The sequence below is a fragment of the Streptomyces sp. NPDC045678 genome, assembly GCF_056432085.1.
Genome location: NZ_JBWKJS010000013.1, coordinates 54,738 through 106,199 on the forward strand (window position 1 = coordinate 54,738; position 51,462 = coordinate 106,199).

Annotated in this window: 75 protein-coding genes and 2 pseudogenes (1 of these 77 cut by a window edge); 17 read left to right on the forward strand and 60 right to left on the reverse strand. The window is 70.2% G+C overall.

Going from position 1 to position 51,462, the window contains the following annotated elements:
• Positions 1–102: 102 nt before the first annotated feature.
• From AC07DO_RS36000 to AC07DO_RS36035, 8 genes are all read left to right on the forward strand, one after another.
• Positions 103–453: a hypothetical protein gene (locus tag AC07DO_RS36000; protein WP_479066026.1), complete on the forward strand. Its 351-nt coding sequence runs from the start codon at positions 103–105 to the stop codon at positions 451–453.
• A 75-nt stretch (positions 454–528) separates the two neighbouring features.
• Positions 529–1,863, forward strand: a complete 1,335-nt coding sequence (locus AC07DO_RS36005; RefSeq protein WP_479066028.1) for a hypothetical protein — start codon at positions 529–531, stop codon at positions 1,861–1,863.
• Positions 1,860–2,021, forward strand: coding sequence for a hypothetical protein (locus AC07DO_RS36010; protein ID WP_479066030.1), 162 nt, complete (start codon positions 1,860–1,862; stop codon positions 2,019–2,021). Before AC07DO_RS36005 ends, AC07DO_RS36010 begins: the two co-directional genes overlap by 4 nt.
• 57 nt (positions 2,022–2,078) lie before the next feature.
• On the forward strand, positions 2,079–2,309 hold the full coding sequence (locus AC07DO_RS36015; protein ID WP_479066032.1) for a hypothetical protein: 231 nt from the start codon (positions 2,079–2,081) through the stop codon (positions 2,307–2,309).
• Positions 2,306–2,620, forward strand: a complete 315-nt coding sequence (locus tag AC07DO_RS36020) for a hypothetical protein (protein ID WP_479066034.1) — start codon at positions 2,306–2,308, stop codon at positions 2,618–2,620. Before AC07DO_RS36015 ends, AC07DO_RS36020 begins: the two co-directional genes overlap by 4 nt.
• Complete coding sequence (locus tag AC07DO_RS36025; RefSeq protein ID WP_479066036.1) at positions 2,617–2,808, forward strand: hypothetical protein; 192 nt, start codon at positions 2,617–2,619, stop codon at positions 2,806–2,808. Before AC07DO_RS36020 ends, AC07DO_RS36025 begins: the two co-directional genes overlap by 4 nt.
• A 46-nt stretch (positions 2,809–2,854) precedes the next feature.
• Positions 2,855–3,313, forward strand: coding sequence for a hypothetical protein (locus tag AC07DO_RS36030; protein WP_479066038.1), 459 nt, complete (start codon positions 2,855–2,857; stop codon positions 3,311–3,313).
• 89 nt (positions 3,314–3,402) lie between these two features.
• Positions 3,403–3,729 (forward strand): hypothetical protein, encoded by a 327-nt coding sequence (locus AC07DO_RS36035; protein WP_479066040.1) that lies wholly within the window; start codon positions 3,403–3,405, stop codon positions 3,727–3,729.
• Between the two features lie 3 nt (positions 3,730–3,732).
• On the opposite strand, the gene AC07DO_RS36040 is transcribed toward AC07DO_RS36035, so the two are convergent.
• Positions 3,733–4,779: a hypothetical protein gene (locus AC07DO_RS36040; RefSeq protein ID WP_479066042.1), complete on the reverse strand. Its 1,047-nt coding sequence runs from the start codon at positions 4,777–4,779 to the stop codon at positions 3,733–3,735.
• A gap of 328 nt (positions 4,780–5,107) precedes the next feature.
• Between AC07DO_RS36040 and AC07DO_RS36045 the strand changes: the two genes are divergently transcribed.
• The 5 genes from AC07DO_RS36045 to AC07DO_RS36065 all read left to right on the forward strand — a co-directional run bounded on the left by AC07DO_RS36045 (position 5,108) and on the right by AC07DO_RS36065 (position 7,182).
• Positions 5,108–5,332, forward strand: coding sequence for a hypothetical protein (locus tag AC07DO_RS36045; protein WP_479066044.1), 225 nt, complete (start codon positions 5,108–5,110; stop codon positions 5,330–5,332).
• A gap of 116 nt (positions 5,333–5,448) precedes the next feature.
• Positions 5,449–5,934: a hypothetical protein gene (locus tag AC07DO_RS36050; protein WP_479066046.1), complete on the forward strand. Its 486-nt coding sequence runs from the start codon at positions 5,449–5,451 to the stop codon at positions 5,932–5,934.
• Entirely contained in the window at positions 5,934–6,506 is a 573-nt protein-coding gene (locus tag AC07DO_RS36055) for a hypothetical protein (protein WP_479066048.1), read from the forward strand. The genes AC07DO_RS36050 and AC07DO_RS36055 overlap by 1 nt, the downstream gene beginning before the upstream one ends.
• Complete coding sequence (locus AC07DO_RS36060) at positions 6,506–6,781, forward strand: hypothetical protein (protein ID WP_479066050.1); 276 nt, start codon at positions 6,506–6,508, stop codon at positions 6,779–6,781. The genes AC07DO_RS36055 and AC07DO_RS36060 overlap by 1 nt, the downstream gene beginning before the upstream one ends.
• Positions 6,778–7,182 carry a DUF7352 domain-containing protein gene (locus AC07DO_RS36065; protein ID WP_479066052.1) on the forward strand — a complete coding sequence of 135 codons (405 nt, stop codon included), beginning with the start codon at positions 6,778–6,780 and terminating at the stop codon, positions 7,180–7,182. Before AC07DO_RS36060 ends, AC07DO_RS36065 begins: the two co-directional genes overlap by 4 nt.
• Positions 7,183–7,336: 154 nt before the next feature.
• Here the strand turns inward: AC07DO_RS36065 and AC07DO_RS36070 are convergent, their stop codons facing one another.
• The 46 genes and pseudogenes from AC07DO_RS36070 to AC07DO_RS36295 all read right to left on the reverse strand — a co-directional run bounded on the left by AC07DO_RS36070 (position 7,337) and on the right by AC07DO_RS36295 (position 38,326).
• A complete protein-coding gene (locus tag AC07DO_RS36070; RefSeq protein ID WP_479066054.1) occupies positions 7,337–7,519 on the reverse strand; it encodes a hypothetical protein in 183 nt (60 codons plus the stop codon).
• A 167-nt stretch (positions 7,520–7,686) separates the two neighbouring features.
• Complete coding sequence (locus tag AC07DO_RS36075) at positions 7,687–8,553, reverse strand: ATP-dependent DNA ligase (RefSeq protein WP_479066056.1); 867 nt, start codon at positions 8,551–8,553, stop codon at positions 7,687–7,689.
• Positions 8,554–8,555: 2 nt separating this feature from the next.
• Complete coding sequence (locus AC07DO_RS36080) at positions 8,556–8,768, reverse strand: hypothetical protein (RefSeq protein ID WP_479066058.1); 213 nt, start codon at positions 8,766–8,768, stop codon at positions 8,556–8,558.
• Positions 8,769–8,842: 74 nt separating this feature from the next.
• A complete protein-coding gene (locus AC07DO_RS36085; protein ID WP_479066060.1) occupies positions 8,843–9,181 on the reverse strand; it encodes a DUF6233 domain-containing protein in 339 nt (112 codons plus the stop codon).
• 167 nt (positions 9,182–9,348) lie between these two features.
• Complete coding sequence (locus AC07DO_RS36090; RefSeq protein WP_479066062.1) at positions 9,349–9,786, reverse strand: hypothetical protein; 438 nt, start codon at positions 9,784–9,786, stop codon at positions 9,349–9,351.
• 79 nt (positions 9,787–9,865) lie between these two features.
• Positions 9,866–10,510, reverse strand: coding sequence for a nuclease-related domain-containing protein (locus tag AC07DO_RS36095; protein WP_479066064.1), 645 nt, complete (start codon positions 10,508–10,510; stop codon positions 9,866–9,868).
• Positions 10,507–10,962 carry a hypothetical protein gene (locus tag AC07DO_RS36100; RefSeq protein WP_479066066.1) on the reverse strand — a complete coding sequence of 152 codons (456 nt, stop codon included), beginning with the start codon at positions 10,960–10,962 and terminating at the stop codon, positions 10,507–10,509. Before AC07DO_RS36100 ends, AC07DO_RS36095 begins: the two co-directional genes overlap by 4 nt.
• Complete coding sequence (locus tag AC07DO_RS36105; protein ID WP_479066069.1) at positions 10,959–11,819, reverse strand: hypothetical protein; 861 nt, start codon at positions 11,817–11,819, stop codon at positions 10,959–10,961. Before AC07DO_RS36105 ends, AC07DO_RS36100 begins: the two co-directional genes overlap by 4 nt.
• Before the next feature lie 196 nt (positions 11,820–12,015).
• Positions 12,016–12,249 carry a hypothetical protein gene (locus AC07DO_RS36110; protein WP_479066071.1) on the reverse strand — a complete coding sequence of 78 codons (234 nt, stop codon included), beginning with the start codon at positions 12,247–12,249 and terminating at the stop codon, positions 12,016–12,018.
• Positions 12,250–12,315: 66 nt separating this feature from the next.
• Positions 12,316–12,846 carry a helix-turn-helix domain-containing protein gene (locus tag AC07DO_RS36115; RefSeq protein WP_479066073.1) on the reverse strand — a complete coding sequence of 177 codons (531 nt, stop codon included), beginning with the start codon at positions 12,844–12,846 and terminating at the stop codon, positions 12,316–12,318.
• Complete coding sequence (locus tag AC07DO_RS36120) at positions 12,843–13,412, reverse strand: DUF1643 domain-containing protein (RefSeq protein ID WP_479066074.1); 570 nt, start codon at positions 13,410–13,412, stop codon at positions 12,843–12,845. Before AC07DO_RS36120 ends, AC07DO_RS36115 begins: the two co-directional genes overlap by 4 nt.
• Positions 13,409–13,789, reverse strand: coding sequence for a hypothetical protein (locus AC07DO_RS36125; protein ID WP_479066076.1), 381 nt, complete (start codon positions 13,787–13,789; stop codon positions 13,409–13,411). Before AC07DO_RS36125 ends, AC07DO_RS36120 begins: the two co-directional genes overlap by 4 nt.
• A 2-nt stretch (positions 13,790–13,791) precedes the next feature.
• Positions 13,792–13,989 carry a hypothetical protein gene (locus AC07DO_RS36130; protein ID WP_479066078.1) on the reverse strand — a complete coding sequence of 66 codons (198 nt, stop codon included), beginning with the start codon at positions 13,987–13,989 and terminating at the stop codon, positions 13,792–13,794.
• On the reverse strand, positions 13,986–14,525 hold the full coding sequence (locus AC07DO_RS36135; RefSeq protein ID WP_479066080.1) for a hypothetical protein: 540 nt from the start codon (positions 14,523–14,525) through the stop codon (positions 13,986–13,988). The genes AC07DO_RS36130 and AC07DO_RS36135 overlap by 4 nt, the downstream gene beginning before the upstream one ends.
• Before the next feature lie 52 nt (positions 14,526–14,577).
• Positions 14,578–15,462, reverse strand: a complete 885-nt coding sequence (locus AC07DO_RS36140; RefSeq protein ID WP_479066082.1) for a hypothetical protein — start codon at positions 15,460–15,462, stop codon at positions 14,578–14,580.
• Positions 15,463–15,894: 432 nt separating this feature from the next.
• Positions 15,895–16,389 carry a single-stranded DNA-binding protein gene (gene ssb, locus AC07DO_RS36145; protein WP_479066084.1) on the reverse strand — a complete coding sequence of 165 codons (495 nt, stop codon included), beginning with the start codon at positions 16,387–16,389 and terminating at the stop codon, positions 15,895–15,897.
• A gap of 24 nt (positions 16,390–16,413) precedes the next feature.
• Positions 16,414–17,559 carry a WhiB family transcriptional regulator gene (locus AC07DO_RS36150; RefSeq protein ID WP_479066086.1) on the reverse strand — a complete coding sequence of 382 codons (1,146 nt, stop codon included), beginning with the start codon at positions 17,557–17,559 and terminating at the stop codon, positions 16,414–16,416.
• Complete coding sequence (locus AC07DO_RS36155) at positions 17,556–18,152, reverse strand: hypothetical protein (protein ID WP_479066088.1); 597 nt, start codon at positions 18,150–18,152, stop codon at positions 17,556–17,558. Before AC07DO_RS36155 ends, AC07DO_RS36150 begins: the two co-directional genes overlap by 4 nt.
• A complete protein-coding gene (locus tag AC07DO_RS36160; protein WP_479066090.1) occupies positions 18,149–18,370 on the reverse strand; it encodes a hypothetical protein in 222 nt (73 codons plus the stop codon). The genes AC07DO_RS36155 and AC07DO_RS36160 overlap by 4 nt, the downstream gene beginning before the upstream one ends.
• On the reverse strand, positions 18,367–19,416 hold the full coding sequence (locus AC07DO_RS36165; protein ID WP_479066092.1) for a DUF5131 family protein: 1,050 nt from the start codon (positions 19,414–19,416) through the stop codon (positions 18,367–18,369). The genes AC07DO_RS36160 and AC07DO_RS36165 overlap by 4 nt, the downstream gene beginning before the upstream one ends.
• Positions 19,413–19,601 carry a hypothetical protein gene (locus tag AC07DO_RS36170; RefSeq protein ID WP_479066094.1) on the reverse strand — a complete coding sequence of 63 codons (189 nt, stop codon included), beginning with the start codon at positions 19,599–19,601 and terminating at the stop codon, positions 19,413–19,415. The genes AC07DO_RS36165 and AC07DO_RS36170 overlap by 4 nt, the downstream gene beginning before the upstream one ends.
• A pseudogene (locus AC07DO_RS36175) lies at positions 19,602–19,658 on the reverse strand (HNH endonuclease); the annotation flags it as partial.
• Positions 19,659–19,826: 168 nt separating this feature from the next.
• Positions 19,827–20,228: a hypothetical protein gene (locus tag AC07DO_RS36180; protein ID WP_479066096.1), complete on the reverse strand. Its 402-nt coding sequence runs from the start codon at positions 20,226–20,228 to the stop codon at positions 19,827–19,829.
• Complete coding sequence (locus tag AC07DO_RS36185; protein WP_479066098.1) at positions 20,225–20,794, reverse strand: hypothetical protein; 570 nt, start codon at positions 20,792–20,794, stop codon at positions 20,225–20,227. Before AC07DO_RS36185 ends, AC07DO_RS36180 begins: the two co-directional genes overlap by 4 nt.
• 64 nt (positions 20,795–20,858) lie before the next feature.
• On the reverse strand, positions 20,859–21,176 hold the full coding sequence (locus tag AC07DO_RS36190) for a hypothetical protein (RefSeq protein WP_479066100.1): 318 nt from the start codon (positions 21,174–21,176) through the stop codon (positions 20,859–20,861).
• Positions 21,177–21,187: 11 nt separating this feature from the next.
• On the reverse strand, positions 21,188–22,081 hold the full coding sequence (locus tag AC07DO_RS36195) for a class I SAM-dependent methyltransferase (RefSeq protein WP_479066101.1): 894 nt from the start codon (positions 22,079–22,081) through the stop codon (positions 21,188–21,190).
• A 119-nt stretch (positions 22,082–22,200) separates the two neighbouring features.
• On the reverse strand, positions 22,201–23,046 hold the full coding sequence (locus AC07DO_RS36200; protein ID WP_479066103.1) for a phosphoadenosine phosphosulfate reductase domain-containing protein: 846 nt from the start codon (positions 23,044–23,046) through the stop codon (positions 22,201–22,203).
• 34 nt (positions 23,047–23,080) lie between these two features.
• The gene (locus AC07DO_RS36205) at positions 23,081–23,404 is read right to left on the reverse strand and encodes a hypothetical protein (RefSeq protein WP_479066105.1); all 324 of its coding nucleotides are present in this window, start codon (positions 23,402–23,404) and stop codon (positions 23,081–23,083) included.
• A gap of 174 nt (positions 23,405–23,578) precedes the next feature.
• A complete protein-coding gene (locus tag AC07DO_RS36210) occupies positions 23,579–23,728 on the reverse strand; it encodes a hypothetical protein (protein ID WP_471327182.1) in 150 nt (49 codons plus the stop codon).
• A gap of 225 nt (positions 23,729–23,953) precedes the next feature.
• A complete protein-coding gene (locus tag AC07DO_RS36215; RefSeq protein ID WP_479066107.1) occupies positions 23,954–24,508 on the reverse strand; it encodes a hypothetical protein in 555 nt (184 codons plus the stop codon).
• 222 nt (positions 24,509–24,730) lie between these two features.
• Positions 24,731–25,090 carry a hypothetical protein gene (locus tag AC07DO_RS36220; protein ID WP_479066109.1) on the reverse strand — a complete coding sequence of 120 codons (360 nt, stop codon included), beginning with the start codon at positions 25,088–25,090 and terminating at the stop codon, positions 24,731–24,733.
• Positions 25,091–25,769: 679 nt separating this feature from the next.
• The gene (locus AC07DO_RS36225; RefSeq protein ID WP_479066111.1) at positions 25,770–26,933 is read right to left on the reverse strand and encodes a ParB/RepB/Spo0J family partition protein; all 1,164 of its coding nucleotides are present in this window, start codon (positions 26,931–26,933) and stop codon (positions 25,770–25,772) included.
• The gene (locus AC07DO_RS36230; RefSeq protein WP_479066113.1) at positions 26,933–27,667 is read right to left on the reverse strand and encodes a ParA family protein; all 735 of its coding nucleotides are present in this window, start codon (positions 27,665–27,667) and stop codon (positions 26,933–26,935) included. Before AC07DO_RS36230 ends, AC07DO_RS36225 begins: the two co-directional genes overlap by 1 nt.
• Positions 27,668–27,857: 190 nt before the next feature.
• Positions 27,858–28,322 (reverse strand): hypothetical protein, encoded by a 465-nt coding sequence (locus AC07DO_RS36235; protein WP_479066115.1) that lies wholly within the window; start codon positions 28,320–28,322, stop codon positions 27,858–27,860.
• Positions 28,323–28,443: 121 nt separating this feature from the next.
• Complete coding sequence (locus AC07DO_RS36240; protein ID WP_479066117.1) at positions 28,444–29,253, reverse strand: DciA family protein; 810 nt, start codon at positions 29,251–29,253, stop codon at positions 28,444–28,446.
• The gene (locus AC07DO_RS36245) at positions 29,246–29,938 is read right to left on the reverse strand and encodes an SLOG family protein (RefSeq protein ID WP_479066119.1); all 693 of its coding nucleotides are present in this window, start codon (positions 29,936–29,938) and stop codon (positions 29,246–29,248) included. Before AC07DO_RS36245 ends, AC07DO_RS36240 begins: the two co-directional genes overlap by 8 nt.
• A complete protein-coding gene (locus AC07DO_RS36250; RefSeq protein WP_479066121.1) occupies positions 29,935–31,116 on the reverse strand; it encodes a cell wall protein in 1,182 nt (393 codons plus the stop codon). The genes AC07DO_RS36245 and AC07DO_RS36250 overlap by 4 nt, the downstream gene beginning before the upstream one ends.
• Before the next feature lie 626 nt (positions 31,117–31,742).
• Complete coding sequence (locus AC07DO_RS36255; protein ID WP_479066123.1) at positions 31,743–32,192, reverse strand: DUF6221 family protein; 450 nt, start codon at positions 32,190–32,192, stop codon at positions 31,743–31,745.
• 460 nt (positions 32,193–32,652) lie between these two features.
• Positions 32,653–33,081, reverse strand: a complete 429-nt coding sequence (locus tag AC07DO_RS36260; RefSeq protein ID WP_479066125.1) for a hypothetical protein — start codon at positions 33,079–33,081, stop codon at positions 32,653–32,655.
• Positions 33,078–33,509, reverse strand: a complete 432-nt coding sequence (locus tag AC07DO_RS36265) for a hypothetical protein (protein WP_479066127.1) — start codon at positions 33,507–33,509, stop codon at positions 33,078–33,080. Before AC07DO_RS36265 ends, AC07DO_RS36260 begins: the two co-directional genes overlap by 4 nt.
• A complete protein-coding gene (locus tag AC07DO_RS36270) occupies positions 33,506–34,411 on the reverse strand; it encodes a WhiB family transcriptional regulator (RefSeq protein WP_479066129.1) in 906 nt (301 codons plus the stop codon). The genes AC07DO_RS36265 and AC07DO_RS36270 overlap by 4 nt, the downstream gene beginning before the upstream one ends.
• Positions 34,408–34,704, reverse strand: coding sequence for a hypothetical protein (locus AC07DO_RS36275; protein ID WP_479066131.1), 297 nt, complete (start codon positions 34,702–34,704; stop codon positions 34,408–34,410). Before AC07DO_RS36275 ends, AC07DO_RS36270 begins: the two co-directional genes overlap by 4 nt.
• A 49-nt stretch (positions 34,705–34,753) precedes the next feature.
• Complete coding sequence (locus tag AC07DO_RS36280) at positions 34,754–35,038, reverse strand: hypothetical protein (RefSeq protein ID WP_479066133.1); 285 nt, start codon at positions 35,036–35,038, stop codon at positions 34,754–34,756.
• Between the two features lie 116 nt (positions 35,039–35,154).
• Complete coding sequence (locus AC07DO_RS36285; protein WP_479066135.1) at positions 35,155–36,867, reverse strand: DNA cytosine methyltransferase; 1,713 nt, start codon at positions 36,865–36,867, stop codon at positions 35,155–35,157.
• Entirely contained in the window at positions 36,867–37,736 is an 870-nt protein-coding gene (locus tag AC07DO_RS36290; protein ID WP_479066137.1) for a hypothetical protein, read from the reverse strand. Before AC07DO_RS36290 ends, AC07DO_RS36285 begins: the two co-directional genes overlap by 1 nt.
• 80 nt (positions 37,737–37,816) lie before the next feature.
• Entirely contained in the window at positions 37,817–38,326 is a 510-nt protein-coding gene (locus AC07DO_RS36295) for a hypothetical protein (RefSeq protein WP_479066139.1), read from the reverse strand.
• 226 nt (positions 38,327–38,552) lie between these two features.
• Between AC07DO_RS36295 and AC07DO_RS36300 the strand changes: the two genes are divergently transcribed.
• The 3 genes and pseudogenes from AC07DO_RS36300 to AC07DO_RS36310 all read left to right on the forward strand — a co-directional run.
• Positions 38,553–38,900: a hypothetical protein gene (locus AC07DO_RS36300; protein ID WP_479066141.1), complete on the forward strand. Its 348-nt coding sequence runs from the start codon at positions 38,553–38,555 to the stop codon at positions 38,898–38,900.
• 172 nt (positions 38,901–39,072) lie between these two features.
• Positions 39,073–39,966: a GIY-YIG nuclease family protein gene (locus AC07DO_RS36305; protein WP_479066143.1), complete on the forward strand. Its 894-nt coding sequence runs from the start codon at positions 39,073–39,075 to the stop codon at positions 39,964–39,966.
• Between the two features lie 86 nt (positions 39,967–40,052).
• Positions 40,053–40,181, forward strand: a pseudogene (locus tag AC07DO_RS36310) (DUF6011 domain-containing protein); the annotation flags it as partial.
• Here the strand turns inward: AC07DO_RS36310 and AC07DO_RS36315 are convergent.
• The 3 genes from AC07DO_RS36315 to AC07DO_RS36325 are packed head-to-tail and all read right to left on the reverse strand — an operon-like array spanning position 40,182 to position 43,068.
• Positions 40,182–41,312, reverse strand: a complete 1,131-nt coding sequence (locus AC07DO_RS36315) for a hypothetical protein (RefSeq protein ID WP_479066145.1) — start codon at positions 41,310–41,312, stop codon at positions 40,182–40,184. It lies immediately after the preceding pseudogene.
• On the reverse strand, positions 41,309–41,950 hold the full coding sequence (locus AC07DO_RS36320) for a hypothetical protein (RefSeq protein ID WP_479066147.1): 642 nt from the start codon (positions 41,948–41,950) through the stop codon (positions 41,309–41,311). The genes AC07DO_RS36315 and AC07DO_RS36320 overlap by 4 nt, the downstream gene beginning before the upstream one ends.
• Positions 41,947–43,068 carry a tyrosine-type recombinase/integrase gene (locus AC07DO_RS36325; protein ID WP_479066149.1) on the reverse strand — a complete coding sequence of 374 codons (1,122 nt, stop codon included), beginning with the start codon at positions 43,066–43,068 and terminating at the stop codon, positions 41,947–41,949. Before AC07DO_RS36325 ends, AC07DO_RS36320 begins: the two co-directional genes overlap by 4 nt.
• 126 nt (positions 43,069–43,194) lie before the next feature.
• Between AC07DO_RS36325 and AC07DO_RS36330 the strand changes: the two genes are divergently transcribed.
• Positions 43,195–43,935, forward strand: coding sequence for a hypothetical protein (locus AC07DO_RS36330; protein ID WP_479066151.1), 741 nt, complete (start codon positions 43,195–43,197; stop codon positions 43,933–43,935).
• Positions 43,936–43,948: 13 nt separating this feature from the next.
• Here AC07DO_RS36330 and AC07DO_RS36335 read toward each other — a convergent pair whose 3' ends face one another.
• The 10 genes from AC07DO_RS36335 to AC07DO_RS36380 all read right to left on the reverse strand — a co-directional run.
• Positions 43,949–44,257, reverse strand: coding sequence for a hypothetical protein (locus tag AC07DO_RS36335; protein WP_479066153.1), 309 nt, complete (start codon positions 44,255–44,257; stop codon positions 43,949–43,951).
• Positions 44,258–44,377: 120 nt separating this feature from the next.
• A complete protein-coding gene (locus AC07DO_RS36340) occupies positions 44,378–46,075 on the reverse strand; it encodes a hypothetical protein (protein WP_479066155.1) in 1,698 nt (565 codons plus the stop codon).
• 13 nt (positions 46,076–46,088) lie between these two features.
• Positions 46,089–46,433 (reverse strand): putative phage holin, encoded by a 345-nt coding sequence (locus AC07DO_RS36345; RefSeq protein WP_479066157.1) that lies wholly within the window; start codon positions 46,431–46,433, stop codon positions 46,089–46,091.
• Positions 46,433–46,672, reverse strand: coding sequence for a DUF7620 family protein (locus tag AC07DO_RS36350; protein ID WP_479066159.1), 240 nt, complete (start codon positions 46,670–46,672; stop codon positions 46,433–46,435). The genes AC07DO_RS36345 and AC07DO_RS36350 overlap by 1 nt, the downstream gene beginning before the upstream one ends.
• The gene (locus AC07DO_RS36355) at positions 46,638–46,967 is read right to left on the reverse strand and encodes a hypothetical protein (RefSeq protein ID WP_479066161.1); all 330 of its coding nucleotides are present in this window, start codon (positions 46,965–46,967) and stop codon (positions 46,638–46,640) included. The genes AC07DO_RS36350 and AC07DO_RS36355 overlap by 35 nt, the downstream gene beginning before the upstream one ends.
• A gap of 72 nt (positions 46,968–47,039) precedes the next feature.
• A complete protein-coding gene (locus AC07DO_RS36360; protein ID WP_479066163.1) occupies positions 47,040–47,360 on the reverse strand; it encodes a hypothetical protein in 321 nt (106 codons plus the stop codon).
• A gap of 38 nt (positions 47,361–47,398) precedes the next feature.
• Positions 47,399–48,577 carry a peptidoglycan-binding protein gene (locus tag AC07DO_RS36365; RefSeq protein WP_479066165.1) on the reverse strand — a complete coding sequence of 393 codons (1,179 nt, stop codon included), beginning with the start codon at positions 48,575–48,577 and terminating at the stop codon, positions 47,399–47,401.
• Positions 48,574–49,395, reverse strand: a complete 822-nt coding sequence (locus tag AC07DO_RS36370) for a hypothetical protein (protein ID WP_479066167.1) — start codon at positions 49,393–49,395, stop codon at positions 48,574–48,576. The genes AC07DO_RS36365 and AC07DO_RS36370 overlap by 4 nt, the downstream gene beginning before the upstream one ends.
• Before the next feature lie 146 nt (positions 49,396–49,541).
• Entirely contained in the window at positions 49,542–49,898 is a 357-nt protein-coding gene (locus tag AC07DO_RS36375; protein ID WP_479066168.1) for a hypothetical protein, read from the reverse strand.
• Positions 49,895–51,462: the 3' portion of a hypothetical protein gene (locus AC07DO_RS36380; RefSeq protein ID WP_479066170.1), read on the reverse strand. It continues 262 nt past the right edge of the window; only the last 1,568 of its 1,830 coding nucleotides appear in the window; its start codon lies off the right edge, out of view — the gene reads right to left on this strand; its stop codon occupies positions 49,895–49,897. Before AC07DO_RS36380 ends, AC07DO_RS36375 begins: the two co-directional genes overlap by 4 nt.

Genomic DNA, 51,462 nt, shown 5'->3' on the forward strand with positions numbered 1-51,462 from the left:
CAAGCGCCCGGAGCACCACAGGCATTACGGCCTGGCCATCGAACAGCGCGACCGGGACGTCCTCCGGACCTGCGCCACTAACCACTGATTAGGAGCAGCACCGTGACCACCCGACTCGCACAAGCAATCACCGTCCACATGGCCTGGCGTGAGGACGACGACGCCTGGGATGGCTTCGCCCTCTACCTCGACGAGGACACAGCCAAGGCGGCCACAGCCGACCACTGGGAGTCCTACGAGTACGGCGACTTCGACGAGAACGACGCGCGCCGCCGCCCGCTCCTGACCTGGGAGACCGGCTTCGACCGCTGGAACCTCCTCGAAGACGGCCGCGACACCGGCGTCCGCGTCAACGCGATGCCAGTACAGCGTGCGGCCAGCACCCGCGAGATCCAGGCGCAGGACGCCCTCACCGCCGCGCAGGAAGCCGCGCGGACAACCCCCGCCCCGTGACCGCCTGTGTGCAGCGCCCGGGGCGTATCCGGGCGCTGCACCCTCCGACCCTCCCAGAACCGACCGGAGATGACCATGAGTGAGATCGACTACGAAGCGCACTACGAGCCCGCCCCGCCCGTTGACCGGTACCGGTTGGCGTGGCAGAACGCCCGAGCGCGGGCCCGCTTCCTGTCCGGCGAGTTGACCCGCCGCGCCCCGCTCCTCGGCGAGTACGCGGTCGAGAACACGAAGCTGCACCAGTGGCATGACGAAGATCGGACCGCGCTCAGGGAGATGCGGGTCACGATCGAGCGGCTGCGCAAGGAGCGTGACGGGTTCCGGGATCAGCGGAACGCCGTGTTCGCGGACAACGAGCAGCTGCTGGCCCGGATCGAGGAGGGCACCGAGGCGCGGCTGCGGGCTGAGAACGAGGTCCGCGCAGCATCCCACCACCCCGCCGCGCCGTCTGCGCCCGCCGACACCGACCTCCGCGAGCGCCTCTGGGAGATCGCCAACCGTCTGGCCGCCCACGCGAAGGGCTTCGGGGACGTGCTCGACGAGTCCGACCGTGGGCCGTGGGGGCGGCTGGTCGGCGGCGACATCGACGAGCTGCGAGCCGTCCTGGCCGCCTTCCCCGAGCCCCGCCGCCCGTTCGATGCGCAGGCCGGACTGCAACGCCTCGCCGACGCGGTGGAGCGCGGGGAGCTGGCGGACGCGACCCTGGAGGCTACCGACGGGGGCACATGCCCCGACCCGATCGAGTGCGGACACGAGGCTGCCCTCGGACAAGCACGAGAGACGAACCGCCGCCTCAACTATCGCGCCCAGCAGCTGGACTCTGAGGTGGCCGTGTACCGGCGTGCCGTCGGCCAGTGGGAGGTCAGCGAGCGCGGCACGTACATCCCGCACTCCAGCCTTCGCGCGATCGGCCTCGCATCCGGCAAGGACATCCTCGGAAGCGTCCGGCACCTGAGGCGCTTCGAGCGCATCGAGCGGGCCGAGGCTGCAGTGCAGGCGGTCCGCGACTTCCTCGACCAGGACCAGGCTGGACTGTGCTGCTCGCATGTCGTGGGGCAGCTGCGGGCGCTCCTTGGCCCTGGTGGAGCGTCTGCCGGGCGTGCGCCTGCCACTGACCGGGCCGAGTTCCGCCGCATGGCCGACGAGGCGCAGCAGGTCGAGCTGTGGGATGCGCCCGACGCCCGCCCGGGGACTACCGACTACACGCTGCAGCAGCGACACAGGCAGGCCGACGAGGGTCAGCCTGCCGAGACCGTGCACGGCTGCCCGCCCGACGGCTCCGGCCTCACCCCCTGCTGCGGCCGAACACCTTTCGAGTTGCCGCTCACGGACCGGATCAGCAGCGAGGCACCCACCACCTGCCCCGGAGCCGTCGAGGCGCGGCAGGCCCAGGCGGGGGAGGGGCGATGACCGGCTACCTGCCACCCGTCGGCGGCTCCAAGCATCAGTACTTCCCGCCAGAGGACGAGTGCGTCGACGCAGACGGCAACTCCTGGCCCGAGCACGACTACCCGCCCGTCGGCCAAGGCAACGAGTGCCGTCGATGCGGCGCCGAAGCCGACGACTGAAGCCCAAGGGGCGGCGGTGTCCGGCCACCGCCCCGTCGCGAACCGCAAGGAGCATCGATGCCTCTCCGCAAGCCTGTACCCGAGCCGACCCCCGAACAGGTCGAGCTGATCATGAATCGACTTCTCGGAGCCACGAAAGCCCGCGAACAGCAGACGCTGTTCCGTATCGGCAAGCGCGCCGGATTCTTCTGGACCCACCGCGGCTGCCCGTACCCCAAAGGCGTCAACCCTCTCACCGGGGACCTCTGCATCCACTGCGGGGCACCCAAGCCGAAGGCGAAGCCGTGACCGCCCGGCAGCCGGTCCGCTGGATGCCCGACGACCGCTCCGCGCAAGCTCTCGCTGAGCAGCGGTCCGTCGCCCTGGACTACCTCGAGTCCCTCGTCGGTCGCGCGATCACCGAGACGGACCAGTTGCGGCTGCTCCAGATCCTCGACGACGGCCGCCAGCAGGGCCCGCTCTGCGGCAACACCCTGACGCACGACGGCCATACGTACCCGCCTTGCGCCCGACCCTCCGGCCACATCGAGGCCTACTGCCGCGACGCCAAACGGACCAGCTACTTCATCGCCGCCGAGACTGTCAGGAGCCACCCGTGACCGCCGAGCACACGACCCCGGCCCGCCGTCCGCAGGCCCGCAAGTACGTCAACGCCGCAGCCGGGGAACTGTTGGCCCGCTGCTTCCCCGGCATGATCCCCGCCCTCGTCATTGAGGAAGCCCTCCGGGAGAAAGCCGCCCGCGAAGGACGGCTTTCGCTCAAACCCCAGTCCAGGAGGCAGTCGTGACCAGTCCGGGCCCCCACCCCGCCCTCAACCCCAAGCATCCCGAACCGTGACCGACGCCGAGGCGCTCGATAAGGCGCAGCGCCGCGGCGACCTCTGGAAACGGATGGAAGAGACGACGCGAGCCGACCGGGACCGCACCAACAAGGCCCTGCAGCAGGCCGAGCAGCGGGCCAACGCCCTCGAAGCCGTCCTCACCCGCATCAGGCAGATGACCGACGCCTGGGAGCAGCGCCTGCCCAACACGATCGCCACCGCGACGGCCGTCGACGCCATCCGCACCGCACTGGAACGCGCAGACGCCGCGCCACCGCTGGACCACCGTCAGATCCTCGACCGGGCCATCGCGCACCTGCGCTCCGTGCAAGTCCAGTGCACCGGCCTCACCGGGCCCGTCTGGTACGGCTCCGGCTGGAAGGACGCCATCACCGAGTTCGAGGAATACGCCGACCGCACGGGCCCGCGGACTACGTCCGCCGCAGCCGCATCGACACCCGAGGAGGCCTGACCATGGTGATGATCAACGGGCGGGAGTACTGGAGGCCCCGAACCCACACCCTCAACGGCTACGCCCTGCCTCGACGAGTAGGAGCAGCCATGCCCGACAACCGACGCTTCGATCAGGACCCCGACGCTCTCGCGTGGGCACGGGCCAAGGTGCAGGCCTACATCGACCGTCTCACCGTCTTCGAGCAGCGGGCCAAGGCCGAAGGGGACTTGCGTGCCGCGACGGGCTGCGCCGTATCCCGTCTGCTGGCGCAGCGACACTTCCTCGGCGACGGCGGATGCACCATCGGCGCCTTTGGTGAGCGTCTGCCCAAGTGGTCCATGCGCATCGACTCTGCGCTGCCTGCCCCTGTGGATCAGGCCGTACGGCGCGACCATTCCCTGTGTGGGGTTCGTCCCTGCTCGGACTGTCGGTGAGGTTCAGGCCGCCGAGTCTTCCGCCCCCGCCGGGCTGTCGGCGGGGGCGCCGTCGTCGACGCGCTGGTCCACCGACTGCGCCCACTGGTAGATCAGTTCGTTCATGGTGCTGACCTGCCACAGCGCTTTCAGCCCGGCGATCTCCTCGGCGAGTTTCCGCTCCGATACGCCGATCTTGCGGGCGATGGTCGCCTGCGACATGCCGTTGCACAGGTAGCGCATGATCTGCCGCTGGCGCCGTGTGGTGCGCGCGCCCTCCACCGACGACGAGCCGATCGTGTCCCGCCCGTCCCCGCGCCGCGCCCGCAGCTCCCCGGACCACGGCCGTGCCCACATCCACTGCGTGTCGAACACGCGGGCCAGCACGGCGACGGATGCAGGGTCGGTGATGAGCCACGCGGCGTGCGGCGGGGACCCAGCGACAATGTGGTCCTCGACGACCGCGTACTCCCGGTCGACCAGGATCATCCGCTCGAAGCTGCCGGCCAGCGTCCGGTACTGCGCGGACCGTCCGGCGGCCCGCCCCGACATGGCGCGCGCGTACTGGGCGGTCACCGGGTGGTCGCGGACGGTGTCGCGGTACAGGGTGCGCATCTCCACCCCGCGGTCCAGGGCGACGCTGTCGCGGGCCATGGCCTTGTCGAGGAGCATCTGGTCGCGGGGCCCGCCGGGTTGCGCGGCGAGGACTTCGCGGCGGGCGCCGCCGACGACGTCCTGGAGGCGGGCGTTCACGGCGGCCTGGTCGTCGAGGTAGATGGAGGCGCCGCCGGAGGCGCGCAGCTGCACGGCCTCGTAGTGGTGGGTGAGCTCCGCCGACAGGGCGGGCAGGTTCTTGAGGAGGGCGACCTGGGCTTCGGCGGCGGCGAGGACTTCGTCGGTGCGGCGCTGCAGGGCGTGCTGAGGGTCGCGGACGCCGGGGACTCCGCCGGGCTGGTCCTCGAGGGTGATGAGGCCCCAGGTGAGGAGTTCGTCCTGCGCGCCGGGATGCGCGGCGCGAATCTCCTCGACCTGTTCGGTATTTCGGATTGCGCATGCGCCGTAAAGCCGCAAAGCGGCCTCCGACAATTCACTACCGCCACCGTACGCACCAGGTATGGCCAAAGCTCGTGATCCCCCGTCAACGCGCTTAGATCAACTGCGGATTGCCGCACCGCGAACAACCGCACGAACAACTCATTGAGAATGCAAACAGCCTACGCCAGCCTGGTCACGGGGCGTCCCCCGACGCTCGTACCTTCACGTCCTCCCCAACCCCAACGCCTCTACTGCCAGGTAACTAAAGCCGCCGGGAAAAGGGTCGCAGCAGGACACGAAGGCACGACAACCGGGGCGACGCCCCCTCATCATTTCCACCCACACCAAGCAAATGGGGATCACCATGAAGCCACTGCGCCGCATCCTCACCGTCCTCACCCTCCCCGCCGCCGCCCTCACCCTCGCCCTCACCGCGGCGGGCCCCGCAGGCGCCGACACCACGCCCACCACCAGCACCACACCCGCCGACGAACACACCGACGACTCCTGGTGGGGCACCCCGCCCAACACCCCCGCCCCGGCCCCCACGCAGCCCCCTGCCGCCCCCATGGACTCCTGGTGGGGCTAACCCCCGCCAGCACCTAGACCGGCCCGGCAGCCGCGCCCCCGGCAACGCTGCCGGGCCTCCTGCTGCCCGGGCGCCCCGGGGGGAACAACTCCCCAACCGCGCGGGACCGTAGACGCATGGCCCCCACCGAAGACTCCACCGTCACAGACCTCCGTCGCGAACTCGCTAAAGCCGAAGACACCCTCATCGCCTGCCTCCTCCACCTCTCCCGCCACGCCGAGATGAACGCCGCCCTCCACTGCTCCGAGCGCGTCATGTACTCGCCGCTGCACGCCAAGGTCGAAGCCACCATCGACGGCATCGCGCACGCCCGCAGGCGCACCGACGAGCCCGCAGAGAGCACGTTCGCGCGGTCCCTCGCGGCCACCCAGGGACTCGTCAAGGTCCTCACCGACCTCGACCGCTGCCAGCACGGCCGCCACCAGGGCGACGCGTGCGGTCCGGCAGACGACTGCACCGGCACCTCGGCAGGGAACCCGCTTCTACGCCCTGGCCAGGTCATCGGATACGGCCTACGCGGCGACCCCATCGTCATGCCTGACCGCGAACACAAGCACGACCCCACCGCCTGGCGCCGACAGCCCGCCCAGGATGGTGCCTGATGGCCGGCAGCCTCACCCCGCCCGCCGCTGAAGGCCTCCCCATCAGCAAGAACAACCTGCCCTGCACTCCACCCTCCGATTACGAGTTCGCCAGCGTCCAGGGCGGAAGGCCGGGCAGCCCCGGCGTGACCCTGATCCCGAACGACGACAGCGGCCCCGTGGTCGTACGGCGCCGCGTCACATACGGCGACTGGGAACCCGTCCGCCCCGACCACTGGGCCCACGAACCCGAACCCTCAGGGGACACGTGCCGTCCCGTGGAGGTCGATGGGGAAGCAATCCGGGTCCTTGGCCAGGAGAGCCTGTCCGCTGAAGGCCACCAGGCCCTGTCCGCCATCGTGCGCGCGGCGAAGGCCAAGTTCACGGAGGAGGCGCCCGAGCGAATCGGAGCGCTGCAGCAGCGGCTCCGCCTCGCCCACAGGGCTCGCCGTGCGAAGGAGCATCAACTGGACGACGTCCGGCGGGCCCTCTGCGACGCCGGGCTCATGGAAGACGACGCCCCGTACGGACACGCCGACCTGGCCGACGTCATCCGGCAAGCAGGCGAAGAACTCCGTGAGGACGGCACCTGATGGCCACGCTCGGCCCCACCGAAGAGCAACGCCAGGCGCTCTGCGCGTGGCTGACCGCCAACAACATCGACCCGAACACGGTGCCCCTGCACACCGACCTGTCCATCACCGAGACGGGCGGGCAGCGGCTCATCGAGTACACCGAGTACGTCCGAGACGAAAAGACCGGCAACGTCCTCGCCGACGGCCAGGGCTACGCCCGCATGCGGGGCCGCCGCGTTCCGTGCATCGAAGAGCCGCCCGCCTGGCTGAACATCCCCGAAGGGTCCTCATGACCGAGCCTGCCGTCATCCGCCACACCGAACTCCTCCTCGACGAGAAGCCCCACGGCCTCGACCTCACCGGCGACATCCTCCACGTCGCCGTCCGCCGGTCCCGCGCCGTCGACATCTGGTACCAGCCGCGCCCCGAGAGCGTGCAGCACATGCGGCGCAGCTTCCAGGGCTTCGCCAGCGAGCAGTCCATCCCCGCGCACTTCGGGACCACCGTCTCCCCCGCGGGCACCGCCATCCAGCCGGAGTCGGCACTGGTGTGGCACGTCCTGGAGAACCACTGCCCACACCCGGCCGTCGATCCCGATCCGGCGCCCGAGGAGCCGGCCACCGAGACAGGGGCCTGTGAGGTGTGCGGCGTCGCCATGCAGGGGGACGGCCAAGGCGGCTGGATCCCCGTCTGACCCACCTGCCGGAACCCGCCCCTCGGCGGCCGTACGGCTGGCAGAGTAGCGGCAGATCCCGGTGTGACGGCGCGGCCGGCTCCACCGGCCGCGAACCCCGGAGCAGTGGCCCGGCCTTCTCCCGTGAAGAGGCCGGGCCACACCGCTGCCCGGGTCAGGCAGGCTGGGGCAGCTCGCCGGGCTTCGCTTCCGACACCACCACGTCCGTGCACTTCGCCGCGACGAGCCGCTTCTTGCGGTCCTCCGTGCTGCCCTTGTCGTAGCTGACCGCCGAGCCCCGCTTCACTCCGTCGGTGTCGGTCCAGGTCAGCACGTAGTTCGTCATCGTGATCGCCATGAACGCATCATCGCCGACGGCACTGACAACGCCCGCCCCGGCGCCACCGAACGGCCCGCTGTCAGTGCCGCGTGGCACCCTGGCAGGGCCCGGCGGTACCCATCCCCGAAGACGATGCTGCCGCCGGGCCACCCGCCCCACCTGCCCGCCTGTCCGTACCGCGGTGATCAGCGGATCCGCGTCACGGTGACCACCGCGTGCCGGGTGGTGCCCGCGGCGACCTCCACCACGATCCCCGCGCCGTCGACGGCCGTGTACGGCTCACCGCCGACGGTCCGCGCGCGGCCGCCGGGCCCGGCCGCGGCCACGTACCGGCCGACCTCGGCGGACAGGGGCGCCGTCAGCGTCTGCGACAGGACCCGCCGCCCATCCGGCAGCTGCACCGCGACCCGGCGCGGCCGCACCGGGGATCCGGTGTAGCCGACGACGGTGACGTCCACGGTGTCGGAGTGCCTGAGCTTCTTCCAGATCCGCCCGGCCCGGTAGGTGCCCGCAGCCCTCTTGGCGACGATGCCCTCGAGGCCCTGCTCGCGCAGGTGCTCGTACCAGGCGAGCGCCACGTCGGGGTCGTCGCTCGCCGGCGTCGCCTGGATCGGCGGCGGCACCCCGTCCAGCACCTCCAGCAGGGCCGCGCGGCGCTCCGTGTACGGGCGGCCGCGCAGATCCTGCCCGTCGAGCTGGAGGCAGTCCCACGCGACGTAGTTCGCCGGGTACTCCGCCGCGAGCGCCGCCGAGCGCCCGGATGAGGAGTTGCCGCGGGACTGCGCCGCCGAGAACGACAGCTGGCCCTCCACCCACACGACCGCCTCACCGTCCAGCACGGTGCCCGGACGCAGCGCGGCCTGCCCGGCGACGGCCAGGTCCATCCACACGCTGGTGACGGTGCGCCCGGAGCGGGTGTGGCAGCGCGTCGTGTCCGCGGTGCGGTGCATCACGAGGCGATGCCCGTCGAACTTCGGCTCGTACCACCAGCCCGGGCCGCGCGGCAGCGTGGTGACAGCCTCGGCGAGCGCGACCTGGAGGGGGTACTCCACGCTCAGTGCGCCCACACGTCGGGGCCGCCGCCGCGCCACTCGATGAGCGACGAGCGGACCACGTCCATCTCGTCGTAGCTTTGCAGGCCCGCGGTCTGCATGAACGCGGCCACGTCCTGCACGGTGAAGGCGCGGCCGGAGATCTGCCCGTCGACGCGCACGCGTCGGCCGCCGTCCTCATCGGGCGGATACACGACGACAGGATGATCAGCCATGAGGCCAGCGTGACGGGGCACCGGTCCCGGCGCTCGGACAGCTCGCCCATCCGGCCGACCATCCCAGGCGCGCTCTACTCCAGCACCCGCAGCTCGACGTCAGGCTGGCAGTGCGTGCAGGCCCGGACCCCGTCGGCGAGGAGACGCCGCGCATCGTCCCGCGTCACCGGCCGGCGCCGCTTCCCCGCCGCATGGCAGTCCCCGCGGTGCACCTCGATGAGCGGCGAGCCCTGCCCGATACCGAGCTCGACGATCCAGTCCGGGGCCCGCCGTTCGCGCTCCCGGGCGGCCCGCTCCTGCTGCTCCTCCTCCCGCACCCGCGCAATCTTGCCGTCGATGCGGTCCAGCCACATGGCGTGCCACGTCCGGAGCGTCTCCAGACGTTCCAGGTCAGGCGGCAGATCATCGAGCATAAGTTCGAGTCTAGCCCCACAAAAAGAAGCGGCCCGCGATCCCCCGAAGGGAGACCGCGGGCCGCTGCACCGTTCAGAGGTCCCCCCTCACGACGGTCCTGCCACGCTACGCCCACCACCCCGATCACCGGTAGGGGCGAAAGGAACGGCCCGCGACCCGGCCGCCGTCAACCAGCTCGGAGAGCCTCGGTACGCAGAGCGCGCAGCAGGGTCAACGCGTCCTGGTTGTCTGCGTCGGTGAAGGCTTGGATCGCGTGCAGGATGGATCCGCCGATCCGTTTGGCGGTGACGAGGTCGTCGCCAGCGAGGGCGGCCTGGTGGTGCAGGGAGTCGGTCAGAAGGAAGACGATGCGCGCCATGGGATCGCCGTTGAGCTCCGCGAGGCGCTGGCCGGTCTCGTCGCGCGTCATGGTGGCCTCGATACCGAACGCGGCGACCAGGATGCGTTCGAGTGTGTGCTTCCCGTACGCGGCGAGCAGGGCCGCCAGCGGCGGCTCGTGCGCGCCGCCTGCCAGAACCCTCAGGGCGCCGTCGTCGTTCTGGACGACGGCCTCCAGCGCGGCCAGGGCCCGGAGATGTTCGTCGTTGGTCAGCTCGTCATCCATGGCATCGCAGAGTAGGCCGCGGTCTGGGGTGCGCGGAGGTACTCGGCACGAAACCACCCTCCAGTGGCGCCCGCCACCGTCACCGGTAGGGGCGCAGCACCTGATCCACCCGCGCGGTCAGCGCGGCCGCCCGCCGCGGGTCCGCCTGCCGGGGCGCCGCCGCGAGCGTCGGCACCAGCCAGTCAGGCCCCAGCACGTGCACCACCCCGTCCCAGTCCGGGGCACGGGCCTCGAGCCGGCCACCGCGGATCGGGGAGCCGTGCACGACCAGCAGCGGCCACACCACCACCCCCGGCACGGCGAGCGCCTGCCCGGTCCGGCGCGCGTACCCGGCGACCGCCTCGACCTGGCCGTGCCGGTCCTCCGTCCCGCAGTGCACCCGACCGCCGACCAGTTGCGTGGCCCGGCGGGCGTGCCACCGCTTCGTGTCGAGGACGACGACCGCTCCCCCGCACGGCGAGACCAGCACGTGGTCGAGGTTCGCGCGGGAGCGGGGTAACGCGAGGTCGTGGCGTATGTGCCAGCCGAGGGGCTCGAGTTGGGCGAGCAGCGCCGCTGTGTGCACCTCGGCCTGGGCTCCGACGTCCCGGCGGTCTGCGACGGCGTCCGCGCGCCGCGTGTGGGCGGTGACGCCCATCCACGACAGGGCCTTCCTCCACACGCCGCGCCGCGCGTGAGCCCTCGTCGCGGCCGCCCACTGCTGCGCCGACCCGCCCGCGCTCACCGGCCGTCCTCCTTCGCCCGGTCCATGGCCTCGATCAGCCGGTCCGCGTAGTCGACGGCGACACCGTGCGGGGAGCAGAAGTCCCGCATCTCCCCGGCGAACTTCCGGGCCGCCGCCACCTCGCGCTCTGCGGATTCCGCGCGGTGCCGCAGGACGTCGGGGTCGTCGCCCTCCGGCCGGTAGCCGGGAGCGAGCATCCGCTCGTACTTCGGCCGGTACGCCTCACAGCCAGGGCAGGTGGCCTCCGTCCCGTCGGGTAGCGGGCCCTGCTCCGTCGAACGCCCGCACAGCGCCAGCCCCGTCGCCCACGCCTTGAACTGCGGCAGCCACTCGTACAGGGACAGGTGCACCAGGTCCGGCTCGTCGGGCAGCTGCAGGCGGGCGACGGGGCGCAGGTAGCGACGCGAGCGGTCCAGGCCCTCCTCGTCACCGAGGTGCACGTTCACGTTCATCGCATCGCCTTCCGTAGCTTCTGGGCTTCCTCTGCCGCCTGCTGCGCGATCCGCTCCAGCTCGGCCGCATGCCGTTCGGCACGCTCCGTCGCCTCCAGCCGTGCGACGTGTCCGCGCATGAACTCGGCCAGGCCCTGCGCCGCTCCCTGCGGGTCCAACCGGTCCCGCCACGGGTATGCGCCCAGCCGCAGGTCCATCGCCTTTTCCAGCTCCTCCATCAGGTGCAGGCGCCGGGCATCGTCCGGGGCCACGACGCCCTGTTCCCTGCGAACCCTCTCCATCTGCTCACGGAAGCCCTTGACGAGCTGCTGCTCCTGCGCCCGCAGGTCTTTCACGCGCGCGGTCTCGGTGTTCTTCAGCAGCGTCAGCAGCAGGCCGACTGTCAGCTGCGGCTCGCGTTCCTGCGGCTTCACGACCGTTTTGAATCGGCGTCCGCCTCGAGGGTTCGGCACCATCAGCCCCCAGCCCGGCGGCAGTTCATCGGGCGGGGTGATGTCCACGCCCGGAGACACGATGCTGAACGTGCTGGAGTACGGCCACCACGCCTCCGCCTTCGCGGGCTGCTCCAACTCCCGCCGGAAGTCCGAGCGAGACGTCTTCAGCTCACACACGTCGATCCGCCCGGCCCCACGGGACTGCCACAGCCCGATGTGCACGGCGTCCGCGCGACGCCCGGAGGGCCCGGGAGCGGTCACCTCGGTGAGATAGACAGCCCCAGCCCCGCCCTGGCTGATGCGGTCCTCGGGCCGTATGAAGTGGGCGTGTAGCAGTCCGTTGAGCTGGGCGGTGGTCAGGTTGGTCCGGTCACCCGGGCCAGCCTTGGCGGGCTGCACGTCGAGGGCGGTCTGCGCGTTCATGCTGCTCCTTGTCGGGGGTTCCAGGTGTCGGGTCCGGGGATCGTGCGAACACGGCGTCCGCCGTGCCGGGCGGGCCAGATGCGGCCCAGGTGGGTTCGGGAGCGTGGGCACTCCGGGCTGCCGTGCTTGGACAGCCGTCCGCGGGCGGACAGGGCGACGTCGCGGCCGCAGGCGGGGCATTGGACGCGTAGTGCTTTCACCGTGGGCCTCCCTTGCGGTGCGAGTGCGCGGGCACAACAGGGGTGCGTCGGCGCTCAAGGAGCACTTCGAGGACGACGAAGACCGCGCAGCCGCTGAGGGCGACGGCGGCGATGACGGCGGGTGGCATGTCGTGGCGTCCTGTGGCCCAGGACCAGGTGGCGCCGGCGGCGGCGCCGAACGGGGCGGCGATCAGCAGGGCGAGGAGGGTGGAGCGGTGTCTGTGGAGCATGAGCCCTCCCAGGGCGGGCAGTTACTGATACGTACGGGTGCGACCTGCGGAAACGCGAGAGATCGATCAGGCCGAAGGGGACAAAACCCGGCTCGGCAAGAGGTCTCGCTTGCGGGCGATGCGGCAGGCGGCCGCCCTGCGCTGCCCCACCGGAAGATGGGCAACATCGAGCAGCCGGTAGACCTCCGAGAGACGAGCGCCGACGCTTTCACGCGACACGCGCAGGCGGGCAGCTGCCTCGGCGAGCGTCCCGCCAGCCTCGACAGCCTCCAGGACAGCGGCCTGCCGCTCGGTCAGCGTCTTCTCACCTCGCCACTCGGGCTTCTGCCACTGGCTGGAGAGGAGATGCTCCAAGGGCAGGCCCATGGCCCAGCTGACCGCCACACAGGTCCGCAGCGACGGGTGGCCCATCTCCGCCCTCTCGACCTGGGCTCTGCTCAGGCCACAGCGTGCGCCGAGTTGTTCTGCTGTCCAACCGCGGGCCTGTCGTTCGGCGCGGACACGGTCACCCAGGTCTGCCAGCACCTCGCTCCAGTCCGGGAGGAGAACGGGCCCGCCACCTTCCGGTGACGGGCCCACCTGCACCGGGGCGCTCACGCCCCATGCTCCGGCAGATAGGCGACCAGCTGCGTACCCGCGGGCACGTACAGCGGATGGCCCGGCTGCCCCGTCGACGTCAGACGCAGCGCCTTCAACGGCACGTCCGCCATCTGCAGAACGCGCGCCATCTCCTCCCCGCGGCCCGCGAGGACACCGCCGGCGCCCCACGCCGCGACCACGAGGTCCGACATGTCCACCGCGCGCATCACGAACATCGCGTTGTACCGCCCCACCGGATCCGGGTGCTGACGCAGCTTCTCCGGATTGGTGGAACACAGGGCGAACAGATTCACGACGATCGCCCCGCCCTTGCCCCACGCCTTCGCGAAGCCGACTATTCGCCGGATCGTCGGGTCGTCCTGGTCGGCGGACGCAGTGGACGGGTTGAGCATGATGAACACCGCGGGCGGCGTGGCCGGGTCCCAGATACGGGTGAGCAGGTACCGGTAGGTGCGGGCCGGGCTGTCGAACACGGCGGCCGCGATCCCGCCGACGAGGTCGGTTTGCTGCTCGACGTGGACGTCGAGGTCCGTATCCGGCGGCATCAAGGTCGGGACGCTCACTGGCCACCACCCTGCCGCGCCGACAGATAGGCCTGCCGCTTCGCCGCGACCCGCTCACCCAGACCGCCGGGGCGAGCCAGGAAGCGGCCTCCTGCGCCTTCGATGGCGTCGATGGCCGCCCAGATCACCCTCTCGTACTGCAGCGCCTCCGGCCCTGCCGTCCAGTCCGCAACATCCCCCAGAGCAGCAGCCGCGGCCTCTGCCTGCTTGCGTTCCTCGAACTCGCCGAGGGCGTTGGCGGAACCCTGGTGCGTGAGCCGCCACTCATCTCCGAAGATGCCCCGGTCGTGGACGACGAGGCCAGGCGTGGCGGTGCTGTGAGCAGTGACTGTCATGGTCGCTCCGGCGCCGCAGTCCAACGTGATGCTGTCGGTCATGGTCAGGACTCCTTGATGTCAGGGAACAGGGCCTGCGCACGCCCGTGGGGGCAAGCCGGGTCGGTGGCGAACCATCCGTGGGCCTGGCAGTAGCCGTGGTGGTCGAAACAGCATTCGTCCGGGTCGGCGAGGTCCCGGATGAGCCCCTGAAGGTCCTCACGTCCTCCGGGAGGCTGGGCGGGGCGCACGGGGTGCTTCACGCGGCGTTCTCCTTGCGGGTCTTGGAGCTGCGGGTGAAGGGAAGGCGCCCGGACGGTGTGTTCTCGGGCTTCGGGCGGGGTTCGGCGAGGAGCGCGTCCGCGGTCTTGAGGCTCATCCCGACCGGGGCCGGCATCGGCGCGGGCTCTGGGACGGTCTGTGGTTCGGGGGCCCACAGCTGCACCCACTGGTCGTCCACCAGCCACAGGCAGGAGACGCGTCCCAGGTCGTCAACCTCGGCGAGGTCGAGGAAGGGGCGCGGCTGGTCCTCGGGGACGGGCGGGAAGCGACGGAAGTTGACGAACTCGCGGATCCGGTTGAGCGCGTTCGGGCAGTTGACGCGGGCGGTGTGCAGGAGCCGGCCGTCGGCTGCGGTGGTCGTCTGCCAGTCGACGAGCGCACCGAACGCGGGGGTGCTGAGGAACCACGCCTGCCAGGCGCGGAAGGCGATGCCCTGCACCGGGGACAGGGTCTGCACCGCAGTCGGGGCGGTCTGTGTGGTCTTCAGGCCCTGGTCGGGGCCGAACAGGATGGTCATGAGGCCTTCTTCGGGTTGAGGGTGCAGGGCGTAGGCGGGCCGGAGAGGGGCGTCAACGGACGCTGTAGGCCTCGGAGCCGTGCTGGACGTGGCCGGTGCCGTGGCAGGTGGAGCAGGCGGTGACACTGGCGTCACGGACGATGGACAGCCAGAATTCGACCTGCTTTTCCCAGGCGTGCAGCGCCGCCTCGTAGTTGTCGGCGGTCACGTCGGCGGGAACAGGCAGGTTCAGGGAGCGGGTGACGGTCTCGCGGACCGTCCGGCCGGTCTTCAGCGGCTTGCCGGTGCGGCGGCTGAGGTCGGCCACCCAGCGCGTCATCGGCTTGTCGAAGCCGACCTCGACGACGACATGGAGGCCGGTGTAGCCGTGGTAGCCGTCGAAGCAGTGCCGGATGCCCGGCATGGCCTCGATGGTCTCGTGCAGGTGGCTGCGCAGACCGGGGATACGGCCGGGGAACAGATGCAGGTACTCGGGGCGTCCTACCAGGGCCTGCGGCAGGGTCGCGATCCACTGCCGCTCGTCGGGGGACGGCGGCTCACGGCCCTCCAAGACCATGACGGGCCCCTCATACACGTGCTCCAGGACGGGCTGCTCCTCGTGGATGCTCGTGTACAGCTCCCACAGGTTCTCTTCGCGGTCGCGGCGTTCGTTCCAGGCGTCCACGGTGAGGGTGGCCGGGTAGCGGACGGACTCCGCGGCCGGGTCAGTGAGCCGGTAGCCGACGGTCTTCGCGTGGGGCTGCGCCGTCATCGTGAGGCGCGTCGCCTCAGCGTTAGTGGCCCACCATCCGCCGTGCAGGGCTTCCATGGGCTGGCCGTCGGCGAATGTCCCGGTGACAGTGGCGCGGGAGCCGAAGCCGGGCGTACCGAAGGTGTCGGGTGTGGGCAGGTGATACAGCCAGCGGCCGTCGGGATGCTTGAGGGCGTACACGGTCACGAGAAGGCCTTTCAGCCGCTTCGGAAGGGTGGGTGCGAGGGGGCCGCCGCCCGTCCCGTGCCGGGGAGTGGGGCGGGCGGCGGCTAGGCCGGCCAGCAGGGGTCTGGCCGGTGCCGCACCCAGGGGGGCGGGTGCGGCGGGCGGTCTCCCCGTGGAGGGGTGGAGAGACCGGGCTGGAGGGGCCTACTGGCCGTAGTGGTCGGACGGGTCGTCGGGCTCGCCCTGGCGGGTCATGCAGTTCGCTTCGTGCAGGGTGTCGCCGGGTTGGGCGCCGCAGTCGCAGTTCATGGAGCCCCCTGGGTGGGTGGTGCGTTGTCGGCTCCACCACTCTAACCCTTAAACCATTGTCAACACAATGAGTTTCGCGGGATTGCGGGCACACAAAGAGGGGCCCGGCCCACAGCCAGACCCCTCAACACCCCCACCACCAGCTCAAAACGGCGGATCCTCCGACTCCCAGCCCCCCGCCGCGCCCTGCCCCGCCTGCTGCGCCCCACTCCCCCACGCAGGAGCCGGCCCCTGCCGCGCCTGCTCATACGCCTGCCGCCCACCACCGCCCGCGCCGCCGGCCACCTTCGACACCTTCGCCGTCGCATACCTCAACGACGGACCAATCGAATCGATCAACAAGGCAGGCCCCGACCGCTTCTCCCCCTGCCTCGTCTCCCACCGCTCCGTACGCAGCCTCCCGGACACCACCACCTCCATCCCCTTGTCCAACGACTCCGCGATGTTCTCCGCAGCCTGCTCGAACGCAGTCCCGTCGATGAAGAAGCTGTCGCCGTCCACCCAGTCCCCCGTCGCCGGGTCCTTGCGGCGCGCGTTGAACGCGAGGCGCACCTTCACCACCGCCTTGCCCTGCGGGCTGAACCGCAACTCCGGCGCATCGATCAGCCGGGCCGTGCCGTGCATCGTCGGCAAACTCATGCCGTCCTGCTTCCTGTGTAGTGGTCAGCTGGCTGCCCGCGCAGGCAGCTCCGCGTCGTCGGGCCGTGCGTTGAACTTCCGGGAGGCCCTGACCGACTCCGGGTCCGGGCCCTTCCTGATCGGACCGCCCGCGTGCCGGTAGTTCTTGCCGCTCAGCACGTGACTGACGACGTTGCGTGGCACACCGAACCGAAGGCCGAGCTCCAGGTCGGTGACGCCTCCCTGCGCATACAGCTCCCGAATGCGGACCACCTGCCGGACAGTCAGCTGGCTGCTGGTCGGCGACTCGAAGGGGAACTCCTCGCCCCGCGCCGCGTACGCGCGCCTCCGCCTCGACACGAACTGCGCCGTCGTGTTCTTCGTGACCCCGCGGTCCCGGTCGATCTGGGCGAAGGACCGCCCGCGCGCGACTGCCCAGCCGATCGCGGCCAGCTCTTCAGCCTCCGACAGGTCCGCGGACTTCAGTTGACCGTTCAGGAACTGCTCCCGCTTCCGGGCCCACGCCTCACTCTCAGCCGCCTTGTGCAACTCCTCCTCGATGGGCCGGTAGGCGCGCACCACGGCTTCCACCGACGGGCGCCCCATACCCAGACGCCGGGCGATGTCCTTCGTCGACACCCCGTCCGCACGCCATGCCAGGATGTCGTCGGCCCGGTCGAACGCGCGCTGCTTGGCCGTGCCGCCCCGCAACTCCACCGCGCTCGGCGGGAGGCGACGCTCTACCTCCTCCCCCGCCAGCCGGGCAGCGAGCCGCACCGTGGACTCCGACGTGCCCTCCGGCACGACGTCGGCGACGGGACGGTTGAACGCCTCGGCCTCCAGCGCGAGGAGGCGCGCTTCCTCGGCGTCGTACGGCCCGTCCTCCCGCTCGTCGAGGAACAACTGCGTGCGCTCCGGCCCGGTCAGGCCCCCGCGGACCAGCGTGCGGTTCCACATCGTGGAGGCCTCGCTGCGCATCTGCTCGGCCAGGCATTCGGCGAGTACGGGGCAGGTGCGGCAGATCTGCCGGGCGCGGGCGGTCACGTCTGCGTCGTCGCCGTCCCACCACTTCTCGGGCCGGTTGTAGCAGGCGGCCCGGTCCCGCCAGGACTCGCTCGCGGTCGCGGGGCGGCGGCGCCAGTCGGCGCTGTGGGCGGCATGACTCGTAGGGCGGCGGGTCTCGGTGGTCATGAGAGGGCTCCGGTGAGGTCGAGGGCGGGCCAGACGGCTTTGTCGAGGGCTGCGCGGTGCGTCTTGGGGAGGTCGGCGATGGGGTGGCCGAGCCAGTCGCGGCCGGCGGCCATGAGGGCGACGGCGTCGGCGGCGTTGTCGTTGCCGTCGGTGGTCCAGGCGGGGAAGCGGCGGGCGACGGCGTCGACGACGGCTCCCTTGCCTGCGTTGCCCTTGCCGGTGGCGTACAGGGCGCGCTGGTTGGGGGACAGAAGCCCAATGGGGATCTGGGCCTTGTGGAGCTGGTTGTAGAGCTGCCACCAGAGCCATCCGCGTTCGTGGGCTCCTCCCCCGCTGCGGGACACGGCGGGCAGTTCTATGACCGCCAGGTCGGGGTGTTTCACCGCGGCGAGGACGTTGTCGAGGACGGTGCGCATGGCGGCGAGTCGGTTGGCGTGCGGTAGCTGGGTGATGCCGGGGTCCTTGGCGCGTTTGGGGTGTCCGATGACTTCGCACCATCCGCGGGTGGAGGCGATGCCGGTGGCGGTGAGGGACGGGTCGATGCCGATGACGTGGGGGCCGTCGGGTGCATGGGGCGGGGCGGTGAGGGTCACGCGGCGTACTCCTGGACGGATATGGGGCCGTGGGGGCCGGAGCGGAGGTGGGTGGCGTGGCCGCGCGCGTGACCGAGGTGGACGGCTCCGCACCAGCGGCAGCGGTAGGTGGTGAAGGCGGGTCCGCCGGTGCCGCGTATCTGTCGGGCGCGGCGTCGGGCGGTGCGTCTGCTGGGGAAGCGGGTTTTGCCGTGGCAGCCGGCCAGGCAGGCGTTCACCGGTCGGGCCTGAGGGCGTGGGTGAGTTCGGCGGCGAGTTGGCGGATGTAGGCGGTGTCGTCTTCGTGTTGGGCGGCGGCGAGGGCGATGTCGTATCCGGGGGTGGTCTCCCGCGCGGCTGTGGGCTTGTGGGCGCTCGGGTACTCGCGGACGCGGAGGTGGGCTGGCCAGTAGTCGGGGGTGCCGCCCTTGGTGTCGCCGTGGGCGGCGACGGTCTTCCCGTTGACGGTGGTGTCGCGGGCCCAGACGGATCCGAGCTGTTTGACGAAGGGTGCGGCGCCGGCCTGGCGGGCGTCGTCGATGAGGTCGGCGGCCCATTGGGGGTTGAAGGGGCGGGCTCCGGGGCCGCTCTCCCCGCCGATGATCATCCAGTCGGGTCGGATGAGGTCGTGGCACGGGCCGGAGCAGAATCCGCCCCAGGAGTCGTGGGTGGGGCAGTAGGCGTGTCCGCGGTGGAGGCGTACCGGGCCAAGGAGGGGTTCCAGGGACAGGAAGCGGACGGCTACTGGGGTCTGCATCAGGTGCTTGATGCGGATGTCGGCCCACTTCTGGTTCTCCACGGAGACGCCCAGGTGGACGTTCGGAAGTGGCCAGGGGCAGCCGGCGGTTACGGGCTTGCCGAAGACGGCTTCGGCGCGGTGGTGCACCATGTGGGCGAACTGGGGGTCGTTGAGGAGGCTGCGCATGCGGCCGTGTCGCTTGGTGAGGACCTGGTAGGTGTGCTGCGGGGTGGCAGCCATCACGCCGAAGATCAGATGCAGGTCTGCGGTCTGAACTCCCGGATGGAAGAGATCCGACATGGAATTCACGAAGACGAGGCGGGGCTTCCTCCATCGCAGGGGTTCCCTGATGGCGGTGGCGTGCGTGGTGATGCCGAAGCCGGGTCCGGATGTCTTCGGGTTGCCGTCGTTCTGGTACTTGGCCTGCCCCATGCCCTTGAGGCGCTTAGCCATGGTCAATGCATAGCAATTCAGGCATCCAGGACTGATGCGGTCACATCCGGTCGTAGGATTCCATACCTGCTGGGTCCACTCGATGTTGGTCACGGCTTGGGGCTCCTACGGGTGTTGTGGCCGCTGACGTAGCGGCGGGGCCGGTTGGTGGCGTCGTACTTGAGGAAGGTCTGGCCGCATCCGCAGGCGCAGGCGACCGTCACGTTCGGCTCGTTCACGCCGCGCAGGTCGGTTCGCTTGCGGTGCTCCGCAGCGTGGTCGGCCCTGCTGGCCTTCACGGCGAGGTTCTCGGGCCGGTTGTCGGTCTTGATGTGGTTCTTGTGGTGGACCTGTTCGCCCTTGCGGCCGGTCGGCCTATCAGCTGCTCGGCTACCAAGATGTGCTCATAGACGTAGCCGCGGCAGTCGGCGCGGGGGTGGTCGGGGCGCTTGACCAGGACGTAGCCGTTGGAGGCTATGGAGCGGCCACCCTTCCAATTCGGGTTCCGCTCAAGCGGCTGCCCTTTACCCATCGCATTCGGCCTGCTTCTGCCGCATGGTGATGGCGTCGGCGACGGTGTGGCCGTTGACGGTGACGAGCCGGGCCTGTTCCTTCGCGTGGCGGAGGGCGGTGTCGAGGTCGAAGCGGTGGGCGTTGAGCCAGTCGTCGCCGCGGTCGTACTCCTTGACGCCGTAGTCCCAGGTGCCGTCAACGCCGAGGCACATCTGGCCGCCGCTGATGACGGCGTAGCGGTCGTCGCCGCGGTACTGGACACGGAGTTCGAAGAGGTGCCCGTCGAGGTCGTCTTCTGGGACGCAGTTGACGGTGTACTCGACGGCCTTGACGGTGGGTTCGGGGACGGTGGCGGCTTCGGCGTGGGCTCGTTGCTGTACGGCGGTGTACCAGTCGGGCTGTTCCTCGCTCATGCTTCGGGGTGCTCCTTGGGTTGGTCGGCGGCCGCGCGGGCGGCAAGGCCTTCGGCGATGTCGCGGGCGGAGAGTTCGGCGGTCTCACTGGCGCTGGCGCGGGCTCGGCGAAGGCCTTCGCCGAGCTGCAGGACCTTCGGCGGCTTCACGGTGTCGACGTGCTGCTCGTCGTGGTGCCCGGTGGTGCAGCGGGCGGCGAGGGTGCGGGCTTCGGTGAGGGTGGGCTGGCCGGTTACCGGGTGCTGGTGGTGGGCGCCGTTGGGGCACGGGGTGTAGGCGGTGAAGAGGGGGGCGCGGTGCGCGGTGTGGATGAGGACGGTGTCGCCGAGGTGGGCGTAGGCGTGGCCGTCGGGGAGGGGGTGCCAGGCGCGGACGGGTATGGGGAGGCGGGCTGTGGCGTTGGCGAGGGCGGCGCGGGCGCAGGCGAGTTCGCCTGGGGAGCGGGGGCCGAGGGGCCGGATGGGGAGGGCTTCGCGGAGTTCGGCGGTGGAGGTCCGGGCGGGCGCGGGGGCTGGGCGCTTCTTGGGGGTGGTCTTCTTGGTGCGCGCGCGGGCTTTCGTGGCCATGGCCGGTCTCCGTCCGGGTTCTGTTCTGGGTGGTGCTCCGTGGTGTGGGGGCGTGGGGGGTTGGTTAGTTGAGGGCTTCGGTGAGTTCGTCGGGGACGGGTTCTTCGTCGAGGGCGAGGGTGTGGACGAAGACGGGGGTGCGGCTGCCGTCGGCGCGGGGTTCGGTGGTGGTGCGGAGGGTCCAGAGGGTGACGCCGCCGCCGGCGCGTTCGCGGGTGGTGTAGCCGCCGCGGGTGGTGAGCCAGGTGGTGAGGTCGTCGAGTTGGTCGACGAAGGCGTGGGCGGCGTTGCCGCGGGTGGTGAGGCGGCCGGTGGGGAGTCCGTAGAGGTCGGCGGTGATAGTGGTGGTGTCGGCGGGGTCGGTGAGGGGGGTGAGGGTCATGGCAGCCCCCTTCAGGCGGCGGATACGTCGAAGGTGAGTTGCTCGTCCCCTGGCCCTTCGCCGGGGAGGTGGATGGTGGTCGTCGGTTTCCGGGGCCGCGCTGCGACTGCTTCGACGGGCGCGGCAGCGGTGACTGGCTTGACGTCCTCGGACCGCATCGGCTCGGTGAAGTCGCAGGTGACGATCTCGACCTTTGGGGCTACGCCTCGCCACTCGTCGCGGTAGGTGGATGTGTCGAAGCCGGCGCCGCACGTGAGGTCTATGTGGGTCTGCTCCTGGAAGCCGGCGCATTCCTGGTCGATCTCTTCGCGGTATCGGCGGTCACCGCTGTACCGGAAGGGCGCGGAGCCCTGAGGGATGATGAACGCGCCAAACGTGGCGATTTGCGAGGCCACTGCGATGACGTGGTACTCGAAGCGTCGGCCGGAGTAGCCTGGTGCGTTACCGCTGCGCCTGATGCTGCCGAACGGCGGGTTGCTGATCGCCGTGTCGAACCGTCCAAGGTCCATGCCAGGCACGGTGAGAACGTCGGCACAGATCCACTCGGCTTCGGGGAGGATCTTCCGGCCGACCTTGACGTAGTCGGGGTTTTTCTCGATACACACGAACTGGCGGGGCTGCTCGTTGTTCCAGCGGCGGCCCCATAGGTCTCGGCAGCCGTAAGCGAGGCGTCCGATGCCGGCGCACAGGTCGATGATGCGGTCGCCAGCGACCTCGATGGACAGGTCCCGGGCGAGGCCTTCCGGGGTGAAGAAGGCTCCGTCGAGGTTGTGGGTGGCGGTTGCTGCTTCCTGCCAGTGCTCCAGGACGAAGTCTTTCTCGTCTTCGGTGAGACTGCGGTCCAGTTCGACCAGGGCGCACGCCTCTTGGTGTCGCTTGGACTGTTCCTTGGTCAATCGGGCCATGGGGGCTATTCCTGGGTGTCAGGCCCCGTGGGGGCGTGGACGATTGGGCTCCTGGCGGGGTTGTTCAGCCCGGCGGCGGGAGGTCGGGGCTCGACCGCCGCCGGGCGGTCTGGGGAGTGTCAGGCAGCCGCTTCGGCCTCGGCGACGATCTCCGCCATGGACAGGTCGGCCTTGAAGGTGTGGCCCACCTCCTGCTCCAACTCCAAGTACTTCCGGGCCATGTCGGGGCGCAGGCGCGCAGCGCAGGCAAGGTCTTCGCGGGAGGCGAGGATGCAGAAGGAACAGGACAGCCGCTTCATGCCCTTGTCGTAGGCCCAGTGATAGCGGACACCGGATGTGCGGATGCGCTCCCAGACCTGGTCTTCGGTCCAGTCAAGGATCGGATGCCAGGTGGTGACCTCGCGGACGCCGGAGGTGGCGGCCTTGTCGAGTTCCAGGTGCGGCTTCTTGGCTCGACCGCTGGACTCCTGAGCGCGGATGCCGAGGCAGTACAGGACGCGGGCTTGCCGGCCGAGGCCGAGTTCGCTGACGAGCTGAGTGATGAGCTTGCGGGCTGGCCCCCGCTTCTGGTCGGAGGTGCAGTACCGGGCAGCGGAGGACGGCCATGCTGGTGTGGAGGTGTCGCCCTTGGCTCGGAGCTTGTAGTGCCGGTCTCGGATCTGGTCGAGGAGGAGACCTTGCTCGCGATGCCGCATCTCGAAGCGGACGCCGTAGTGCTCGGCTTGCTCCTGGGCGAGTTCGCTCGTGCCGGGCCACTCGACCTCGCCGAGGTCGTTGTGGAGGACGACCATGCGATCCATGACGTTGGCGTCGCGGGCGAGTTCAGCGACGTGATCGAGCATCGCCTGGGAGTCCTTGCCTGCGCTGCTCGCGACAAGGAGGACGTCGTAGTCGGCGAGGTTCGGTATCTCCTGCGGGATGTCGATCAGGGTCTGCTGTCCGGCGGCTGAGGTGGTGCTACGCATGTGGGTCTCCCCTAGTGGTGGCTGGCGGTGCGGCTCAGGCGGTTTCGGGGTGCTGGTCGGCGCACCAGGGGCACTGGTGGCGGGCGAGGTTGTAGCCGCCGGACTCCTCGATGACGTGGGCGTCGGGGTCGTCGGCGTCGAAGACGGTGGGGCACCAGCAGGAGCAGCCGCACTTGCGGATCTCGCCCTTGGGGAGGCCGGTGAGGGCGGCGAGGGCGTCCATGAGGGGTGCGTAGTCGGCGGGGCCCGCGGCGTCGGCTTGTTCCATGAGCTGGTCGAAGCGGTCCTGGTCGGCGGGGGTGAGGGCCGTGTAGGTGCTGGTGGTGGGGTGTTTTTGGGTGTGCGTCATCACGGCCACGGCTGGGCTCCGTTCGTGACTGGGGTCCGTCAGCGCCCGCTGGTGGGGCTGTCGTTGTCGGCCCACCCAAGGTAACCCATAAGTCATTGTGAGCACAATGGTTTGCCGTGCGGGCATGAAAATGGCCCCACTCCGGGGTCCGGGGAGCAGGGCTGAACTGGCGCCGGGGTCAGGTCACGGCAGACCGCGGGCGGCGGCCTGGCGGTCGATCTCGTCGCGGTGCGCCTGGAGGAGGTCGCTGTAGGAGACGTGGATCGCGCGGTCGATGCGCGTGGTGTCGAGCCGGTAGCGGGCCACCAGGCGTTTCAGGGTGCTGAGCGACATGGGGTGTGGCGTCTCCTGAAAGAGCGCCTGGGCCTCCCTGAGAGAGATCAGGTCACAGTCCGCTGGGACGAGATGCTGTACGGCCACGAAGTGGCCCCCTTGTCTCGGTAGGACCAGGCGTTCGCAGCGCCCCCCGGCCGAAACGGTGACCCCAACTGCGGGGCCGGGTTGTGGTGTTGCAGTGTGCAAAATCCGGTGTTGGTACGTAGACCGACGTGGGGCCCGTCAGGTTGCACGGCGGGCGAGAGATTCCCGTGCCTCGACGTGCTGGCGGGCGAGCTGGGCAAGGGTGAAGGTGCGGGCAGGCTGGCGGGGCCCGGCGCAGTTCCGGTTGACGCAGGCGGCGAGCCGGGGCGTGGGGCGCCAGAAGAGCCCGTAGCAGCGGCAGCTGGGGCACGGCTGGCGGCGGGCGAAGCTGCGCACGGCGTCTTCCTCGCCCATGGCGGCGGCGTGCTCGAGGCCCTGGCGCAGGACGAGCACCTCGGCGTCTCGTCTCTTCTCCTCGGCGAGGTGCTCGGCATGGTCGGCCATCCACGCGTAGACGGCGGAGGCCTTGGCGGGGGGCGGGCCGGCGTCGGGGGCGGCGGCGCGGGTGAAGTCGACGACCTCGTTCACGCTGGCGGCCATGTGGTCGAGGATGCCGAGGTTGACGGGTGCGGCGGGCGCGCTGGTGGTGGCGCGGCGGCCGAGGGTGTCGCCGGTGCGGCGGGGGGTGATGAATTCGGTTTCGATCAGCCGCATGCGGCTGGCGGTGCTGTCCGTGTCTCCCGACAGGCCCATGGTGTCCCCAATCCATCGGCGGCCCGCAGGGCGCGGTGCTGAGCCGTGGGGGGAGCCAGGGGCGCGCGCCGGGGGGCCGGAGTTGCTCACTCCGGGTTATTCCGGACGCCCCATGATGGCACGCAAGTGGCCGTTGTTGAACGGAAAGTCAGTGTTGATCAACGGCGTGTGCCGGGTTGTTACCTATTCACGTACCTTACGGAGCGTCAGCTCCTGGCATATTCACAAGAAGTCGGGTGCGCTCCGCATGTGCGCGAGCATCGACGTGAGCTCCGTGTACGCCTCCTCGCCGAGAACACCCTGGGCGCGCGCGCCGGACAGCAGCAGCTGCACCCCGTCCAGGCTGGTGCGGAACGCCTCGGCGGTCTGCGGGTCGGTGAGGGTGCGGTGCCGCTGGGCGAAGAGCGCTTCGACGGTGACGGCGAGGGACTGCTCGGCGCTCACGTCATCACGAGGCTGGTACGCGGCCGCGGCGTTGCCGTCGACGGGCATCACCGGGCCGGCGGCCCGCCGGTGGTCGAGGTGAACGACGTCCCCCAGGGGGCCGGGCCCCGGCGGGGAATCCGGGCGTGCTCCAGGCATGGCACGACTCCGCTCCTCTGGCAGGTGGGAAGGTCCGAGGCGCCCGGCGCTCCCCTTGTGGCCGGACCCTCGCCCCGGCCCTGGCTGCCAGTCGGACCGGGATGCCACTGTGACAGCAAAAGGGGTCACATGGTGAGGGGCGCCTGACTTTTCACCAGCCCTTAACGCGCCCAGGGGTACGCTTTTCGGCCGCCGCGCTCGGGCGCGGGGCGGGTGGGCATGAGGGAGCCCCCGCGGGCTGGGGACGGAGCAGCCGACAACGCACCCACCCCTGGCGGGGGCTCGAGACCTCACGGGCGTACCCGTCAGATGACGGTGATTGTAGGCGCGGATCCGTCCACCCCTCTAGGGGCTGGACGGCACGCTGTTCCCGGTGGTGGCCTGCGTGGTGCCGGGGCCGCGGGAGGGCCGGGGGCGGCGGGGCTGCGACCCGCTAGGGAGCCTCCCCCAGGGACCCGCTCCCCCAGCCCGGCGGCCGGCCCCCTGCGACGGCGACCGGCCCTCCCCACCCAAGGCGCACAGGGCGTGCGCGGGAAGGGCCGGGTCCTTCGATCACACGACCGAGTGACAGAAAAACCCCGGCAACGGTCACAAACTGACCGGATCTGACTGGTCGACAGATCGGCCCCCGCTCCCCCACCACGGGCAGGGAAACGGGGCCGACAGCCGCACCGGGACGTCAGGACGCCGGGGCGCTTTCCTTCTCCAGGAGCTCGCCGACGAGCTTGTGCAGGGCCTCCAGCTTGTCGCGCTCCATGTGGTTGCCGAGCAGCCGGGCGCAGATCTCGGCACTGCCGTAAGGGAAGTTCCAGCCTGCAGTCTCTGGCGCCAGCGCCTCAGGGGCCCGCTGCTCGGGAAGCCCGTCGGGCTGTTCCTTCGACTCGGGACCCGCCGAAGTCTCCCCCGGCCCGCCCTCGCCGCCACCTGCGTCATCCGTGGCGGCGGGCGGCGTCTGCTCCGGCTTGAGTTTTACGGCCGTAAAACTCGGCTCGGTCCCCGCTGGCTTCTTCTCCGAGGTCTCGGGTTCAGTTCGCCGCTGCTCCGCGCCGGCGCCCGCGGTCCGGGACGGAGCAGCGGCCTTGGTGCCCCCGCCGGTTTTGCCTGCGACCTTCCGGTCCTTCTTGTCCTGCTTGAGCTTGTCGGCGGCCTCCTTGAGCTCCTGCTGCTTCTGCTGCCACCAGGTGGCCTGCTCCTCTTCTGACCACGCGTGGTCGCGCGCGAGCTTGCCGAGTGTGCGCGCGTGCTCGAGCGGAATGCCCTTCTTGCGCACGAGGTCCTGCATCGGCGTGGCGAGGTGGGTGAGGAGGATCCGCTGGGTCACCCAGCCGTCGGCCCGCTCGAAGTGCTGCGCGACCGCACGGTTGGAGCCGAACTCCTTCACCAGGGACTGGACGGCGTACGCCTCTTCGACGGTGTCGAAGTTCTGCCGGTCGACGTTCTCGGAGACGACCGCCTCGAGGAACACCTTCCTGCTGGCGGCGAAGTCGTCGTTGATGACACAGTCCAGGGCGGCCATGCCCACGACGGTGGCCGCGCGGAAGCGTCGCTCACCGCTGACGATGACCACGTCGACGTTGCCGACGGTCTCGGCGTGCTCCGGCCACAGCTTCAGGTAGGCCCGTTTGGTGACCACCGGGCATGCCTGGTTCTGGCGCCGCTTGAGGCTCTTGCCGAAGTCGATGAGCTGGTCGCGTGTGCCGAAGTCCTCACGGGGGTTGACGAGGTTCGGCGCGATGCGAGCCAGCGGGACTCGCAGCAGGCGCCCGTCGGCCTTGGTGTCGACGACCTTCTCGTCGTCGTCTTCCCCGAGGAAGTCGTCGAAGGCGTTACGGTTGCTGGCCATCAGAGGGCCGCCTTCTGCTTCTGGCTGCGCAGCTGGTGCTCGAGCGCTAGGGCGAGGAAGTCCTGCTTGGCCTTCGTCGCCGTGTGGTTGGACATGTACTGGGTGACGACCCGTCCCTCGGCCAAGGCTCGGGCGTGCATGCGGAAGTGCCGGACGTCGGCGTTGAACAGGCTCCAGCCCTGCTTGCGCACCATGTTCTGGGTGCGCTCGAGGTCGAGCTTGCCGTCGCGGGGTTCCCAGTTGCTGATGACCACCCCGTACGGGAGGTCCCGCGGCTTGATGACCTTCTCGATGGTGGTGCGTGTCGGCTTGAAGCCGGCGGGGTCGGTCTCCAGCGGCACGATGACGTCGTCGGCCACGTCGAGGACGGCGCGCAGCGCGTCGCCGACCGGGCCCTCGCCGAGGGGGTCGATGCTTTCGCCGTCCTCGCCCAGGGGCAGGAAGCCGGGCGTGTCGACCATGACGATGCGGGCCTTGGCCTTGCGCAGTTTCCGCAGGCTGCTGATGTTGCCGCTGGCGTCGATGACCCTGAAGGGGACCTTGCGGCCTTCCTTCTCGATGTGTTCGGCCCAGTCGACGCTGGTGCTCTGCGGGTCGATCGAGACGACGGCGACGTTGGGGTCGCCCTGATCCTCGTCGGCGAGGATCTCCGCGTAGACCGCTGCAAGCTGCATAGCGATCATGGATTTTCCGATGCCGCCCTTTTGGTTCAGGACGACCGTGATGTGAGGCATGTGCTCTCCGAGTGCTTCCCGATGGTTCCGGTACTTCGGACGGAGAGCATCATTCCAGACGGGTTCGTGTGGCTGGTGAGCCGTCCCGGGTGCCTGAGAGTTTTACGGCCGTAAAACCCGTGCGGTGCCCGAGGGTTCGCCGCGCTGACCCGAGGTTTGCAGTCGGGCGAGTTTTACGGCCGTAAAACTCTCAGGCGACGTCGAGCGCCGTGCCGTCGCTGGGCAGGACGGCCCACAGGGCGAGGTCGTGTTCCTCGGGGACGATCTCCTCGGCCAGGCAGGCCCTGCGGTGTTCCTCCACGGCGGCCATCAGCTCTTCGGCCTGCCCCTTGTACCGGTCGATGGCCGAGTGCAGGTTGCCGAGGACACGGATGTATTCCTGGCGGGCGTTGATGAGCTCTCGCTGCCGGTGTGCCGGGTTCTCGTCGGCGATCTCTTTGCGGCGGATGCCAGCCTCGAGGGTCTTGCGCAGGTTGGTGAGGGCCGTCTCGGTGCGGGTCAGGCATGTGTGGTGCCCCAGGCTCCGCCAGATCCACTGATTGCGGCGGTTGAAGTCCAGGTGCTTGGCCACCAGCTGCTCGTAGCGGTGTCGGGGCAGGGTAAGGAGTTCAGCGGAGGTTGGGGTGCCGGGCGGGAGGTTGTGCTTCAGGTTCATGGGGGCTCCGTGTGTGGCGAGCAGGCGACGGTCCTGTCTTGATGGTGGCGGGGATGCTCGCGGGCCTTCCCTCCGCTCATGGGCGCGGTTCGGCATCTGAGTTTTACGGCCGTAAAACTCGCTAGGCGACGTCGAAGGCGCGGGGGACGGGTTGGTCGCCGGCGTGCTTGCGGGCGATGGCGGCCTGGCGGATGCGTTCGGTCTCGTCCAGGCCGGCGCCGTTGAGCCGCTCGAGACGCTCGCATTCGGCGACGGCGTCGGTGAAGGCCTGCTCGGGTTCCCGGTTGCGGAGGTCGGCGAGCGCCGTGTCCTGTCCGTCGATGGCGGCCTGCAGGAGCGGACTGCGCCGGGTGCGGTCGGGCCGGTGGGCGAGCGCCGCCTGGCGAGCGCGCTGGTAGCCGGGTGAAGCCGTCTCGCGGGTCTTCACCGGCCGTTCAGTGCGCGGCGGTTCTGCGGGAGCTGGGTCCGCGGGCGGGCGCTCGGGGCGGTATCCGACGGGCAGGATCCGGATGCGGGCGACGATCGGCTTGCCGAGCTTGTCGTTGATCTGCTTGGCGAGCTGGCCGCCGAGGAGCCGCAGCGCGGTCGCGGTCGCATCGGTGCTAGGGCGCAGCACGAGGATGCCGCGCTCGGCGTCGTAGCCCTCGGGGTGGACGGTGTCGGCGAACTGCGGGCACAGCACGGCCCAGCGGTCGAGGACGTCGCCACCGCCGAGGCTGATCTGCCAGTCCTGCTCGGCGGAGAGCCTCCGGAGTGCGGATCCCAGGTTGGCGGGGTCGCGGCGTTCTCCGGTGCGGACGGTGCGTCGCGGCTGGCGGGCGGCCTTGCGTGCGGGCTCAGTCTTCGCGGTGGCCTTGTAGGCGGCGAGCGCCTGGCGGGCCAGGTCCACGCCAGAGCCGGGTCCGCCAGGAGTAGTGGGTGAGTCAGACACGGGCGGCCGCTCCTCCCGGTTCGAACCGGAACACCGGGATGCCTGCTGCCTTAGCCCGGTGGATGGCGTCAGCTGTGCCGCGGGAGCCATCCCGATGGAAGGCCAAGCAGAGGTGCGCACCGATGTCGACCATCGTCTGATTGCGGTGATGTCCGGCCAGCGGGCAGTAATCGCCATGCTGTGCGGAGTTCTTCCGATGAGGGGCCGGCGGGCAGACGTCCAGGCAAGGGCCGCCCCAGTTTGCGGGATGCGGTTCGTGGCACTTTCCGTTGTCCAGCGCCCACTGCTTGGCGATGGCGTCGGCGCCCGTGGGGCAGTCACCATGCACGATGACTAGGCGAGCGCTAGGCGAATAGACCTGGGTGACGTCGTGCCAGACACCGAGCAGGACATCGGCGACTGCTTGCCGGTCGCTCCATGTACGCGACCCAGTGATCAGGACACGGACTTCCTGGATGGCGCCCAGGATCTCAGTGATGCAGGGTTCGCCGAGTTGGGCATTGAGCGTCTCCACGAGCTGGGGTGCAGACAGACGCATGACGCGCAGCGCTCCTTCGTCGGCGCATTCCACGACCAGTCGGTTGCGAGGAGCATCGAACCACGATGCCTGCCACCCAGCTGTGCCGTCTCCGTCGATGACGTTCCAGGCGTCCGCCAGCCGGCTGCTGATAGCCACATTGCTCATACCCCGGCCTCCTGACGTCCCTGTTGGCGGATTGCGAAGGTCACGAGACGCTCTCCGTACAGGTCCAGAGCGTCATCGGGGTCCTCGTCGTAGTGCTCGGCGACCTCCTCCCAGCGGTCCCAGCCGTACAGGCGGGCGTGGCGGCGGTCGTCGTCGGTGCGGGCCGGGACGGCGAACAGCTCGGCGAGGGCGGCCTGCTGTGCAGCGAGAGCCTGCCAGGCGGCGTTGTCCTGCGGCGCGGTGGAGGCTTCCTGCGCGGCCTGCTCGGCGGCGAGTTCCGCATCCCGCGTCTGCTGCTGGACCAGGCGGGCGTGGATGAACGTGGCGGGCTGCTTCGGTCGGCCGCGCAGGCACAGCCCGTGCAGCTCGGCGGCGATCTCCGGGGCGCACAAGCCGCGGTCGAAGTACGGCCGCAGCACGTAGGCCAGGCGCCGGATCCGCTCGCCCTGCGTCCAGTTGACCATCGCCCGCACCAGCTGCGTCTCCCGGATCTCCCGGGCCACCTGCTGCGGACTGCGGCGGGCGTGCCCGTCCTGGCCCTGGCTGTTGCTGCTGGTCTTCTGGTGGGGGAGTCGGTCGGTTCGACGGCTCGCGCGCTTGCGCGGGGTGTTGTTAAAACCACCCACCATCTCAACCTGACCCACTTCTCTGGCTGAGCTAAGGGAAGGGGGCTCACGGGTCTCGGAACCCGGGTTGTCCACAGGCGGGTTATCCACAGGCTCCGGGGTCTGCCTGCGCTGGTCGATGACGATCCGCGCCTCATACCCGGAGCCGATGAGCGTGTGGCCCATCGCGTGGTCGTACACGGGCGGGATGACCGCCGCGTACACGGTCGCGGTGGCCGCGTACCCGCCGAGTCCGAGCGCGCGGCGGATGTTCGCCTTCGTGCCGTGCACGACCCAGGCGAGCGCCCCGAGCTCGCGGAGGATGGCGGTGTGGCGCTTCACGGTCGCCTTCGACACGCCGAGCCGTGCCGCCGTCTCGTCGAGGCAGTAGCGGACGTGTCCGAGGTCGTAGTCCATGCGCGCGGCCAGGTCTCGCGCGACGGCCAGGGTGGTGGAGTTCGCCTTCGGGTGGTGGCCAGCCGCGATGAGCCACTGGACGGCGCGCAGCCAGCGGCGCGGCCCGCTGCGGCGGGAGGCGGTGTGCTCGACGGACTGGGCGCGCGTGCCGCGCACGAGGTCGGCTCGGAGTGACGGGTTGGGGGTGCCGTTGAGGTACTCGATGTCACTCGGGGGAGGGCAGATTACGGACGAATCGCCCGCATGGGACTGGTGAAGCTGACAAGAAGGGTGCGCGTACTGCAAGATGTACCTGCCTCGGTCTGCTGGATCAGGGCATGAAAAAGCCCCGCTGTGGTGGTGGGTGCAAAATTCGCCTCTCGGGTTGGCCCCCGATTGGCCTTAGCTCGTCAGTGAACGGCGAGCCGTGGTACGTGGCCGCGAAGCCGGACAGTGGATGGCAGTCCACCGAACGGGAAGCGGCCAGGCGGTTGAGGAAGCGTCTCCCTGGCAGGGGAGCAGCAGAACCTCCCGCAGATAGCGCTACGTCATCTGATCTCCCTTAATGGGTGAGGTCTGTCCCTGCGCAGGAGCGAGGGAAGTTTCTTCGTCGGGCATCACGACGCCAGCGGGTGTCCATATGACGTAGCGCCGGTACTCGCCTGCAACGACGGCGAGGGCCCAGTGGTTGTCGGCGTGCCCGAGAATCTCGTTGCACATCGCTCCGCGATCGGGGCCGGGAGCTGGGTAAGTGGCCGAGCACAGTTCCCTGTCCGGGAGATCCGGCGCCACGCGGGGGGCGGTCATCGCTCGTCTCCCGTCCAGCCGTAGCCCTCGGCAAGATTCAGTACAACCGGGCAGGCATCGTCGTGCCCGAACTGAGTCCACTCGTCGAGGTAATCCGTCTCATCCGTGGCAGGGCAGGAGTGCATCCTGCCGCCGTGGAGCTGCAGCAGCTTCCGGTCGGCGGCGCAGCGGCGCAGCACCGACTCCGGATCGTTCGCCGCGATGTGGGTGGCGTTGTTCCAGACGTTGCGGGCGTCGTCCCACGGCGTGTGGCTCATCGTGGGCAGCCAGGCGAGCAACTCGGTGTCGTTCCACTCACCCACCAGGACGGTGGCTGTGTGGCCTCCCAGGTCCAGGTGCGTGTCGTGCGTACGCCACGTTCCCTGGGTGGCAAGCCGTGCTGTGTCTTCCCGCTCGGCGATGGCGGTCTCCATCCAGGCGAGGATGTCCTCGCCCTGGGCGGTCATCGTGTGCTGCGGATCGTGGTGACAGGGCCTGCGCCGTACATCGCCGGTGTGATCTTCACGGCGGTGGCTGAGGTCCCACTGTCTGACACCCCGGTTGTCCGGGTACTCTCGTGCATGTCGGCACCTTCTACTCGTGGTTGTGTCGACGCGGTCGACACCTTCTTGTCGCAGAGAGGGTTCGACCAGGCCCCCGCTCCCTGGTCCGGCAAAAACCAGGGGTTTCAGTGGGGGCTTCGTTCTGCCCTCGGCCTTCCGGGCCACCCGTTACCTGAGTGGTCGTCTGGCGCTGGGCGCAGCCTATCTGTTGATGCGTCCACTCTGCTACCTCCTCGGCAGTTGTGTCGCTTATCCGACTGGTCATCAGATATCCAGCTCATCGCACGGGCGTGCGGCGGGAGTTGCGTGTCCTACCAAAAATGGAAGTAAATAACGTGATCTTGCAGGGTGCCCCGTATTCGGACTACGAGGCTCTGGCCAGCAGCAACGAAGGGTCAGGCGGGGCGGTTGGGTTGGGCATGGTGGTGACCTTTCCGGGTTCGGGGTCGGTGTGGGGGCTGGTGTGGTGGGTGGTCCGGTTGCGTCGTGCGCCGCGGTTGGCGGTGGCCGCTTTGGTGCAGATGGGGCAGCGGCAGCCGAGTTTGATGTAGCGGGTTTCGTCGTGCGGCATGCGTTCGTCGCGTACGCGTTTCCCTGCGGCACGGGCGGCGGTGCGGGCGGCGGCGAAGGTGGGGTCGGTGGCCGCGGTCTTGGCGGCCCAGCGGGCGGTGATGCCGACGGCCGCGGCGGCTTGGGTGAGGGTGGCGCCGTCGGTGAGCGCGGTCAGGTACTTCTGGCGTTGGTGGGTGTCGAAGGTGACGGGCCGTCCGCGCTGGGCGCGCGGGCCGGTCACTCGTGTCCCCCACGGACGTGGTCGTGGTCGAGGTCTGCGGGGTGCGGTACCGGGGGGAGGGTGTTGAGGGTGCGGGCGGTGAGGCGGCCCATGGCGGTGTGTCCGGCGTCGGTGAGCGCGGCCTGGAGCCGCTGGAGGGTGTCGCGGTGGAGTTGGGGGCGGGCGGCGAGGTGTCCGGCGCGGTAGCCGACGGCGAGTCCGGCCTGCCAGATACGGGTGACGGTGTCGTCGGGCAGGCCGAGGTCGGCGAAGGTGAGGGTGGGGAGTTTGCTGGGGGTGGCGGTGGTGTCGAGCATGGCGGCGGTGATGAGGCCGGCGAGCCACTGGCCGCTGCTGGTGGCCCGTTCGGCGAGCGCCTGGTCGACGGCTGCGTTCGTGTCGGTTGGCGGGTGGGGTGTGTCCGGGTGGGGGCCGGTGGGGGTGGTCACGCTGCGGCCTCCAGGAGCACGGTGGGGTGTGGGGGTTCGGGCAGGGGGAGGGGTTCGGCGGTGTAGGTGGTGAGGAGCCGCAGTCCGGCCCGCCCGCCCCTGGCCGCCGTACCGCCCGTGCCTGCCCGGCCGGTACGGGCCGCGCGACGGCGGGGAGCGGCGGGTGCCGGAGGGCGGTGGGTGCGGGTGAGGGGGAGGGTGTCGAACGGGGGGAGGAGGAGCTGGCGGGGTGCGCCGCGGGCGATGCGGCGCTGGCGGGCGCCGTCGGTGGTGGGGGCGGCGGCGACCGGCCACCGCCCGTCCGGCACCACCCGCAGCCCCTTGGGCAGCAGTCCGTGGTCGGCGGCGAGGGTGAGGAGCTGCTGGCGGGTCGCGGTCTCCTTGTCCAGGCCCAGCAGCGTGCACAAGGCGCTGCGGTGCCAGTTCGCGGTCCGCACATCCATCCCCGCGCGGAACGCGACGAGTTCCTCGTCGGTGTCGCGGGCGAGCGCGGCCAGCACCGCCCTCTTCTGCGGGGTGCGGGCGTCGGCGAGCGCCTTCTCGGTGGGGCCGGCCGGGCTGGTGGTGCGGGCGCCGATGAGGGCGCGGTGGCGGTCCAGGGCCCGCATTGCGCCGAGGATGCCCTCCGGCTCCACGAGTTTCCCCTCGGGGGTGAGGGTCATGGCGTAGGCGGCGCACTGGGCCAGGACGGGGCAGCGGCGGCAGATGGCCAGGGCGGCCTGCTCGCGGTCCAGACGTTGGCGCTGTGGTTCGGCGCCGTCGCCGGTGTAGGGCAGCCACGCGTCGAGGGGCACGTCGGGGTCGCCGGCCGCCATGGTGGGGGTGTCGGGGTCGGGTGCGCATCCGCGGTAGGCGTAGTGGCGGTGCTCGGTCAGGTCCTGGTGGGCGGTGGTGGTGGTCATGCGGGTCCCCCTTCCGTGTGCGGGTCGTGCGGGTGCTGGTGGTGGGCGGCGTACGCGGTGTCGAGGATGTGGTTGGCCTCGGCGAGGACCGCGGCGTCGGGCGGGGGAACGTGGAGGCGGGCGGTGAACGCGGTCAGGTCGCGGTGGTGAGCGGCGTCGGCCAGGCGGCGGGTGGCGCGTTCGGCGGCCAGCGCCTGCTGCAGCTGCCGGTGACGGTGCGCCAGGACGACGGCGGCCGCGGCCGCGAGAGCGGTGGTGAGGATCGTGAGCAGGGTGTGGGTGCGCGAAAGCACGGTCCTCACCACCTCTCTGTCAGGGGAAGGGGGAAATGCCGCCCCTGGGTCAGGGGTGGCGCTTGGAGGCGTGCAGGAGTTCCTCGACGGCGAGGCGCTCGGCACTGTCGCGGCCCCGGAGTTCGGCCTGCCGCTGCAGTTCCAGCTCGAGCTGGTCGCCGAGTTCGGCGGCGCGGGCGGTGAGCTGGTCGACGAGGTGCTGAATGCTGCCGATGTGCACGTCGTGGGGCAGCAGGCGCCGGGCCCGGCGTCGGCGGTGCCAGCAGATGAGGGTGCCGCCGAGCAGGCTGGTGCACAGCAGCAGCGGCGGCAGGGTCAGAAGCAGGTCGTCCACGGCGGTTCTCCGATCAGGCGAGGGGGTCTTCCCCGGGCAGGCGGTGCGTGGGGGTGATCGGGTCCGGTGGGGCGGACAGGGAGGGCGGGGCGCTGGGAGGCCCCGCCAGGCAACAACTACGCGGCGGCGGCGGTCAGGTCGCCGCGGTCCAGGTGACCGTGGAGGCTGGCGCGCAGGCGTTCGCCGATCCAGGTGCCCACCTGCGGGCTGACGGCGTTCCCGAAGCCGTCGACCTGATCCCGGGCCGTGCCCCACACGCGGAAGGTCCCGGAGTAGTCGCGGAAGTCCACGTCGAAGCCGCATCCTCGGCCGATCTCGTGGGCGGCCATCATCCGGTAGAAGCACTCCTCGAACGGCACCTGGGAGAGTGCGGGCCCCCAGTTCGCGGTGAGCAGCGCGGTCGTGTCGCGGGAGGTGAGTGTGCCGAGCGGGTCGGTGACGGGGTGGGCTGCGGTTTCGGTGCCGGTGGGGCCGTTCTGCTTGAACCAGCCGGCCGCGGTGAGCAGGCCGGGGATCTGGTCGGAGGTGAACGTGGACATCGGTTCGGTGTGTACGGCGGGCACGGTGTGCTTGCGGTAGGGGATGACGCCGGAGGAGACGACGGCGAGGGTCTCGGAGGCAAGCTGGGTGGGCAGCGGCTCGGCTGCGCCGCGGGGTGCGCCCTGGTAGTTGTCGACGGCGAGGGCGAGCGCAGGCTCGCCCCACAAGCCGTGCCCGGTCGACAGGAGCGCGGCCTCCTGCTGGCTGATCTGTGTCGCCAGGGGCTGGATCAGGAGCCGTTCGGAGCCGTGGACGCCCTTGGCGGGCATGAGGATCGCCGGGAAGTCGGCGAACTTCTGGCGGCAGCGTTCGATGCGGGCCGTCGTGGATGCGGCGAACGGGCCGCGGTGGCCGTCCTTGAAGTCCTTGATCGGCCGGTCGCCGATGCGGGTTCCGAGATCGGTGAGGTCGAGGGCGGTGATGGACGGGGTGGCCGGCGGCTCGACGCGGGTCCGGCAGGACGGGCACCGGTACTCGTACTGCTCGCCGTAGGCGACCTTCCCGGTCGGCGGGATACCGGTGCGCCACGTCCAGACGGCTTCGACGTCCTTGTCGCAGCGCTGGCACCGGGACACGGGACGGTGGTCCAGGTCGGGCATCGGCAGCGACTTGTGGACGAACACCCAGTAGCCGCGGTTGCGGGACTGCGGCACCCCGAAGAACTGGCTGTTGAGGAACAGCACCCGGTGGTTGTAATCGAGCAGGTCGAACTGCTTGAGCCACCACCGGTAGGTGGTTCCGTCGCCGATCTTCTTGCTGCCGGGCAGGAGCGGCCCCCACGACTGCAGCTCCGTCGTGCACTCGACCAGGATCATCCGCGGCCGGTGCTTCTGCGCGTAGTGCAGCACGCAGTTCGCCGTGGCCCGGTCCCGCTCGGAGCGGGTGACCCTGTCCTCGTAGTCCGGGTCGTCCATCCCGAACAGCGTCAGGCCCTGCGCGTAGGCCTTCTGCGTGTTGGCCTGGGAGTGGTTGACGCAGCTCACGCCCGCGACGAGGAGGTCGGCCGCCGGGAGGTCCCGGGCGGAGTGATAGTCCGCCGCCGCCGGGTCGACCAAGTCGGCGATCCAGTGTTCGGCCTCGGGGTGGTTCGCCTCGTGGACCTCGACCTTGTAGGTGTCGTGGTTGGCAGCCATGATCACGGAGAATCCGGCGCGCTTGATGCCCTCGGTGAGACCGCCGAAGCCGGAGAACAGGTCGACAGCGACGTACTCGTCGTGCCGGAAACGGCGGGGGCGGGTGGCTGGCCGGTGCGTGGCGGTGCGGGTCTGCTGCATCGTTCTACGGGCCATCAGGCGGCACTCCCCTCGGCGTTCTTGCGCTTGCCGGCGTTCAGCTCGGCGATGCGTACGGCGAGCAGGTCGTCGAAGGTGGTCCACTCGGATTCCGGCGGCGGGCCCTGCACCTGGGTGTCCTTCAGGCCGGCCTTGCGCCCCTCCAGGCGGATCTGGGCGAGCGCCAGCGGGTTGTCCCAGCAGTTGCGGTACTGCCCGACCAGCCGGTCCAGGTCGCCCGACGCCGCGGCGGGCTCGTCCTCGGCGCTCCCCGACGCTGCCGCCTTCGGGTCTGCCGACCGTGCGGCACCCGTGACGTACCCGTCGTCCTCCGCGGTCTTTGGGTGCTCGCTCTGCGCCTCCCGCAGATCCGACTTGGCCCACAGGTCCAGCGCGGCACCGAACCGCATCGCCGCGTTCCGCAGGGCGTCGCCGATGGCCTCCTTCACGGCGTTGGGGCCCTTCTTGCTCTGCGCGTCGCCGTAGCCGAGCCGGGTGTGCCCGCACACCGTCAGCCGGATCCACAGGCCGCCGTTCTCGTCGAACTGCGGCAGGCCACGCTGGTCGAAGGCGACCGGCTCCCAGTCCCACAGCGGGTCGGCTTCCAGCAGCCGGTTCGTCAGCTCGGCATGCCCGACGTAGCTCAGGTCGACGTGCGCGGTGGTCAGGTAGTTGCCGCAGTCCTTGCACTGCGCCTTTCGGTGGTCCTCGCAGACCTTGGTACGGGAGTCCGAGCAGCGCTTGCACCACAGCTTGGGCAGCGCCTGGATCTGCTCCTCCGGGAACTCCCGGCGCAGCATCTGGAGTCCGGCGGCCTGGTTTTGGGTGTGCGAGGTGGGGCCCTCCGCCGTCGTGCTGGTGGCGGGGGCCTCGATGGCGTGCGCCATGAGGTCTCTCCTATGGGGATGTCACGCGGTCGGGCGGGGCCTGGTGTCGGCGTCCAGGCCGGCGCCCGCAGCCCGCGGCGTTACAGGGCCTGCTCTTCGTCGGTGATGCCGTACTTCTCCATCAGCCACGCCGAGGCCACCCGGGCCTCGGTGACCGTCCAGCCGAGCTCTGCGGTCGCCGCCGCCGTACGCTCGCCGACCTGGCGGCGCAGCGCCGCATCCGGGGTGACGTTCAAGTTGGCCTTCGCCACACCGCTGCCGCGGCGCGAGCGGATCGGCTGGCGCGGCGTCCACCGGCCCGCGAGGAACTTCTCGTAGCCCTCGTTGACGTCCTCGCTCAGCACGTTGCCGGCCTCCTCGGCCAGCTTCTTCAGCCGGTCACGGATCGCCTTGTTCATATGGATCGCCATGTTCTTCTCGCCCGCGCTGCCGGAGGCGGCGGCGGGCGGGCGCAGCAGTTCCCACCCGCGGGGCGCGAGCAGGGAGTCGAGGAGGTCGGCGTGGCCTGCTTCCCCGAGTTCGCGCAGGCGTTCCGAGGCCACGACCAGCTTGGCGCGGGTGACTTCGTAGGTGGGGCGGGTGCGGGCCACGGGGGGTCCTTTCGGCGGGCGCCGTTCGGACCGGGGGCGGCTCGGCGGGCGCGTGGGGGCGTTGGCCACGCCAGTGTCCTCCATATCTGAGTGCGTGCGCCATGAGGTATGACGTCACGGGTCCCGGAGGTGTTCGTCCCGGTGGTCACCACAGTAACGGCAAACCTATTGCTTACGCAATAGGTTATGGATATGGTGGAACCACACCACGACCCAGGGGGACCCGATGAACGCCAGCGCTCGGCAGACCCGACAGACGATCCGCACCCGGACCCACGCCCAGCGCGCCGCCGCCCGCGCCCGCCGCGCCCTCTCCACCGGCCAGCCCCAGCCCGCCCGCACCCAGCTCGTTGCCGCCGGACTCGACGACGCCACGGCCAAGCGGTTCGCCAGCGCCTTCTCCAAGGGCGTCACCCCCACCGCCACCACCCAGACCAAGGTCAAGCTGCGCGGCCGAGCCGCCAAGACCGTGACGGTCAAGCTCTACGACCACGCCACCTTCACCGCTCGGCTCGCCGTCTACCGGCCTAAGAACCCCACCGCCGCCGCCGCGTTCGCTTCACTGGCCGCCTGACCCTAGACATGAAGAAGGCCACCGCCCCGAACCGGGTGGTGGCCTGGAATCACAAAGATCGCGCAAGCGCAGTCTACCGCTGGGACTGACCAGAGGGCCACCCCCTGTTCCTGAACTGGGAGATCACGTCACCATGCAGCGATTCGCCGTCAGATGTGGATGCGGTCGATCTATGAGCCTGTACGGACGTGCTGGCCGCGACGCCTTCCGCTGTGGATGCGGCACGCGTGTCCAGGTCATTGCGACGCCCGTCACCACCCGGCTCTGCACGTTCGGCGACTGCCGCATCTTAGCCACGACAAAAGATCCACTGCGTTTCTGTCCCGACCACGAGGAACAAGCGGCAGCTCTGCTGGCACACACCGCTGGAGCCGCCAAGGTGCGCGAGCTGGAGATAGGCCTGGCCCAGACCCGTACGACATGGAATCGTAAGTATGGGTACGGAACCCTTCCGGTCCCGCAGAACAAGCGACACGCCCCACTCGTCTACTTCGCACGCCGGGAACGCCTCATCAAGATCGGAACCACGACGAACCTTCCCCACCGGCTGAGGTCCCTACACGCAGAGGCGTTGGCAACAGAGCCTGGCGACCTCGTCCGCGAGCGACAACTGCACCGACGCTTCACGCACTTGCTCGCCTCAGACCGAAGCCGCGAATGGTTCTACCCGGAGCCAGACCTGATGGCGTACATCAACGAACTCCGTGCCGCATCCGGAAACCCGCCGGTCGACAGCCCGACACCGAACATAGGGCCATGCGTTGAGCTGGAGACCTACCTGACGGAAACCACTGGAGAACACGCCGCCCGGACCCTCACCCACGACGGCGAACTCCTAGGCGGTCACATGAAGAAGGTGAGGTTTGGCCGGACCAACCGTCGCCCACTCGTCCACGCCGCCGTCACAGGCACTTGGCCTACCCGGAGGACTGCCGTGGCAGCCTGCGCTCAATCCAAGGAGATCGGGACCGGATCAGGAGGGCTGATGGCCGCCTCCACGGTGCCAAGGAACGACCGATGCAAACGGCCGTCATGCCGTGCCCGGTGGGCAATGCTGGACAATTGATCGAGAACACTAGACTCATGGCCCGCCACCAGCAGGAACCCCTTCCCGCCTCACCACCCGGCGCACCCGCCCGCGTCTGATGCCGCCGCTGCGGCCGAGAACTCCGGGACGCCGACTCGCGCCTGGTCAGGCTCGGCCCGGAATGCGACCTGGAACGGCGCACCCGCCACGAACGCCGCGACGTCGGCCAAGACCCGATACCCGGCCTGGAGTAGCTACTCCTCCAGGGGCTCCACCATCACGGAGCGCCGCAGCTGCTCCAGCTTCACCGGCATCGGCTCCCACCCGTACGCGCCCGCCATCACGAAGTTCAGCGCCTCCACGCCGCGGGCGTAGGACTGGCGGATGCCCTGCGCGCGGATCGGCAGCCCCGGCGGGCCCGCCTTCGTCGCCACCAGCGTCACCCACAGCGCGTCCTTGCCGCCCTCCAACGGGCCCACAACGTCCTTGCGCAGGTCCAGCCACTGCCGGAGCGCGACCCGCGTGCCCTCCCGCAGCCCGTACCGCTCCACGACCGGCCCGTCCTCCCACGACGCGGCCTCCGCCAGCACCCGCTGCCACGTCGCCTCCGCCACCTGCCCCCGGTACACCGGATTCCCCGACAGCACCTTCGACACCGTGGAGCTCGGCAACTCCAGCGCCATCGCGAGATCCTCGTGCCGCACCCCGGAGGACTTCTGCGGCCGGCGCACCACCCGCAGCCACTCCTCGCCCGGCCCGACATCTGTCAGCCGCATCGGCTCCATCTCACCCGACCGCGGCGCCGCATCCAAAACCACCGCGACCATCGCCAACAACCGGGTGCGCTCCTGCGGGGACAGCGCGATCCCGTCCCGCTCCAGCGGGCCCCGCCCCGCAACCTCCACCAACTCCCGGTACACGGCCGCCATCTGCTTCGGGCCCGTCACCGGCTTCAACTCGGCCTGCTCCAGCTGCGGCAGCCGCACCCGCTTGCTCGGCACCACCAGGACGGCGAGCATGCCCAGACAGTCCCGCACCACCCGCAGCGACGCCACCGGCAGCGGCCTCCCCAGATTCTTCTCGAAGTGGCGCAGCATGCCGCCCTCGGCGAGCTCCCAGAACGGGCGCAGCGCCGCCCACGTGAACAACTGCTCCACCGACCGGCGGGAGCGCACCGGCATCTCCTCACGGCCCACCGCCCGGTCGAACATGCCCACCACCATCCACAGCTGCCGGGCCCGCTCCTTCGACACCTGCACCGGTATCCCGCCCGCGCCCGGCACCCGCTCCCGCGCCTCCCACCGTCCCGGATCGCGCGGGGCGACCTTCTCCACGCGCGCCGCCAACTGCCGCACCGACGGTGCGCCGTACTGCTGGCCGCTCATGCGGCGGACAGCCGAGCCCGGCGGCCCATGCGCTCCACGTTGACCAGAAGGCAGATGCGGTCGTCGTCGTAGGCCCAGCGAGCAACGCCACCTTCCTGATGCAGATGCATGAACGTGCGACTCGGCTTGGTGGAGCCGACCTCCAGGGGGACGCGCCCCGCCGGCAGCGGATGGACGACCTTGACCGGCGTGGTTCCGCAGGAGGTGATGAACCCGGTCCCCGTGGACTTTTCCACCTCGATGGGTTCCGCCCAGGAGAGGTCGCCATCGCAGTCACCGCCGTGCTGCTCCATGTCCAGCTCGGCGCGGAACAGGTGGTGGACACCGCGCAACTTGGCTGCGTTGCCTACCCGGTCGGCGTCCTGCCCCGGGCACGCGCCCACCGAGATGTCTACCTTGGCGTACAAGCCGCTCATCAACCCCGTGTGGACCTTCAGGTAGGCGGCAACCTGCTCCAGCGGCCAGGAGGCGGGTGCCCGCATGGTCTGCCTGATGCGGGCGACGTACCGGGCGTCGATGTCCCCTGACTTGAATCGGGCCCGGTGTTCCGCCAGCACGGCAGCCGCTCCGGGATCGGACAGCACATCGTCCAGAACCAGCTCTGCGATCTCCTCGTGCAAAGTGCGAGCGCTACTCACGATGGCTCTCCCTGGGTGACGAATCGGTCGACGAGATGGTCGTACACCGCGACCGCCGCGGCGGCGTGTTTGGCCTTCAGGGCGTCGGAGTCGCGGCGCCGGATGTACCGCAGCGTCGTCTCGATCGCCGCATGATCGGCATAGTCCTGGATCTCCTCCACCGGGGTGCCCGCGTCGTGCATGTGGGTGAGCTTCGAGGCGCGCAGCACGTGCGGGGTCAGGTCCCGGCCCGGCAGCACCTGCGCCTCCGCGCCGAGGCGGGTCAGGAGCCGGTCCACGCCGTGCCGGTCCATCGGCCGGTCCTGGTCGTCCAGCAGCAGCTGCCCCTTCGTGCGGCCGGCGGTGGCCACGTCCAGCAGCGCGCACAGCCGCTCCGGCAGCGGCCAGACGCGGCCCTTGCCGCCCTTGCGCCGCAGGTCCAACTGCCGTTTCTCGTCCTGGGACTTGAGGTGGTGCAGGCCCGCGGTGCAGCACTCGCTGACCCGGCCGGCCAGGGTGTAGATGAGGACCGGGATCAGGGCCTGCCGGGCGGTCTCCGCGCAGTCCACGACCCGCTGGAACTCCGGCACCTCCAGGATCGGGGTGGCCGTCGTCTCGTCGTGCGGGTCGACCTTGATCCGGTCGTGCTTGGTGACCGGGGAGGTGATGGACAAGTCCTTGGTGCGCCACTTGGCGTACTCGGCGAGCGAGGTCAGCACCGACAGGCGCCGGTTGATGGAGCGTGGCGCCTTGCCCTGCGCCTTCTGTGTCTTGGTCCACGTCTCGATGATGCCGGGCGTGATGGCGCCGACGAAGAACTTCCCGTGGCCGCCCAACTCCCGTGCCACCGCGGCCCACAGGCGCAGGTCGTCGGCGTAGGCCTGCTTGGAGGTGATGGCGGGCACGGCCTCGGAGCCGAGCCAGGAGGTCACCAGGAGGAAGGTGTCGCGGTCGCAGATCTCGGCGAGGATCTCCAGGCGGTAGCGGCGTTCGCCGAGCCGCCGGGTGCGCGGGTCGCGCGGGGCGACGGTTCCGAGGATGTCGCGGAGCCAGAACAGCGCCTCCTCGGCACTGCCGGGCGCGGCGAGCTCTGCGCGGGGGCGTCCGGCGAGGACCTGACCGACGATCACCTCGTTCATGATCCGATTCTAGTCGCTCTTAACCCACATTATGCGCGTGCCACAGAACGATTCTGCGAGCAACTGCCCTGGGCCCCGCGTAGCCCCCGTATCCTCAACCACACCTTCGACACGGCAGGGAGCCCCGTGAGCGAGCAGCCCCCCTCTGACGACACCGAGCCCGAGGACGGCGACGAGCCCCGTCCCGACGAGCCGACGGCGCCCCGAGGCCAGCGCCCGATGAACTACATGCGGTTGCAGAACGATCTGCTGCGGCTCACCGGCCGCAACATCCCGCTCATCACCGCCAGCAACACCCTCAGCCAGTTCATGCGCGAGACCTCGCCCATGCGCCAAGCCATGGCGCAGATGAGAGACCTGGGCATCACGCCGCCCCACTCACACATCTCAGCCTTCCAGCACCTCTCCGAGACGCTGAACGAGCTCAGGGCCCGCCGGCTAGACCTGACTCCGCCAACGCCACTGCTCCAGGCCCGTGCTGCAGCACTGCAACTCCGGGACTTCTACCCCGCGTTGAACGTCCGCGACCTCACTGCCTTCACCTTCCCCATCCCCGCCGACCTCGAAGAGGAGCTCGACAACGACCTCGACGAACTCGAAGAGCCAGCCCGGCAATTCCTCCGCTCCCAGGGACCGCTCAGCTGGACCGAGCAGCGCAGGCTGTTCGCCCTCTACGTCACCGCGTTCTTCTTCATCCTCCTGATGACCGCGGTCATCGAGAGCGAAGCGGTGAAGGAACTGGGCGAGGACGCCAGCCTCGTCTGGCCCGCGGCGGCCGCGGCTGGCCTGGTTGCGCACAAGCACTGGGACAAGATCAGCCCCCGACCGCCTGGCGAAGAGGACGACGAGGAAGACGGCCAGGCGTAGGAGGATCAACCGCTCAGGCTGTCTCCCCGTGGTGCTTCAGGGCGGCGCGGGCCTTCATCCGCTCCTCCGCCGGCACGCTCTCCCAGAACGGATGCGTCACCACCAGCTCCGCCGCCTCCCGGTAGGCTGCGCGCAGTTCCGCCTCCCGCGCATGGTCGTCCTCCGTGTACGCCTTCGTCTCCCGCCGCTCCGTGTCGCGCTGCAGCGGCGCCCCATCCTTCAGCGTCACACCGGAGTCCACCGGCAGCGCCTCGATCTCTTCTCTTAGTTTTTTGCAGGCGAGAGAGGCCTCGATGAGGTCGGAGGGGAAGTCGAAGGACATGCCGTTTATCGTACGTGCGCACGGCGGGAACCGAGCGGAGCACACACCTGTGCAAGATCACGTTATTTAGTTCCGCTTTTGGTAGGACACGGGGCGCGCAGCCGACACCGCAGGCCCTGATCAGGCACCGACCGCCGCCCACGGGCCCGCGAAGTCCGTGCCGACATTCGAGGCAGGGTTGATCGTCGACGGCATCGTCGTGCGGCCGGAGCCGTTCGTCGCGAACCGGTACTGGGAGGCGGGCAGGCCCAGGTTCACCGCGGTGTCCACGCCGGTCCAGCCGGACCCGCGCGTGAGCGACGGCGGCACGGAGGCGTTGAAGAGCAGCCCCACCCAGACGAACGTGCCTGCGGTCAGCGCCTGGCCTGTGATCGTGGTCGTCTTCAGCGAGGCCGACGCGAAGGAGGTGTCGACGCCCGTGGACGCCAGCAGGGTGCCGCTCGAGTTGTACAGGCCGACGTGGTTCTGGCCGGCGACCGCCGAGGACCCTGTGATCGCCACCCACCAGTAGATCTTGGTGACGGTGACGTTCGCGGCGATGTTGATGCGCACCAGGTACAGCGTCCCAGCGTTCAACGAGGTGTTGTTGACCGCGAGAGCGGGGTCGAACGCCCAGGCGGCTGCCCCGTGTGCGGCGGGTGTGTCCTGTCCGAGGGCGTGGCCGGTGACGGCCAGGCTGCCGCTGATGGTGCCGCCCGTGCTCTGCAGGGCGCCGGTGATGCGGGTGTCGTCCCCCGCTGCCACGCTCCCGCTGCCGGTGCCGACGCTCCGGGTGGCCGCGGTGCCGAGCCCCAGGCTGGTGCGCGCCGTGCTCGCGTCGGTCAGGTCGGCGAGGTTAGCGGTCTTGGCGAGCTTCCCGTCGGCGTACGCGCGGTCGCCGTGCGGGTCCGCCGCGGCGACGTGGTCGCCGAGCGCAGTGGTAGCGGCGGCCCGGTCCCCGTGCGGATCGTCCGCCCCGGTGTGCGCGGCGACCTTCGCCGTGGCGTCCGTGGCGGCGGCACTGGTGGCCGCGGTCTGCGCCGCCGCGGCTGCCCCTGCCGGGTCGTAGGCGCCATCGGCGCGCTGCACTTCAGCGTCGACCGCGTCGTCCACCTTGCTCTGCGCGCCGGTGACGGTCTCGAGCTGAGCAGTGTCAGGGATCCCGTGGACGTCCGTGGTGTCAGCCGCGTGCGCCGCGACCTTGCTAGTGGCATCCGAAGCTGCGGCGGTCTGCGCGGCGTTCGCTTTCGTCGTGGCGTCGGTGGCCGCCGCTGTGATGGCGGCGGACTGCGCCGTAGCAGCAGCGCCGACAGGGTCGGCGCCGACGTCGGCGGCATCCAGGGTGACGGTGCCGGTCTGCCCGTTGACGGAGTCGACCGCGCCGTCTCCCCCACCGCCGCTCGGCCCGGCCGGTCCCTGCGGTCCGGCGGGACCTTGCGGTCCGGCGGGACCTTGCGGTCCTGTCTCGCCGGGCACGTATACGACGGTGCCCTGCCCGGTCTGCGTGTCGGACAGGTCGACGCGCAGGTCTCCTACCCAGTGCGTGCCCGTGTCCGGGACGAGGATGTGGGTGATGATCGGGGTGCCGTCCGCGGTCCGGCCCTCCTGGATTGCCCACAGCGTGTCCCCCGCCAGCGACTCGATCCCCGAGTTCGGGGTGAGGTCGACCGTCCACGCGCCGTCCCCGGACGGCGTGATGGGCCTCGGCTGAACCAGCTCTCCAGGCACGGCGGCGACGTAGCCGACGGCCGGCGTGCCGGTGACGTCGACCAGCGTCGCGCGCATCTCCACTCGCTGCGGATTCGCCGCCCCGATCAGCGTCCCGGTCACCGTCGTCATCGTCGTACTTCCTTCAGTCGGGCGGCGGGCCGGGCTGATCCGGCCCCACGTCGTGCAGGGCGGCCGCATGCTGCGCCCGCCCCACCATCCGGGTGCGCTGCACGATCAACACGGCGATGCCGAACAGGAGCAGCGTGCGGACAGAGCGGAATACCGCTGCCGGCGCTCCGTGGTCCCATGCGCTGATCGCGACGGTGTAGGCGCACAGAGCACCGATGGCGAGCGTGAAGGTCATGATGTGACGGCCCACGGCCGTCGAGCGCCACGGTGCGTGCCGCGCGTACTTGACGGCGAACACCAGGCTGCACAGGGCGACCAGGCCTGAGGCTGCAACGTTGGCCATCTGCGCGCAGTCCATCACCGGGGCCCTCCCTCAATGGCTTGGCGGAACATCTCCGCGAAATGGTTGCGTTCCCGCTCGCGCGCCAGCCGCGCGGCGATACGGGCGACGGCCGGGCGGTGCGCTTCGACCGCCCGGCGCGCCTCCTGGGCACGGGACAGAGCCGACTCGGCTTCCCGCTGCCCATGGGACTTGCCGGTCTCCGGGCGCGGCGGGGCGGGCTTAGGGCGGCGGCGCAGCAGCCGTGTCCATCGCATCCCCGGGCACCTCCCCTCGGATTGCGCGCAGCACCGTGGTGGCGGTGTGGCCCAGTTCGAGGAGCTCACCCACCTGTGCCTGCGACTCCATGCGTGCGGCCTCGCTCTCCCGGTACGCCTCACGCCATGCATCGCGCTCTCCGACCAGAGCCTGGAGGCGGTCGTCGCGGTCCTTGCGGACGTCCTCGAGGACGGAGCGGGGCACCAGGCGGCCGAGGATGATGAACAGCACGACGATGGTGACGATGGCTACGGCGCCGCCCTGCGCAGGGTTGATGCCGAGCAACTCGTTCACCGGTGCCGCTCCTTGTCAGTGGTGGTGTGCGGGGCGCCGCTGCCAGTCGGCGCCCGCGTGATGGGTGGTAGGTCAGGCGCTGCGTACGGCACTTCGGGCGCCGACGTCCTGCGCCTTGCCGGACACGCCGGTCGGCTTCCACAGTCCGAAGTGCGTCAGCACGCCGGTGCCGAAGGACACCGCCCACAGGATGACGGCGGATCCGACGCTGTAGCCGTCGTCGTGCGGTCCGGCAAACTCGACCAGGAACCCGTTCAGGGCTGTCAGGGCGAGGAGGAGGACGGCCTTGGTGCCCGCAGCGGTGACGCGGGTGGTGACCAGGCCGACGAGGACGGGCAGGACGACGCTGATCGCGAGGCCGAGCCAGTACGCGGTGTCGAGGTGGGGCTGCATGGCGGTTCCTTTGGGTGGGTGGGGACGTGCGAACGGGGTCAGGTGTTCGGGACGCGGAGCTTGTCCCAGCTGGTCTTACCGGGGTAGCCGTCGGCGTCGGCCCCGGTGAAGCCGAGCTTCTTCTGCCAGCGGCGGTAGGACTCGCGGTCGGCGTTGGTCCAGTTCGGTCCAGGCCCGGACCGGTAGGCGCCGCAGCCCTCGGCGACCAGGCGCCGCCCCATCGCGGTGATGATCGAGCTGTGGCGGCCGCCGTGGAAGAACGCGGTACCGGGGAACGGTTCGTAGGCGGGTGACGGTGTGGTGGGCGGCTTCGGGCTCGAGGAGCTCTTGCCGGGCACGATGGTGGTGTCGATGGCTCCGGGGTCCCAGTGGTCGTTTCCGGGCACCTGGCCGTGCGAGAAGTGCCCGCCTCGGGTCTGCCAGGTGGTGCGGGAGCGGCCCGCTTTCGCGACGGCGGCCGCGGTCGCCAGGGGCTTGCCTGCGGGCCAGGTATCGGGGATGCCGTGCGCGCGCATCGCCGCGAGCAGCTTGCGGAAGTTCGGCTTCTTGTCCGGGTCGAAGCCCTTCGTCCACGGGCTGGCGGCGCGGCCGAGGACCTCGACCTGGATGTTCACGCGGCCCTCGCGGTTCGTACGACGCCCGCCGTCGTTGCGCAGCGCCCGCCCGGACTTGTTCAGCGGCCCGAACTGGCCGAGCTTGTCGCTGATCGGGTCGTAGATGACCTGCGGCTCCGCACCGACTCGGATCAGATACAAGGCGATCGAGTTGAAGTAGCTCGCACCTGCCGGGGACTCGGTGGTGTGCCAGGTGGCCCGCGGCGGGTTGCCGGGCGTGTCCATGGCTCCGCCGATGGCCTGCCCGCCGAAGCGGGTGACGCCAGAGATGTAGGCCGGGCCTCCCCCGCCGCGTGGCATCTCCAGGCCTTCGGCGTCCTGCGCGTCGCTGTCGCCAGGCGTCTTGGCGGCCGGGTCCGGGTCGTACACGCGGTACTCGGCGGCGTCGGTGGGGACGTACACGTCCAGGTCGCCGTCGTCGCGGAGCACCATGAACGCGCCTTCGAGGCGCGGGTGCTCGCGCACGAACCGCGGGGAGTCCTCCAGGGCGGCGATGGCGCGGACCTCGTCGACGTGCGCCTGGTCGACGGTGCCCAGGTAGGTCGTGGTCGGTGCGGCTGCGTCGTCCTCGAGATGGTCGACGGCTACGTGGAAGGCGGTCATGAGCGTTTCCCTGGGTCGAGGCGGGGCTGGATGAGGTCGATCTCGTCGCGCAACTCGAGGTATGTCGTCAGGAAGAGGCGGCCGTCACCGTGGTCCGCCCAGCTGCTGCCCCAGCTGTTTCTGAAGCGCAGAACGCAGTGTTCGGGCAGGAGTTCACCGTCAGAGGTCGCGACCGCCTCGAGAGCGACGACGCACACCTCGTGGCCACCTTCGACCGGGGAGGCCGCCCAGGCGCCGGTGTCGATGAAGCCGTCCCGGTCGGGCTCGTTGAAGGCGCTGAACCAGGGCAAGCCCATGAGGACGGGGCCGGTCTGCAGGAGCGTGCACAGCTCTTCGGCGGTGGTGGCGTGCGCGTACTGGTCGATGAGGCCGCGGGCCCGCATCGCCTTGGCGACGCCGAGCCCCGAGGAGCCACAGTCCTGGTCGGGCCAGGCCAACTCGTGCCACTGGTCTTGCTCTGTGGCGCCGGCGTACAGGTCGATCGCGAAGCGCTGTGCGGCGGTCGTGTCGTCGACATCGAGGCCCGCCTTGGCAGCCTGCTCCTTGGTGAGGAGGTTGGACAGCAGGGCGGTGGCCGCGTTGCCGGTACACGAGGCGAGGGCGTCGAGGTCGTCGTCGAGACCGTAGGTCAGGGACAGATGGATGCCCTGCTCGCGAAGGTTCTGCTGGTCGAGGACGGGTATCCGCGGCTCCCATGCGGTGGCGCGCAGCATCTGCCCGTCGTAGCGGCGCCGGTAGGCGAGGCTGCGCGGGTCGAGCACGTGGTGTCTGCCGAGATGCTTTTGCGCGTCGTACGTACGGACCGTGATCTCGGGCACTCGCCCGTCCCTCCATGCTCCCCGCGCCACAAAGTGGCCTGGCGTGCGGACCGCCGGGGCGGTCGTCCCTCGGGGAGTGAAGCTTCGGGTGGAGGGTCACCCGGTGATCTCAGGCTAGAGCCTGTGGCCGCTGGTGTTGCCCGTGGTCATTCCTCGACGGGCTGCGGGTCGAGCTTGTCGGCGGTGAGGATGGCGCAGTTTTTGCCGCACGCGCCGTCCGCGGCATCGACGACCCGGATGTTCTTGAGCTGGCCGTCGTTGGAGTAGAACATCGGCGCCGAGCGGACGATGTTCTCGTTGATGCACCCAGCGGTGCGGCAGGCGTAGGTGATGGCGTACCAGGTCTGCGGCTCCCAGGCGATGGTGTCCCCGGGGGGCGGCGGCTCCGGGGTGGGTTCCGGCTCCGGTTCCGGGTCGTCCACGGGCGTGGGGTCCTCGGGGATGGGGGTGCTGCCGTCGTCGTCACTGCTGCTGTGCTGCTCTGCTGCTTCGCTGGCACTCATGATCCGATCACCATCCAATTCACTGTGGTTGCGGTGGTGTTTTCACGGTTGACCCACACCAGGGCGCTGGTGGAGGTCACGGAGGAGACGGAAACGCCTGTAACACCGGCCGCCGAGGGGCTGGCGTCCTTGCGGGAGCCGGGAACAGTGGTGTTGGCGGTGGCGTAGCCGCGGAACGTGGTGCCGGTGCAGTTGAACGTCACCAGCGCGCTGGTGGGGGTATGGGCGGCGGAGGGGGTGATGGAGACGGTGCCGGTGGCGATGTTCCCGGCGGTCAAGGTCCCGGCGACCGTCGTGTTCCCGGACATGTCGACGGCGAAGCGGTAGTTGGTGCCGTCGAAGCAGCGAAGCATGTAGCCCGTGTGGCCGGCTGCTGGCTGGACGAACAGGGCGGAGTTGCTGTCGGCGACGACCGGCTGGACCACGGTGCGCGCGTTGATGCGTACGTTGCCCGACTGGACCTTGACGTCGGTGGGCTGCGTGGCGCCGGTGCTGTCGGCGTAGCCGAAGCTGGCGTAGGACTCGAACATCGTGATGCGGCCGCCGATGGTGACGCCTCCATCGGAGTTCCGGACGCGTTCGGCCACCCAAAAGTCCTCGCCGAGCGAGGTCCGCCAGCGCAGGTCGGTGAAGCCGCTGCCGGAGAAGATGCCGCTGTACTGGCCCAGGGCGGCTGCGCCGCTGGGAAGATTGAGGACGTTGATGAGGGCTTCGCTGGTCCTCGCAGCGTTGGACAGGCGCAAGGTGGGGTAAGTGGCGTTCGGGTCGAGCCAGAGGGTGGCGCCGCCGGTGCCCTGAACGATCAGGCCGCGCTTGGACAGCTCGGCGATGGCGGAGACGATCGTCGCGTCGTAGACGAGGACCTTGTTACCGGAGGCCTCGTTGAGCGTGATGCGGTCACCGGTCGTAGCGGTCTGGATGAGGGCGCCGGTGACGGTGCCGCCCGTGATCGTCTTGCCGGTGATGGCGTCGGCTTTCAGCGCGACGGCGTCGACGGCTCCGGCCTGGAGCATCCCGGTCGTGATGGAGTTGGCGGCGATCTTGTCTGCGGTGACGGCGAGCGCGTCGAGTTTCGCGGTCGTCACGGCCCCGGCGGCCAGCTTCGCCGTGTTCACGGCCTCCGCGGCGATCGAAGCGGCCTGCACGGAGTTCACCGTCATGTGGCCGGCCTGGATAGAGTTCGCCGCGATCTTGTCTGCGGTGACCGCGTCGTCGGCGAGCGCGTCGACTTCGATCGCGGCGACCGCCACCTTCGCCGCAGTGACGGCGTCATCGGCGAGCTTCACCGTGGTGACGATCCCGTCGACGATGTCGTCGGCGACCACCGGCGACGGCCCGACCGGTCCGGCTGTGGCCGAGGCGGGCGAGGCGGTGCCGGACGCGGAGCGGGCCACCAGCCGTACATACACCGCGGTCTGGCTGGGGACGATGACGGTGCCGCCCTGCGCGGTCTCGATGGTGGAGACCAGCGTGGTGGTGTCCGGCTCGTACACGGCGAGGGCGGAAGCGTGGACCTCCACGCGGTTCCAGTCCATCGGGATGATCGCCCCGCCCGCGAAGTGCC

What these genes read in the sequence shown, in the direction of transcription:
- AC07DO_RS36005 (WP_479066028.1), top strand. Translation starts at nt 529, where the DNA reads ATGAGTGAGATCGACTACGAAGCGCACTACGAGCCCGCCCCGCCCGTT.
- AC07DO_RS36010 (WP_479066030.1), top strand. Translation starts at nt 1,860, where the DNA reads ATGACCGGCTACCTGCCACCCGTCGGCGGCTCCAAGCATCAGTACTTC.
- AC07DO_RS36015 (WP_479066032.1), top strand. Translation starts at nt 2,079, where the DNA reads ATGCCTCTCCGCAAGCCTGTACCCGAGCCGACCCCCGAACAGGTCGAG.
- AC07DO_RS36035 (WP_479066040.1), top strand. Translation starts at nt 3,403, where the DNA reads ATGCCCGACAACCGACGCTTCGATCAGGACCCCGACGCTCTCGCGTGG.
- AC07DO_RS36045 (WP_479066044.1), top strand. Translation starts at nt 5,108, where the DNA reads ATGAAGCCACTGCGCCGCATCCTCACCGTCCTCACCCTCCCCGCCGCC.
- AC07DO_RS36050 (WP_479066046.1), top strand. Translation starts at nt 5,449, where the DNA reads ATGGCCCCCACCGAAGACTCCACCGTCACAGACCTCCGTCGCGAACTC.
- AC07DO_RS36055 (WP_479066048.1), top strand. Translation starts at nt 5,934, where the DNA reads ATGGCCGGCAGCCTCACCCCGCCCGCCGCTGAAGGCCTCCCCATCAGC.
- AC07DO_RS36060 (WP_479066050.1), top strand. Translation starts at nt 6,506, where the DNA reads ATGGCCACGCTCGGCCCCACCGAAGAGCAACGCCAGGCGCTCTGCGCG.
- AC07DO_RS36065 (WP_479066052.1), top strand. Translation starts at nt 6,778, where the DNA reads ATGACCGAGCCTGCCGTCATCCGCCACACCGAACTCCTCCTCGACGAG.
- AC07DO_RS36070 (WP_479066054.1), bottom strand. Translation starts at nt 7,519, where the DNA reads ATGGCGATCACGATGACGAACTACGTGCTGACCTGGACCGACACCGAC.
- AC07DO_RS36080 (WP_479066058.1), bottom strand. Translation starts at nt 8,768, where the DNA reads ATGGCTGATCATCCTGTCGTCGTGTATCCGCCCGATGAGGACGGCGGC.
- AC07DO_RS36085 (WP_479066060.1), bottom strand. Translation starts at nt 9,181, where the DNA reads ATGCTCGATGATCTGCCGCCTGACCTGGAACGTCTGGAGACGCTCCGG.
- AC07DO_RS36090 (WP_479066062.1), bottom strand. Translation starts at nt 9,786, where the DNA reads ATGGATGACGAGCTGACCAACGACGAACATCTCCGGGCCCTGGCCGCG.
- AC07DO_RS36100 (WP_479066066.1), bottom strand. Translation starts at nt 10,962, where the DNA reads ATGAACGTGAACGTGCACCTCGGTGACGAGGAGGGCCTGGACCGCTCG.
- AC07DO_RS36105 (WP_479066069.1), bottom strand. Translation starts at nt 11,819, where the DNA reads ATGAACGCGCAGACCGCCCTCGACGTGCAGCCCGCCAAGGCTGGCCCG.
- AC07DO_RS36110 (WP_479066071.1), bottom strand. Translation starts at nt 12,249, where the DNA reads ATGCTCCACAGACACCGCTCCACCCTCCTCGCCCTGCTGATCGCCGCC.
- AC07DO_RS36125 (WP_479066076.1), bottom strand. Translation starts at nt 13,789, where the DNA reads ATGACCGACAGCATCACGTTGGACTGCGGCGCCGGAGCGACCATGACA.
- AC07DO_RS36135 (WP_479066080.1), bottom strand. Translation starts at nt 14,525, where the DNA reads ATGACCATCCTGTTCGGCCCCGACCAGGGCCTGAAGACCACACAGACC.
- ssb (WP_479066084.1), bottom strand. Translation starts at nt 16,389, where the DNA reads ATGAGTTTGCCGACGATGCACGGCACGGCCCGGCTGATCGATGCGCCG.
- AC07DO_RS36150 (WP_479066086.1), bottom strand. Translation starts at nt 17,559, where the DNA reads ATGACCACCGAGACCCGCCGCCCTACGAGTCATGCCGCCCACAGCGCC.
- AC07DO_RS36180 (WP_479066096.1), bottom strand. Translation starts at nt 20,228, where the DNA reads ATGAGCGAGGAACAGCCCGACTGGTACACCGCCGTACAGCAACGAGCC.
- AC07DO_RS36185 (WP_479066098.1), bottom strand. Translation starts at nt 20,794, where the DNA reads ATGGCCACGAAAGCCCGCGCGCGCACCAAGAAGACCACCCCCAAGAAG.
- AC07DO_RS36190 (WP_479066100.1), bottom strand. Translation starts at nt 21,176, where the DNA reads ATGACCCTCACCCCCCTCACCGACCCCGCCGACACCACCACTATCACC.
- AC07DO_RS36195 (WP_479066101.1), bottom strand. Translation starts at nt 22,081, where the DNA reads ATGGCCCGATTGACCAAGGAACAGTCCAAGCGACACCAAGAGGCGTGC.
- AC07DO_RS36200 (WP_479066103.1), bottom strand. Translation starts at nt 23,046, where the DNA reads ATGCGTAGCACCACCTCAGCCGCCGGACAGCAGACCCTGATCGACATC.
- AC07DO_RS36210 (WP_471327182.1), bottom strand. Translation starts at nt 23,728, where the DNA reads ATGTCGCTCAGCACCCTGAAACGCCTGGTGGCCCGCTACCGGCTCGAC.
- AC07DO_RS36215 (WP_479066107.1), bottom strand. Translation starts at nt 24,508, where the DNA reads ATGGGCCTGTCGGGAGACACGGACAGCACCGCCAGCCGCATGCGGCTG.
- AC07DO_RS36220 (WP_479066109.1), bottom strand. Translation starts at nt 25,090, where the DNA reads ATGCCTGGAGCACGCCCGGATTCCCCGCCGGGGCCCGGCCCCCTGGGG.
- AC07DO_RS36225 (WP_479066111.1), bottom strand. Translation starts at nt 26,933, where the DNA reads ATGGCCAGCAACCGTAACGCCTTCGACGACTTCCTCGGGGAAGACGAC.
- AC07DO_RS36230 (WP_479066113.1), bottom strand. Translation starts at nt 27,667, where the DNA reads ATGCCTCACATCACGGTCGTCCTGAACCAAAAGGGCGGCATCGGAAAA.
- AC07DO_RS36235 (WP_479066115.1), bottom strand. Translation starts at nt 28,322, where the DNA reads ATGAACCTGAAGCACAACCTCCCGCCCGGCACCCCAACCTCCGCTGAA.
- AC07DO_RS36245 (WP_479066119.1), bottom strand. Translation starts at nt 29,938, where the DNA reads ATGAGCAATGTGGCTATCAGCAGCCGGCTGGCGGACGCCTGGAACGTC.
- AC07DO_RS36255 (WP_479066123.1), bottom strand. Translation starts at nt 32,192, where the DNA reads ATGACCGCCCAGGGCGAGGACATCCTCGCCTGGATGGAGACCGCCATC.
- AC07DO_RS36270 (WP_479066129.1), bottom strand. Translation starts at nt 34,411, where the DNA reads ATGACCACCACCACCGCCCACCAGGACCTGACCGAGCACCGCCACTAC.
- AC07DO_RS36285 (WP_479066135.1), bottom strand. Translation starts at nt 36,867, where the DNA reads ATGGCCCGTAGAACGATGCAGCAGACCCGCACCGCCACGCACCGGCCA.
- AC07DO_RS36290 (WP_479066137.1), bottom strand. Translation starts at nt 37,736, where the DNA reads ATGGCGCACGCCATCGAGGCCCCCGCCACCAGCACGACGGCGGAGGGC.
- AC07DO_RS36300 (WP_479066141.1), top strand. Translation starts at nt 38,553, where the DNA reads ATGAACGCCAGCGCTCGGCAGACCCGACAGACGATCCGCACCCGGACC.
- AC07DO_RS36305 (WP_479066143.1), top strand. Translation starts at nt 39,073, where the DNA reads ATGAGCCTGTACGGACGTGCTGGCCGCGACGCCTTCCGCTGTGGATGC.
- AC07DO_RS36315 (WP_479066145.1), bottom strand. Translation starts at nt 41,312, where the DNA reads ATGAGCGGCCAGCAGTACGGCGCACCGTCGGTGCGGCAGTTGGCGGCG.
- AC07DO_RS36325 (WP_479066149.1), bottom strand. Translation starts at nt 43,068, where the DNA reads ATGAACGAGGTGATCGTCGGTCAGGTCCTCGCCGGACGCCCCCGCGCA.
- AC07DO_RS36335 (WP_479066153.1), bottom strand. Translation starts at nt 44,257, where the DNA reads ATGTCCTTCGACTTCCCCTCCGACCTCATCGAGGCCTCTCTCGCCTGC.
- AC07DO_RS36340 (WP_479066155.1), bottom strand. Translation starts at nt 46,075, where the DNA reads ATGACGACGGTGACCGGGACGCTGATCGGGGCGGCGAATCCGCAGCGA.
- AC07DO_RS36345 (WP_479066157.1), bottom strand. Translation starts at nt 46,433, where the DNA reads ATGGACTGCGCGCAGATGGCCAACGTTGCAGCCTCAGGCCTGGTCGCC.
- AC07DO_RS36350 (WP_479066159.1), bottom strand. Translation starts at nt 46,672, where the DNA reads ATGCGATGGACACGGCTGCTGCGCCGCCGCCCTAAGCCCGCCCCGCCG.
- AC07DO_RS36360 (WP_479066163.1), bottom strand. Translation starts at nt 47,360, where the DNA reads ATGCAGCCCCACCTCGACACCGCGTACTGGCTCGGCCTCGCGATCAGC.
- AC07DO_RS36365 (WP_479066165.1), bottom strand. Translation starts at nt 48,577, where the DNA reads ATGACCGCCTTCCACGTAGCCGTCGACCATCTCGAGGACGACGCAGCC.
- AC07DO_RS36375 (WP_479066168.1), bottom strand. Translation starts at nt 49,898, where the DNA reads ATGAGTGCCAGCGAAGCAGCAGAGCAGCACAGCAGCAGTGACGACGAC.